47 protein-coding genes, 2 tRNA genes and 1 pseudogene are annotated in these 57,671 nt (G+C 70.1%); 25 read left to right on the top strand and 25 right to left on the bottom strand.

Going from position 1 to position 57,671, the window contains the following annotated elements; genetic code table 11:
- Window positions 1-20 precede the first annotated feature (20 nt).
- From LTL01_RS11320 to LTL01_RS11300, 5 genes are read right to left on the bottom strand one after another with little or no spacing between them, the layout of a single operon-like run.
- Window positions 21-446, bottom strand: a complete 426-nt coding sequence (locus tag LTL01_RS11320) for a TadE family protein (RefSeq protein WP_236968647.1) — start codon at window positions 444-446, stop codon at window positions 21-23.
- Between the two features lies 1 nt (window position 447).
- Window positions 448-657 (bottom strand): hypothetical protein, encoded by a 210-nt coding sequence (locus LTL01_RS11315; RefSeq protein ID WP_236968646.1) that lies wholly within the window; start codon window positions 655-657, stop codon window positions 448-450.
- 20 nt (window positions 658-677) lie between these two features.
- Window positions 678-1,607 (bottom strand): type II secretion system F family protein, encoded by a 930-nt coding sequence (locus tag LTL01_RS11310; protein ID WP_236968645.1) that lies wholly within the window; start codon window positions 1,605-1,607, stop codon window positions 678-680.
- Window positions 1,604-2,470, bottom strand: coding sequence for a type II secretion system F family protein (locus LTL01_RS11305; RefSeq protein ID WP_236968644.1), 867 nt, complete (start codon window positions 2,468-2,470; stop codon window positions 1,604-1,606). The genes LTL01_RS11310 and LTL01_RS11305 overlap by 4 nt, the downstream gene beginning before the upstream one ends.
- Window positions 2,467-3,651, bottom strand: a complete 1,185-nt coding sequence (locus tag LTL01_RS11300; RefSeq protein ID WP_372461343.1) for a TadA family conjugal transfer-associated ATPase — start codon at window positions 3,649-3,651, stop codon at window positions 2,467-2,469. Before LTL01_RS11300 ends, LTL01_RS11305 begins: the two co-directional genes overlap by 4 nt.
- A gap of 120 nt (window positions 3,652-3,771) precedes the next feature.
- Between LTL01_RS11300 and LTL01_RS11295 the strand changes: the two genes are divergently transcribed.
- From LTL01_RS11295 to LTL01_RS11285, 3 genes and pseudogenes are all read left to right on the top strand, one after another.
- The gene (locus LTL01_RS11295) at window positions 3,772-3,984 is read left to right on the top strand and encodes a PLDc N-terminal domain-containing protein (RefSeq protein WP_236968643.1); all 213 of its coding nucleotides are present in this window, start codon (window positions 3,772-3,774) and stop codon (window positions 3,982-3,984) included.
- Window positions 3,985-4,024: 40 nt separating this feature from the next.
- A tRNA-Leu gene (locus LTL01_RS11290) sits at window positions 4,025-4,106 on the top strand.
- A 53-nt stretch (window positions 4,107-4,159) separates the two neighbouring features.
- A pseudogene (locus LTL01_RS11285) lies at window positions 4,160-4,932 on the top strand (DedA family protein).
- A 13-nt stretch (window positions 4,933-4,945) separates the two neighbouring features.
- On the opposite strand, the gene ku reads toward LTL01_RS11285, so the two are convergent.
- Window positions 4,946-5,794, bottom strand: a complete 849-nt coding sequence (gene ku, locus LTL01_RS11280) for a non-homologous end joining protein Ku (RefSeq protein WP_236968642.1) — start codon at window positions 5,792-5,794, stop codon at window positions 4,946-4,948.
- Between the two features lie 46 nt (window positions 5,795-5,840).
- On the opposite strand from ku, the gene LTL01_RS11275 reads away from it, so the two are divergent.
- On the top strand, window positions 5,841-8,270 hold the full coding sequence (locus LTL01_RS11275; protein ID WP_236968641.1) for an ATP-dependent DNA ligase: 2,430 nt from the start codon (window positions 5,841-5,843) through the stop codon (window positions 8,268-8,270).
- 11 nt (window positions 8,271-8,281) lie between these two features.
- On the opposite strand, the gene LTL01_RS11270 is transcribed toward LTL01_RS11275, so the two are convergent.
- Genes LTL01_RS11270 through murI form a run of 3 tightly spaced genes read right to left on the bottom strand, consistent with a single transcriptional unit; the run spans window position 8,282 to window position 10,541 of the window.
- Window positions 8,282-8,917, bottom strand: coding sequence for a non-canonical purine NTP pyrophosphatase (locus LTL01_RS11270; protein ID WP_236968640.1), 636 nt, complete (start codon window positions 8,915-8,917; stop codon window positions 8,282-8,284).
- Window positions 8,914-9,666, bottom strand: coding sequence for a ribonuclease PH (gene rph, locus LTL01_RS11265; protein WP_053548407.1), 753 nt, complete (start codon window positions 9,664-9,666; stop codon window positions 8,914-8,916). Before rph ends, LTL01_RS11270 begins: the two co-directional genes overlap by 4 nt.
- A 29-nt stretch (window positions 9,667-9,695) precedes the next feature.
- Window positions 9,696-10,541: a glutamate racemase gene (gene murI, locus LTL01_RS11260; protein ID WP_053548408.1), complete on the bottom strand. Its 846-nt coding sequence runs from the start codon at window positions 10,539-10,541 to the stop codon at window positions 9,696-9,698.
- A 40-nt stretch (window positions 10,542-10,581) separates the two neighbouring features.
- On the opposite strand from murI, the gene LTL01_RS11255 reads away from it, so the two are divergent.
- Window positions 10,582-11,922 (top strand): nicotinate phosphoribosyltransferase, encoded by a 1,341-nt coding sequence (locus LTL01_RS11255; protein ID WP_053548409.1) that lies wholly within the window; start codon window positions 10,582-10,584, stop codon window positions 11,920-11,922.
- On the opposite strand, the gene LTL01_RS11250 is transcribed toward LTL01_RS11255, so the two are convergent.
- From LTL01_RS11250 to LTL01_RS11240, 3 genes are read right to left on the bottom strand one after another with little or no spacing between them, the layout of a single operon-like run.
- On the bottom strand, window positions 11,892-12,167 hold the full coding sequence (locus LTL01_RS11250; RefSeq protein ID WP_053548410.1) for a DUF3039 domain-containing protein: 276 nt from the start codon (window positions 12,165-12,167) through the stop codon (window positions 11,892-11,894). The genes LTL01_RS11255 and LTL01_RS11250 overlap by 31 nt on opposite strands.
- Before the next feature lie 38 nt (window positions 12,168-12,205).
- Window positions 12,206-13,693 carry a hypothetical protein gene (locus LTL01_RS11245; protein WP_231718020.1) on the bottom strand — a complete coding sequence of 496 codons (1,488 nt, stop codon included), beginning with the start codon at window positions 13,691-13,693 and terminating at the stop codon, window positions 12,206-12,208.
- 56 nt (window positions 13,694-13,749) lie between these two features.
- Window positions 13,750-15,192, bottom strand: a complete 1,443-nt coding sequence (locus tag LTL01_RS11240) for an ABC transporter ATP-binding protein (RefSeq protein ID WP_236968639.1) — start codon at window positions 15,190-15,192, stop codon at window positions 13,750-13,752.
- Window positions 15,193-15,390: 198 nt separating this feature from the next.
- Here LTL01_RS11240 and LTL01_RS11235 point away from each other — a divergent pair, with 198 nt between their 5' ends.
- Both LTL01_RS11235 and LTL01_RS11230 read left to right on the top strand, forming a co-directional pair.
- Window positions 15,391-16,083: a phosphocholine cytidylyltransferase family protein gene (locus LTL01_RS11235; protein WP_053548413.1), complete on the top strand. Its 693-nt coding sequence runs from the start codon at window positions 15,391-15,393 to the stop codon at window positions 16,081-16,083.
- A gap of 114 nt (window positions 16,084-16,197) precedes the next feature.
- The gene (locus LTL01_RS11230) at window positions 16,198-17,601 is read left to right on the top strand and encodes a maltokinase N-terminal cap-like domain-containing protein (protein ID WP_236968638.1); all 1,404 of its coding nucleotides are present in this window, start codon (window positions 16,198-16,200) and stop codon (window positions 17,599-17,601) included.
- A gap of 9 nt (window positions 17,602-17,610) precedes the next feature.
- Here the strand turns inward: LTL01_RS11230 and LTL01_RS11225 are convergent, their stop codons facing one another.
- Complete coding sequence (locus LTL01_RS11225; RefSeq protein WP_236968637.1) at window positions 17,611-18,900, bottom strand: CDP-glycerol glycerophosphotransferase family protein; 1,290 nt, start codon at window positions 18,898-18,900, stop codon at window positions 17,611-17,613.
- A 132-nt stretch (window positions 18,901-19,032) separates the two neighbouring features.
- Here LTL01_RS11225 and LTL01_RS11220 point away from each other — a divergent pair, with 132 nt between their 5' ends.
- Window positions 19,033-20,058: a glycosyltransferase family 2 protein gene (locus tag LTL01_RS11220; RefSeq protein WP_231718025.1), complete on the top strand. Its 1,026-nt coding sequence runs from the start codon at window positions 19,033-19,035 to the stop codon at window positions 20,056-20,058.
- Window positions 20,059-20,060: 2 nt separating this feature from the next.
- Here LTL01_RS11220 and LTL01_RS11215 read toward each other — a convergent pair whose 3' ends face one another.
- The 3 genes from LTL01_RS11215 to LTL01_RS11205 are packed head-to-tail and all read right to left on the bottom strand — an operon-like array spanning window position 20,061 to window position 24,263.
- Window positions 20,061-21,512 (bottom strand): CDP-glycerol glycerophosphotransferase family protein, encoded by a 1,452-nt coding sequence (locus LTL01_RS11215; RefSeq protein WP_053548417.1) that lies wholly within the window; start codon window positions 21,510-21,512, stop codon window positions 20,061-20,063.
- Window positions 21,509-22,777 carry a CDP-glycerol glycerophosphotransferase family protein gene (locus LTL01_RS11210; protein WP_236968635.1) on the bottom strand — a complete coding sequence of 423 codons (1,269 nt, stop codon included), beginning with the start codon at window positions 22,775-22,777 and terminating at the stop codon, window positions 21,509-21,511. Before LTL01_RS11210 ends, LTL01_RS11215 begins: the two co-directional genes overlap by 4 nt.
- Before the next feature lie 37 nt (window positions 22,778-22,814).
- On the bottom strand, window positions 22,815-24,263 hold the full coding sequence (locus tag LTL01_RS11205) for a S1C family serine protease (protein ID WP_236968634.1): 1,449 nt from the start codon (window positions 24,261-24,263) through the stop codon (window positions 22,815-22,817).
- 114 nt (window positions 24,264-24,377) lie between these two features.
- Here LTL01_RS11205 and LTL01_RS11200 point away from each other — a divergent pair, with 114 nt between their 5' ends.
- The gene (locus LTL01_RS11200) at window positions 24,378-25,595 is read left to right on the top strand and encodes an aminotransferase class I/II-fold pyridoxal phosphate-dependent enzyme (RefSeq protein WP_236968633.1); all 1,218 of its coding nucleotides are present in this window, start codon (window positions 24,378-24,380) and stop codon (window positions 25,593-25,595) included.
- Here LTL01_RS11200 and LTL01_RS11195 read toward each other — a convergent pair.
- Window positions 25,579-26,397, bottom strand: coding sequence for a carbon-nitrogen hydrolase family protein (locus tag LTL01_RS11195; protein ID WP_236968632.1), 819 nt, complete (start codon window positions 26,395-26,397; stop codon window positions 25,579-25,581). The genes LTL01_RS11200 and LTL01_RS11195 overlap by 17 nt on opposite strands.
- A 112-nt stretch (window positions 26,398-26,509) precedes the next feature.
- On the opposite strand from LTL01_RS11195, the gene LTL01_RS11190 reads away from it, so the two are divergent.
- From LTL01_RS11190 to LTL01_RS11155, 8 genes are all read left to right on the top strand, one after another.
- Window positions 26,510-26,583 (top strand) — tRNA-Met (locus LTL01_RS11190).
- 158 nt (window positions 26,584-26,741) lie between these two features.
- Complete coding sequence (gene idi, locus LTL01_RS11185) at window positions 26,742-27,290, top strand: isopentenyl-diphosphate Delta-isomerase (protein WP_053548421.1); 549 nt, start codon at window positions 26,742-26,744, stop codon at window positions 27,288-27,290.
- On the top strand, window positions 27,287-28,339 hold the full coding sequence (locus LTL01_RS11180; RefSeq protein WP_236968631.1) for a polyprenyl synthetase family protein: 1,053 nt from the start codon (window positions 27,287-27,289) through the stop codon (window positions 28,337-28,339). The genes idi and LTL01_RS11180 overlap by 4 nt, the downstream gene beginning before the upstream one ends.
- Window positions 28,336-29,214 (top strand): phytoene/squalene synthase family protein, encoded by an 879-nt coding sequence (locus LTL01_RS11175; protein ID WP_156305225.1) that lies wholly within the window; start codon window positions 28,336-28,338, stop codon window positions 29,212-29,214. The genes LTL01_RS11180 and LTL01_RS11175 overlap by 4 nt, the downstream gene beginning before the upstream one ends.
- Window positions 29,211-30,803: a phytoene desaturase family protein gene (crtI, locus tag LTL01_RS11170; protein WP_236968630.1), complete on the top strand. Its 1,593-nt coding sequence runs from the start codon at window positions 29,211-29,213 to the stop codon at window positions 30,801-30,803. The genes LTL01_RS11175 and crtI overlap by 4 nt, the downstream gene beginning before the upstream one ends.
- A gap of 1 nt (window position 30,804) precedes the next feature.
- Window positions 30,805-31,164 (top strand): lycopene cyclase domain-containing protein, encoded by a 360-nt coding sequence (locus LTL01_RS11165; RefSeq protein ID WP_236968629.1) that lies wholly within the window; start codon window positions 30,805-30,807, stop codon window positions 31,162-31,164.
- Complete coding sequence (locus LTL01_RS11160; RefSeq protein WP_053548425.1) at window positions 31,161-31,475, top strand: lycopene cyclase domain-containing protein; 315 nt, start codon at window positions 31,161-31,163, stop codon at window positions 31,473-31,475. Before LTL01_RS11165 ends, LTL01_RS11160 begins: the two co-directional genes overlap by 4 nt.
- Window positions 31,472-32,362 (top strand): prenyltransferase, encoded by an 891-nt coding sequence (locus LTL01_RS11155; RefSeq protein WP_236968628.1) that lies wholly within the window; start codon window positions 31,472-31,474, stop codon window positions 32,360-32,362. Before LTL01_RS11160 ends, LTL01_RS11155 begins: the two co-directional genes overlap by 4 nt.
- A gap of 72 nt (window positions 32,363-32,434) precedes the next feature.
- Here LTL01_RS11155 and LTL01_RS11150 read toward each other — a convergent pair whose 3' ends face one another.
- Both LTL01_RS11150 and LTL01_RS11145 read right to left on the bottom strand, forming a co-directional pair.
- Window positions 32,435-35,353, bottom strand: coding sequence for a UPF0182 family membrane protein (locus LTL01_RS11150; RefSeq protein WP_236968627.1), 2,919 nt, complete (start codon window positions 35,351-35,353; stop codon window positions 32,435-32,437).
- Window positions 35,354-35,418: 65 nt separating this feature from the next.
- The gene (locus tag LTL01_RS11145; RefSeq protein ID WP_236968626.1) at window positions 35,419-36,537 is read right to left on the bottom strand and encodes a YlbL family protein; all 1,119 of its coding nucleotides are present in this window, start codon (window positions 36,535-36,537) and stop codon (window positions 35,419-35,421) included.
- A 126-nt stretch (window positions 36,538-36,663) separates the two neighbouring features.
- Between LTL01_RS11145 and LTL01_RS11140 the strand changes: the two genes are divergently transcribed.
- Complete coding sequence (locus LTL01_RS11140; protein WP_236968625.1) at window positions 36,664-38,034, top strand: zinc-dependent metalloprotease; 1,371 nt, start codon at window positions 36,664-36,666, stop codon at window positions 38,032-38,034.
- 764 nt (window positions 38,035-38,798) lie between these two features.
- Here the strand turns inward: LTL01_RS11140 and LTL01_RS11135 are convergent.
- Both LTL01_RS11135 and nudC read right to left on the bottom strand, forming a co-directional pair.
- Window positions 38,799-40,580: an ATP-dependent helicase gene (locus tag LTL01_RS11135; protein WP_236968624.1), complete on the bottom strand. Its 1,782-nt coding sequence runs from the start codon at window positions 40,578-40,580 to the stop codon at window positions 38,799-38,801.
- Window positions 40,577-41,491 carry an NAD(+) diphosphatase gene (gene nudC, locus LTL01_RS11130; RefSeq protein WP_236968623.1) on the bottom strand — a complete coding sequence of 305 codons (915 nt, stop codon included), beginning with the start codon at window positions 41,489-41,491 and terminating at the stop codon, window positions 40,577-40,579. Before nudC ends, LTL01_RS11135 begins: the two co-directional genes overlap by 4 nt.
- Before the next feature lie 59 nt (window positions 41,492-41,550).
- Here nudC and LTL01_RS11125 point away from each other — a divergent pair, with 59 nt between their 5' ends.
- A complete protein-coding gene (locus LTL01_RS11125; RefSeq protein ID WP_236968622.1) occupies window positions 41,551-42,780 on the top strand; it encodes a phosphotransferase in 1,230 nt (409 codons plus the stop codon).
- A gap of 18 nt (window positions 42,781-42,798) precedes the next feature.
- Here LTL01_RS11125 and LTL01_RS11120 read toward each other — a convergent pair whose 3' ends face one another.
- On the bottom strand, window positions 42,799-46,116 hold the full coding sequence (locus tag LTL01_RS11120; RefSeq protein ID WP_236968621.1) for an ATP-dependent DNA helicase: 3,318 nt from the start codon (window positions 46,114-46,116) through the stop codon (window positions 42,799-42,801).
- On the bottom strand, window positions 46,113-49,235 hold the full coding sequence (locus tag LTL01_RS11115; protein WP_236968620.1) for an ATP-dependent DNA helicase: 3,123 nt from the start codon (window positions 49,233-49,235) through the stop codon (window positions 46,113-46,115). The genes LTL01_RS11120 and LTL01_RS11115 overlap by 4 nt, the downstream gene beginning before the upstream one ends.
- A 136-nt stretch (window positions 49,236-49,371) precedes the next feature.
- On the opposite strand from LTL01_RS11115, the gene LTL01_RS11110 reads away from it, so the two are divergent.
- Both LTL01_RS11110 and LTL01_RS11105 read left to right on the top strand, forming a co-directional pair.
- Complete coding sequence (locus LTL01_RS11110) at window positions 49,372-49,596, top strand: DUF3107 domain-containing protein (protein WP_053548434.1); 225 nt, start codon at window positions 49,372-49,374, stop codon at window positions 49,594-49,596.
- Window positions 49,597-49,599: 3 nt separating this feature from the next.
- The gene (locus tag LTL01_RS11105; RefSeq protein WP_236968619.1) at window positions 49,600-49,890 is read left to right on the top strand and encodes a hypothetical protein; all 291 of its coding nucleotides are present in this window, start codon (window positions 49,600-49,602) and stop codon (window positions 49,888-49,890) included.
- Between the two features lie 24 nt (window positions 49,891-49,914).
- Here the strand turns inward: LTL01_RS11105 and LTL01_RS11100 are convergent, their stop codons facing one another.
- Window positions 49,915-50,628 carry a ferritin-like fold-containing protein gene (locus tag LTL01_RS11100; RefSeq protein ID WP_053548466.1) on the bottom strand — a complete coding sequence of 238 codons (714 nt, stop codon included), beginning with the start codon at window positions 50,626-50,628 and terminating at the stop codon, window positions 49,915-49,917.
- Window positions 50,629-50,837: 209 nt separating this feature from the next.
- Between LTL01_RS11100 and LTL01_RS11095 the strand changes: the two genes are divergently transcribed.
- Window positions 50,838-52,337, top strand: coding sequence for a DEAD/DEAH box helicase (locus LTL01_RS11095; RefSeq protein ID WP_053548467.1), 1,500 nt, complete (start codon window positions 50,838-50,840; stop codon window positions 52,335-52,337).
- 36 nt (window positions 52,338-52,373) lie between these two features.
- Here LTL01_RS11095 and LTL01_RS11090 read toward each other — a convergent pair whose 3' ends face one another.
- A complete protein-coding gene (locus LTL01_RS11090) occupies window positions 52,374-53,237 on the bottom strand; it encodes a PHP domain-containing protein (protein WP_053548436.1) in 864 nt (287 codons plus the stop codon).
- Between the two features lie 87 nt (window positions 53,238-53,324).
- Here LTL01_RS11090 and LTL01_RS11085 point away from each other — a divergent pair, with 87 nt between their 5' ends.
- From LTL01_RS11085 to LTL01_RS11075, 3 genes are all read left to right on the top strand, one after another.
- On the top strand, window positions 53,325-54,347 hold the full coding sequence (locus tag LTL01_RS11085; protein WP_236968618.1) for an endonuclease/exonuclease/phosphatase family protein: 1,023 nt from the start codon (window positions 53,325-53,327) through the stop codon (window positions 54,345-54,347).
- 33 nt (window positions 54,348-54,380) lie between these two features.
- The gene (locus LTL01_RS11080) at window positions 54,381-55,802 is read left to right on the top strand and encodes an aminopeptidase P family protein (protein ID WP_236968617.1); all 1,422 of its coding nucleotides are present in this window, start codon (window positions 54,381-54,383) and stop codon (window positions 55,800-55,802) included.
- Between the two features lie 89 nt (window positions 55,803-55,891).
- Window positions 55,892-57,619 (top strand): gamma-glutamyltransferase family protein, encoded by a 1,728-nt coding sequence (locus tag LTL01_RS11075; RefSeq protein WP_236968616.1) that lies wholly within the window; start codon window positions 55,892-55,894, stop codon window positions 57,617-57,619.
- Window positions 57,620-57,671 lie beyond the last annotated feature (52 nt).

The raw sequence follows: 57,671 nt of genomic DNA, 5'->3' as shown, positions 1-57,671 counted from the left end.
CCTTCGGATCGCGGGGACGTTCAGTCGAAAGACTCGGCCGGGGCATTCGCGCTCACCTCCCATGCTCCGGGAACACCCCACAGGCCGAGGACCGGCAGGGGTGCCCGCACGCGCATCGTGACCGTCGGGGCACCGGACACGACGCTCTCCGTGACGGCGATGTCCTGCGCGTACGCGGTCCCGATCGCACGAGTGATGACCTGGCGCGTACGCTCGACCCCCTCGCGCATCTCGGTGTCGGCGAGCGCCGCATGGAACGCACCCTCGACCGCCGCGTCGTGGACGACGTTGCGCACGTACACCGCGAGGCCGAGCTGCAGCACGCCCAGGGTGAGCGCGGTGAGGATCAATCCGACGAGGACGAACTCCACCGGAGCGGACCCGGTGTCGTCGCCGCCCGAGCGGTCGGACCCGTCGGCGATTCGAGGACGCGCGCCGCGCGCCATGTCACAACCCGGAGACGCGGGCGATCGCCGACTCGAAGAGCCCGGCGAGGGCCGGCCCCGCCAGCGCCCAGATCAGGACCACGAGTCCGGCGGTCATCAAGGTGATGAGGACCCAGCCGGGTACGTCCCCGATCTCATCCTCCAGAAGCGACGGGATGTCCTGGTCCGCCGGTGGGCCCGCGAGCGGGGTGTTCTGCGATGGCGTGTCCATCGTTTCTCCTTTCATCGGCGTCAGCCGAGTCCGATTCGAAGCATGAGGATGCCGGGGAAGACGGCGAAGAGGACGCTCAGCGGCAGGATTGCGAACACCAGCGGGATCAGCATGGTGATCTCCTTGCGGCCCGCACCTTCGATGAGGGCCCGCTTCGCTTCCTCCCGGGCATCCGATGCGTGGGCGTGGAGGACCTGGGCGAGCGGGGCTCCACGGCCGAGGGCGGCGACCAGCTGATCCACCGCTCGTGTCAGGGCGGGGAGGTCGAACCGCGTCGAGAGGGCGGCGAGTGCATCCGGAAGGGGCTCGCCCGTGTCGACGGCGAGGACCACGCGACGCAGCTCGACCGCCAGCTCGCCGGACCCCACGGCACTCACCCGCCGCACGGCGTCGAGCATCCCTTCTCCGGCGGCCAGGCACAGCGCGAGGAACTCCAGAACGGTCGGGAGTTCCTCCTGCATCCGCGCACGCCGCGCGGATGCAGCACGGGTGAGGGTGGAGTCGTAGGCCACGGCGGCGGCGAACGCCGCGAGCAGCGGCACGGCGCCGACCAGAGCCCCGCCGCGTTGCGTCACGGTCAGGAGGACGGCGGCGAGTCCGCCGACGAACAGACCTGCCAGTGCCCAGAGGAGCTGGCGCTGACGGAAACCGCCCGCATCGATCGCCCAGGCCGCTCGACGCAGGCGGCCGCTGATCTCCGCCTCGCCGCCGATGGATCGCGCGAGGCGCGTCCCGAGTCGAGCGCGACTCCCCCCGGCATCCGCCCGACCGGGCATGGCGACCGGCTCGATCCCGAGGGGGTCGGCGAGGTCGCGAAGGTACGGGGCGATCCGACGGTGGAGGCTCGCCGCTCCCCACCGAGGGGCGCGCGACACGATGAGCAGCACTCCCACTCCGAGCGCGACGCCCCATGCGATCGAAACGGCGCCCGCGTCCAACGCCGTCGTCACGCGAACCACCTCCTCGGCTCCGGAAGCCGCCCGATGCGCACCATGATCCAGAAGGCCGCCGCCGACACGATCGCTCCGACGAGGACCAACGCGGCTCCGGCCGCCGACCCGTATGCCTCCGCGCCCTCCGGCCGCAAGGAGAGCAGGATGAGGATCACCCAGGGCGCACTGACGCCGAGGACAGCAGCCCCACGGATCCATGACTGGCGCGCTTCGACCTCGGCGCGCAGCGCGGCGTCGGCGCGGACGGACGCTGCAAGGGCACGGAGCACCGTGGGCAGATCGGTTCCCCCGACCTCGCGCGCCATCCGCAGCGTCTCGATGATGCGATCCGCGACCGGATCCGCGAGTGTTCCCTTCAGGCGCGTCAGCGCCGATGAGAAGTGGCCGCTCGCGGCCAGATCCCGCGCGAAGCCCTCGAACGCGGGGCGCAGCGGTGCCGGCACGGATGCCGAGAGACTGCCGACCGCGTCCGGCAGCGACATGCCGGCTCGCACCGAGGCGATGAGGAGGTCGCAGACGTCAGGCCACAGTCCCCGGCGCTCCTTCCGCCGCCGCAACCGGCGTGCGCGGAGCCACGCGATCGGAGCGAGCGCCGCGGCCACAGCGCCCACGAGGGCGACGACGGCGACCGCGGTGACGAGCCAGAAGACGGCTCCCGCCACGCACGCCGCCAGTCCGCAGAGCGCGGCGAGCCGGGCGGGGGTCAGCGACGAGACACCGGCTTCGGCGATGAGCCGATCGATCGCCGACGCCCTCCCGCGTGAGGTCGCCGCCGGTGCGCCGTCGCGACGCGGCCAGAGCCACGGCGCCACGACGAGCAGCACTCCCGCCGCCAGAAGCGCACCCCACACGATCGTCATGCGGCACCCGCACGATAGACGGAGTGGGCGGCGACCGATCCGTCGACGACGGCCCCGGTCACCTCGAGGATCTCCTGCACGAACCGATTCCCCGACTCGTCTCGGCGGCAGTGGACCACCAGGTGCACGCCGCGTGCGACCGCCGGCACCAGGAACTCGGCGTCGATGTTCCGACCCGCGAGGAGCGGCAGCGCGCAGAGCTTGTCCAATGCCTCGTGGGCCGAGTTCGCGTGGATCGTCGCCGCCCCGGGAACGCCGGTGTTCAGCGCCAGGACCAGATCGAGCGCTTCCGCATCGCGGACCTCCCCGACGACGAGGCGATCGGGACGCATCCGCAGGGCTTCCTTGATGAGACGCCGGAGCGTGACCTCACCGGTCCCTTCGAGGCTGGGCTGTCGCCCCTGCAGCGCGACCGCGTCGTCGACCGCCACCGCGAGCTCGAACGTCTCCTCCACGGTGACCACCCGGGCTCCGGGTGTGGACGCGTCGATGAGTGCGCCGAGCATGGTCGTCTTGCCCGCGTGCGTCGCGCCGGACACGAGGATGCTCCGTCCCGCCCGGACCGCGTCACGGAGGTATCGCGCCGCGCCGCGGGTCAGCGAGCCCGACTCCACGAGAGCGGCGAGGTTGCCGTATCGGGGCAGGAACTTGCGGATGTTGACCGACCAGTGACGGCGGGTGATGTCGGGGATGACGACATGCAGCCGGCTGCCGTCCGGAAGCGACGCGTCGACGAACGGCTGACTGAGGTCCACCCGGCGCCCGGAGGAATGGAGCATCCGCTCGACGAGGTCGCGCACCATTCCGTCCGTCAGTGTCAGCGGCAGGCGCTCCGATGTGCCGTTCCTCGCGACGAAGACACGGTCCGGCGCGTTGATCCACAGCTCCTCGACCGTCGGATCGTCGAGGTAGGGCTGCAGAGGTCCGTACCCGAGAACGCGCGCGAGGATCTCCCGCTCGCATCCTTGCTCGTCCTCGACGACGGTGAGGCCGCGGGCCGCGGCGATGTCGTTGTGCCGGCGGATCTCCTCGCGGGCGACCCGTGCCGCCTCCTCCGCCGGAAGGCGGTCAGTCGCTTCTGTCCGGAGGCGGTGCTGGGTGCGCTCCAGAACACCGGTCGGCACGATCGTCGCCGAGGGCGCAGCGGCGGCGACGACGGTGGCAGGGGCGGCTCGGAACACGCCGTCATCCTCGCAAGAGGGCGCGCGAGGCGCCGAAAGTTATCCACAGTCGAGGTGCCGGGTACCCCTTCCGTAGAGACATCCCCACGAGAGAGGATGGCGACGGACGAAGGGACGACCATGACCGCCACGAAGACAGACCTCTCCCCGATAGCCCGCGTCGCGTTCGGAGCGATAGGGGTCGTCCAGGTCGCATTCGCGTTCCTGGCCTTCTGGGATCTCAGCCACAGGGACGAGGACGACGTCCGCGGACCCAAGCCCGCCTGGGTCCCGATCATCCTCGTGAACTGGATCGGCCCGGCTGCGTACTTCCTGTTCGGCATCCGCCGCTGATCACACACGACCCGTGCGCTCAGTAGAATGAGCGCACCTCGCGGGAGTGGTGAAATCGGCAGACACGCAGGATTTAGGTTCCTGTGCCTTCGGGCGTGTGGGTTCAAGTCCCACCTTCCGCACGTCGTGGCGTGTCTCCACGCCACCGTCGAAGGCTACGACCGACAGGACCGCCGTGCACCAGATCGCTCTCATCCCGTGGTTGGATCCGGCCGCGATCATCGCGGCCGCGGGTCCGTGGGCTCTCCTGGTGGTGTGCTTCATCGTGTTCGCCGAGACCGGGCTGCTCGTCGGCTTCCTGCTCCCCGCCGACACCCTCCTGATCATGGCGGGCTGCTCTCCCATCCGAGCGACGTCGCGCCGAACGGCGTGTTCGGCGTCAGTGCCTGGGTCGTCGCGCTCCTCATCGGCCTGTCGGCGTTCCTCGGAGGTGAAGTCGGTTACCTCATCGGTCACAAGGGCGGACCCGCGGTGTTCGAGCGGAAGGAGTCGGGCGTCTTCAGCAGACGCAACGTGGAGCGGACGAACGCGTTCTTCGAGCGCTACGGCGGGCTCACGATCATCCTCGCCCGGTTCGTGCCCATCGTGCGCACCTTCGCACCGGTCGCCGCCGGCGTCGGCCACATGCCCTGGCGCCGTTACACGCTGTACAACTTCATCGGCGCCGTCATCTGGGGTTTCGGCCTCACGATGATCGGCTACGCGATCGGCTTCATCCCTTTCGTCGGCGACTTCGTCGCCGAGTACATCGACGTCATCCTGCTCGCGGCCGTGGCCGGCACCATCATCTTCGTGGTGTGGCACTATTTCGCCGAGCGGCGCAAAGCTCGCACGGATGCCGCGGAGGGGCGCGCCGCGATCGGCGCCGAAGAAGCCCAGGCGCTGACGCTCGACCCGCAGGTGCTCGAGCACGGCGACCCGGAGCTGCGGAACGACCGACGCGACTGATCCGCCGCGCCGATCAGGCCTTCTTCTTCCGCTTCTCCGTCGTCGCATCGGGGCGCGTCTCCTCCGCGGACCGGGAGGCGCGCGAGCGCTCCACGCTCGCGCGGAGGGCGGCCAGCAGATCGATGACCTCTCCCCCGCCCTCGTCCTCGTCGGGCTCCCCGAACGTCGCCGCGGTGTCGACAGCGTCGCCATCGGCGAGCTTCGCATCGATGAGGGCACGCAGCTCCTGCTGGTATTCGTCGGCGAACTCCGAGGGATCGAAGTCGCCGGAGAAGCTCTCGACCAGGGACGCGGAGAGCTCGAGCTCCTTCGCGGAGATCCGGACCTCCTCGTCCAGCGAGGGGAACGCTGCTTCCCGCACCTCGTCGGCCCAGAGGAGCGTCTGCAGCACGAGGACATCACCCCGCACGCGCAGAGCCGCCAGGCGGGTCTTCTGGCGAAGGGAGAAGCGGACGATCGCGGTACGGTCGGTCGCTTCGAGGGTGCGACGCAGCAGCACATAGGCCTTGGGCGAAGCCGAGTCGGGTTCGAGATAGTAGGCGCGGTCCAGGGTGAGCAGATCGATCTGCTCGGTCGGGACGAACTCGACGACGTCGATCTCCCGGCTGCGCTCGGAGGGCAGAGAGGCGAAGTCGTCCTTGGTCAGGACCACCGTGCGCTCGCCGTCGTCGAAGGCGCGGTCGATCTCCGCGTACGGCACGACCTCGCCGTCCAGCTCGCAGATCCGCTGATACCGGATCCGTCCCCCGTCGGCGGCGTGGACCTGGTGCAGCGGGACGTCGTGGTCTTCGGTGGCCGAGTACACCTTCACCGGCACGTTCACCAACCCGAAGGTCAGCGCACCCTTCCAGATCGCTCTCATCACACCAGTAGACACCTGCCACAGCGCCGAGGGCTACCCTGAGCGCATGAGCGGGAAGGCGCAGACGGTACGGGTGGGCACCCGCACGATCCGTCTGACCAATCTCGACAAGGTCCTCTATCCTGCGACCGGGACGACCAAGGGCGAGGTCATCGAGTACTACACCCGTGTGGCTCCGGTGATGCTCCCCCACCTCCGGGATCGCCCCGTCACCCGCATCCGCTGGCCGGAGGGCGTGGCGGAGCCGGCGTTCTTCGCGAAGGAGCTCGAGGCCGGCGCGCCGAGCTGGCTGCGACGCCGCGGCATCGCCCACTCGCGCGGACCCAAGATGTACCCGCTGGTGGACGACCTCGCCGGGCTCGTCTACCTCGCCCAGGTCGCCAGTCTCGAGCTGCACACCCCGCAGTGGCGGTTCCTGCACGAGGACGCAGACGGGGATGAGCGCCCACGGCAGGCGGACAGACTCGTGTTGGACCTCGATCCCGGCCCGGGAGTGGGACTGGCGGAGTGCGCGGAGGTCGCACGCTGGGCCAGAGCGGTCCTGGACGACATGGGGATGCCACCGCTTCCCGTCACGAGCGGAAGCAAGGGCATCCATCTCTACGCCCCCCTTCCGGACGGGGTCACGACCGATGATGCCGGCGCACTCGCCCATGAGCTCGCCCGCGCGCTCGAGGCGGACCATCCCGATCTCGTCGTGAGCGACATGGCGAAGTCGCGGCGCGAGGGGCGCGTCCTGCTCGACTGGTCGCAGAACAACGGCGCCAAGACGACGATCGCGCCCTACTCGCTGCGTGGGCGGGAACGTCCGACCGTCGCCGCCCCGCGCACCTGGCAGGAGCTCGAGGCACCGGAGCTCGCGCACCTGGATTTCGCCGAGGTGATGCGCCGCGTCGACGCGGAGGGCGACCTCCTCCTGGCCCTCCTCCCCTCCCGACCGGCGCACGCCGGCGGCGATCTCACCACATACATCGCGAAACGCAACCCCGGGCGCACGCCCGAGCCGCTCCCTTCCGCGACACCCGTGATCCCGTCGCCGGAGCTCGACCGTTTCGTGATCCAGGAGCACCACGCCTCCCGGCTTCACTGGGATCTCCGACTCGAGCGCGGCGGCGTCCTGGTCAGCTGGGCGGTGCCGCGCGGGATCCCCGCGACGTCGACGAAGAACGCCCTCGCGGTGATGACCGAGGACCACCCCATCGACTACCTCGACTTCGCGGGCGAGATCCCGCGCGGCGAGTACGGCGCAGGATCCATGACGATCTGGGACACCGGTCGTTACGAGCTCGAGAAGTGGCGGGACGACGAAGTCATCTTCACCGCGGAGGGGCGCCCCGGCGGTCCTCTCGGGCGGGTGCGGTTCGCTCTCATCCGGACGGCCGGGGTCGGCGAGAAGTCCACCTGGCTCCTGCACCGCATGAAGACGGATGCCGCCGGTCGGACCCAACCTGCCGCGCGCGTCGAGGCTCGGACCGACGCCGGACCGCCCGATCCTCTTCCGGCGTGGGGGGCGCTGCGGCCCATGCTGGCGGTGGCGGCGTCAGCGGCTCAGGCACGTGCGCGGGCGAGCCGACGCGGCTCGTGGGCGGAGGCCAAGTGGGACGGCATCCGGGCACTCGTCCGGTGGGACGGCCAGGACGTGACCATCCGCGGGCGCAGCGGACGCGACATGACCGCGATCTATCCGGAGCTGAGGGCGGGACCCGGCGGCGCTCCCGTCATCCTGGACGGTGAGATCGTCGCACTGGACAATCGGCACCGCCCGAGCTTCTCCCGCCTCCAGCAGCGGATGAACCTCACCTCCGCCGCCGAGATCGCGGCGGCGAGGGCACGCATCGGCGTGCACTTCTTCGCCTTCGACGTCCTCGCCGCGGACGGCCTCGACCTCACCGCCATGCCGTTGCGGGAACGCCGAGGCATCCTCGAACGCGTCCTGGCCGACGCGGGTCCGACGTACGTCCTCACGCCTGTGTTCGACGACGTCGAGGCGGCCCTCGCGGCGTCGCGCGCGACGGACCTCGAGGGGATCGTGGCCAAGGACCCCGCCTCCCCCTACCGCTCCGGTGCGCGGGACGAGGCGTGGCTGAAGGTGGTGTTCACCCGCCGGCAGGACGTCGTCATAGGCGGCATCCGTCCCGGGCGCGCCTCCCGGCCGGGAGGCATCGGGTCGCTCCTGGTCGGCATTCCCGACCAGCACGGCCTCCGCTACGTGGGGCGCGTGGGGAGCGGCTTCGACGATGCGGCATTGCGCGAGCTCGATCGCCTACTGACCCCGCTGCGCACATCGGCGGTACCCTTCCACCACGTCCCGGCCGCCGACGCGGCGGACGCCCTCTGGGTGCGCCCCGTCGTCGTCGGTGAAGTGGAGTTCGCCCGGTTCACGCCTGACGGCGTTCTCCGCCACGCCCGATGGCGCGGGATGCGGCCGGACAGAGATCCGCTCGACGTCCAGGTGCAGGGCGATCAGTCAGGGTGACGGGACGAGCGTCAGAGGGACGCCAGAAGCGGGCGCAGAGCCGCGAACGCGCGCGCACGGTGCGACTGCGCGTTCTTCTCCTCCGCCGACCATCGGCCGACCGTCCGCTCACCGCCGGGTTCCTGTCCGTCGGGGATGAAGGCCGGGTCGTAGCCGAAGCCGCCTCCCCCGTCCGCGGCGCGGGCGAGGCGACCGGGCCACAGGCCTTCCACGACGTGCTCAGCGCCATACGCGCCATCCCCCGCCGGAACCACCAACGCGATCGTGCACGCGAAGTGCGCGGAGCGGTGGGGGTCGGCGATGTCGGAGAGCTGGTCCAGGAGGAGCGCGAGGTTCGCGGCGGAATCCTTGGCGTGACCCGCCCAGTACGCGGAGAAGATGCCCGGCGCGCCGCCGAGGACGTCCACGCAGATCCCCGAATCGTCGGCGAGCGCCGGAAGCCCCGTGTGCGCCGCGGCCGCCCGCGCCTTGATCAGCGCGTTCTCGGCGAAGGTGACGCCGTCCTCGATCGGTTCTGGGCCGTCGTATCCGATGACCTCGAGGTCCGGACGCGCGCCGGCGACGATCTGCTGGAACTCGGCCACCTTGTGCGCGTTGTGCGTCGCGAGCACAACGCGGGCCGTCGCCCGCGCGGAGGAGCCGGTCACGAGAGCGCCGCCAGCTGCCGCTCGCGCAGCTGCGCGCAGCCGGACTCCCCCAGCGCGAGGAGGGCGTCGAGCTCCGTCTTGTCGAAGGGCGCCCCTTCCGCGGTTCCCTGCACCTCGACGAAGAGGCCGCGACCGGTCATCACGATGTTCATGTCGGTTTCGGCGCGGACGTCCTCGACGTAGGCGAGATCGGCGAGCGGCGTCCCGTCGACGATGCCGACCGACACCGCGGAAACGGAGTCGAACAGGACCCGCGACTTCTGGCCGATGAACTTCTTCGCGCGTCCCCATTCGATGGCGTCGGCGAGCGCGACATAGGCCCCGGTGATCGCCGCCGTACGCGTCCCCCCGTCGGCCTGCAGCACGTCACAGTCGATGACGATCGTGTTCTCGCCGAGCGCCTTCGTGTCCACGACCGCCCGAAGCGAACGCCCGATCAGACGAGAGATCTCATGGGTGCGCCCGCCGATGCGCCCCTTGACGCTCTCGCGGTCGTTGCGACTGTTCGTGGCGCGCGGCAGCATCGCGTATTCCGCGGTGACCCACCCCTTGCCCTTGCCGGTCAGCCAGCGGGGCACGCCGGGTGTGAAGGACGCCGTGCACAGCACGCGCGTGTCACCGAAGGAGATGAGCGCCGAGCCTTCCGCCTGACGCGACCAGCCGCGCTCGATGCGGACATCTCGGATCTGGTCGGCCGCACGACCGTCGACGCGACGGATGGCAGGGATCTCGGTGGTCGGGTGGGTCATGATTCTCCTCCGTGGGGACGGCGAACGATTCAGGGATGGTCCGGCACGGCGGCGTGCCGTCCGGGAAGGTCGATCGCGCCGGTCTGCACCAGCCGGACCGCCTGCACCTCGCGTCCCATCAGACGATGAGCGAGTCGCAGGAAGTCGTCGGCGGAATCACCGGTCGCCTCATAGAGATGCTGTGCCCGCGCGCCGGGGCCGGCCAACAGGTCGCGCGAGACCAACTGCCGGTAGACGTCCTTCGCCGTCTCGGTGTCGCTGGAGACCAGACTGACCTCCGACCCCATCACGTAGCTGATGGCCCCCTCCAGGAAGGGATAGTGCGTGCACCCCAGGACGAGGGTGTCGACGCCGGCGTGCCGAAGGGGGGCGAGGTACTCCTCGGCGACCGCGAGGACCTCGGCGGAGTCCGTGACGCCCGCCTCGACGAACTCGACGAATCGCGGACAGGCCCGCGGGAAGACCGTGAGATGCGCGTTGACCTCGAGCATGTCCTGGTACACGCCCGAGCCGATGGTGCCGGTCGTGCCGATCACCCCGATGCGACCGTTCCGTGTCGTGGACATGGCTGTCCGCACCGCGGGGGCGATCACTTCGACGACGGGGACGTCGTAGCGTTCCCGCGCGTCCCGCAAGACGGCCGCGGACGCGGTGTTGCAGGCGATCACGAGCATCTTCACACCCTGTTCGACGAGGTCGTCGAGGATCTCCAACGCATAGCGACGTACGTCGGCGATGGGCTTGGGACCATAGGGCGATCGTGCGGTGTCACCGATGTAGACCAGAGATTCACGCGGGAGCTGAGCCGAGATCGCCCGTGCGACCGTGAGGCCTCCGACTCCCGAGTCGAAGATGCCGATCGGTGCGTCGTCCACGGTGGACCAGCCTACGCCAGCGCCTCACTAGGCTTGCGCCATGAGCTCCGGGCGCAGCACGGCTTTGCACACCGACCGTTACGAACTGACGATGCTCGACGCGGCGCTCCGCGACGGCACTGCGTCCCGTCGATGCGTCTTCGAGGTGTTCGGCCGACGGCTGCCCGGGGGCCGCCGCTTCGGCGTCGTGGCGGGTACGGGCCGACTGCTCTCCCTGATCCGCGACTTCCGGTTCGGGCCCGAGGAGCTCCGATTCCTGCGCGACGCACGCATCGTGGATGCCGCCACCGTCGCGTGGCTCGAGACGTACCGCTTCTCCGGGGTCGTGACCGGCTACCGCGAGGGCGAGCTCTACTTCCCCGGGTCGCCGATCCTCACCGTCGAGGGCACCTTCGCCGACGCCGTCATCCTCGAGACCCTGATCCTCAGCGTCATGAACCACGACTCCGCGATCGCCACCGCCGCCGCGCGCATGAGCATCGCCGCCGACGGACGCCCGCTGGCGGAGATGGGCTCCCGTCGCGCCGGCGAGGAGTCCGCCGTCGCCGCGGCCCGGGCCGCGTACATCGCGGGCTTCTCTGCGACCTCGAATCTCGAAGCCGGTCGCCGATGGAGCATCCCGACGATGGGTACGGCCGCGCATGCCTGGACTCTCCTCCACGACGACGAGGAGTCGGCGTTCCGCTCGCAGGTCGACGCGATGGGCCCGGAGACGACCCTCCTCGTCGACACGTACGACATCGCCGAGGGCGTGCGTACGGCGGTGCGCGTCGCCGGGCCGGCGCTCGGGGGTGTGCGCATCGACTCCGGCGATCTTCCCACCGTGGCCGCCGCGGTTCGCGCCCAGCTCGACGCCCTCGGCGCGACCGGGACGAAGATCACGGTCACCAGCGATCTCGACGAGTACGCGATCGCGGCGCTCGCGGCCTCCCCCGTCGATGCGTACGGCGTGGGGACGTCGGTCGTCACCGGCTCGGGCCATCCGACGGCCGGCATGGTCTACAAGCTCGTCGCCCGCGAGAGCGCGTCAGGCGACTGGATCCCGGTGGCCAAGGCGTCGACCGAGAAGGCTTCCCGTGGCGGTCGCAAGCGCGCAGGAAGGGTCATCGAGGAGGGGACGGCCACCACGGAGCTCCTCCGCATCGTCGACGCCGGAGACGTGTCGGACACCGTGCCGCGAGGAACGCGTGCACTGCAGGTCGTGCTCGTTGACGCCGGGGAGACGGATGCCGCGTTCGAGGGGCCGCGCGGCGTCGAAGGTGCGCGTCGCCATCACGCGCAGGTACGCGCCGAACTGCCGCTGGGTGGATACGGCCTCAGCCGTTCGGATCCCGCGATCCCCACCGTGTATCAGGAGGGCGCGCCGCCGAGCGAGGCGTAGATCTCCTTGCAGGTTGGGCACACGGGGAACTTCTCCGGATCCCGTCCCGGCGTCCACTTCTTTCCGCAGAGAGCGCGCACGGGCTTACCCGTCAAAGCGGACTCGAGGATCTTGTCCTTCTTGACGTAGTGGGAGAACCGCTCGTGGTCGCCGGGTTCCACCAACTCTTCGCGGATGAGTTCTTCCAACTCGCGATCGAGGGTGGCGATCCCCCCCTCGTCGGGGCTTCCGATGGGCGTGCTCATGGTCCCCGAGTCTATCGTCCGCCTCCGACGAACGGTGCTCAGCTGGCTTCCGCGAACTCCATGATCCGTCCCCCGCGGCGCGCGAACGTGAAAGCTCCGATCGCGGTGCCCGCCACCAGGACCGCCACGCCCACCCCGACGCCGAACCACAGCGCCGACACCGCCGCCTCGATGTCCCGGGTGAGGGCCTCCCAGCCGAACCACAGCGCGGGAGCGGCGAGGGCGATCGCACCCGAGAACACGAGCCCCTGTGCGATCACGCCACGGGAACTCGTGCGCTGCGGTTGCTGGAACGGACTCTCCCCCGGGGGCGACACCGCGTACGGCGCCACCGCGGATGCGATGCTGGAGAGCCCGAGCGCGGAGAAGAAGAGCGCCACGCAGATACCGATCATGGCCGGCAACAGCGCCCAACGGCCGTGTACCGCGACGGCGACCGGAATCAGGACCGCCAGAAGGGGCAGGCCGATGAGCATGACGGGAACGAGACGGCCCCAGCGGTCGGCGGCACCGCGGACACCGCTCGCGATGTGCATCCACACGGCGGTGGAGTCGTAGGCGATGTCGTTGTGGGGAAGCCAGCCGAGGAACAGGGCGATGAAGGGCACCGGGATCAGGATGGCCAGGCTGAGGGGCACACCGGCCACGAGCAGGGGCAGAACCGTGACGGCCGCCGCGACCGGCACCACGATGATGTTGACGAGATACCGGCGGTCTCCGAACCAATAGATCAGGCTTCGCGCGGCGATCACGCCCCCGGGCGTCCCCGGCGCGACGGCGAACCACCCCAGTCCCCCGCGCTCACGCACGGCGGACGGGCGCTCGGTCGTGGTCAGCGCCCGCTCCACGACGATGATCCAGATCACGACGAGTGCCAGCAGCGTCCCGACGGCGACCGCCAGTGACACCCAGGCAGTACCGTCCGACGCGGCGAAGAGGAGCGGAAAAGCCCAGGCCGCACCCAGCGGTGTCACCGAGAGGACTGCCACAGCTTCGGCGAGTTGGCTCGGCACACGGCCATCCCATTCGAGAGAGGCGAAGAACACCACGCCGGGGATCACCACGACCAGGACCACGAGCAGGAACAGGCCGGTGAGTTCGCGTGACCGCCTCTCGCGGAGGAACATCGACGCACCCGCCATGGCGATGCGCGCGAAGAGCATGCAGGTCAGGATGCCGAAGACCACTCCGAAGATCGCGCCGACCACGGGGGCGCCCTGCGCGACCCAGACCGTGCCCGCCGCGCCCGCGATGACCGCCAGCACGAGCACGGGAAGGCTGATGAGACCCGCCACGATCAGGACGACGGCGAGAGCACGGGTGCGGAGGCCGAGGACGGCGAAGCGGCGGGGGTCCAGGGGATCGGACGTGGATGCGATCGCCGGTGCAGCCGCGAATCCCGCGGTGACCGCCGCGCCTGCCAGCACGGTCACGGTGAGGACGACCTCGCGCCCGCTCTGCTGAAACGACACGAGCGCCCAGCAGACCGCCGCGACACCGGCGGCCAGCGTCAGGAGCGCAAGCATCACCCTCGTGACGTGAGAGGCATCGCCGCGCAGGCTCCCGAGGAGCAGGGCAGCTCTCAGCCGGAGAATGTATGCAGCCACTCGAGCCCTTCCACGTCGCTCAGGCCGCCGGCCAGCTCGACGAACCGCTGCTCGAGGGTGAGTTCCCCGCGCACCTCTTCGATCGACCCCTCGGCGAGCACCTGGCCCGCGACGATCACGGCGACGCGGGAGCAGACCCGCTCCACGAGATCCATCCCGTGACTGGAGAGGATGACGGTGCCGCCGTGCGCCACATAGGTCGAGAGGATGTCGAGGATGACGGCGCTGGAGACGGGGTCCACGGCTTCGAAAGGCTCATCGAGCACGAGGAGCCTCGGGGAGTGGATCATCGCTCCCGCGAGCATCACCTTCTTCGCCATGCCGGCCGAGTAGTCGGAGACGACGCGACCGAGGGCCTCGGTGAGGTCGAACGCGCGCGCGAGATCCGCTGTGCGGCTCTCGACCACGGCCGGGCGCAGACCCCGCAGCACGCCGTAGTAGTAGAGGAGCTGTCGGCCGGTGAGGCGGTCGAACGTGCGCAGCCGATCCGGGAGCACCCCCATCATCTGCTTCGCGGCATGCGGATCCGCCGCGAAGTCGACGCCGCCCACGCGGATCGACCCCCGGTCCGGAGAGAGCAGTCCCGCGATCATCGACAGGGTCGTCGTCTTGCCGGCCCCATTGGGACCGACGATTCCGTAGAAGCTTCCCGCCTGCACGGTGAGGTCGATGCCATCGACGGCTCGCGTGCTGCCGAAGGACTTCACGACGCTGCGCAGGACGAGGACGTCGTCGTCGCCTTCGGCCGCCGTCAGCGGGGCTGCGATGTCGACGAAGGCGAGAGCCTGCTGGCCGGCTGGCTCGGTCGCGAGCGGTCCCGGGTCGGTTTCGTCACCGGCGACGGTGCCGTCGCGGTCGAGCTTCGTCGGCTCGTCCGCGATCTCCGGCAGCGCTTCCACGACATCGCCCGCGACGGTGCGCTCCTCGGAGTCGTCGACGTCAAGGCCGTCGGCGCCGAGGTCCTCCCCGGCCGGCTCATCAGGATCGACATTGTCGGCGTCGACATCATCGACATCGACATCGACATCGACGGAATCAGCCCCTTCGACACCTGCGTCTCCATCGACATCGGCAGCGACGTCGTCGGGGTCGACCCCCTCCGTGTCGGCCTCGGCGCCGGCATCGATCGGGCCCGCCTCGTCGACGCCCTCGGGCGTGTCGTCGACGAGCTCCGGCTCGATCGGATCGTCCGTCTCATCGGTCGCCGCATCGACGAGAGCCTCACCCCGGTCACGCGGCGTCGGCAGGGGCGGGCGCGGAGGGATGACGAGGTCGGACGTCGCGACGCTCGGAAGGGGAGGAAGCGGCGGCCGCGGCGGAATCTCCACCGCGCGCGGCAGGTGCACGACGGGCGCGACTCGGCCTCCGTCCGGCTGATCCGGATCGGCGTCACGGGGCACCGGGAGAGAGGGAGTCACCCCTCCAAAGTAGCAAGGCGGGCCGACACCCCGGAGACGGCGTCGAAGAGTGTCGGCAAACCCTCGGATTGTCACGAATCCACAACGGAGAGCGGACATTCTGTCCGTTCCCAGGTGTCATCGCTACCATTGCCCCGGCACGAGGAGGTGTCTCACCGATGAATCTCCGGTGAATCCCACTCTCTTTAGGAGAAGACCGTGACTCTTCAGACCGTCATCCTCGCCGCCGGCATGGGCTCGCGCCTCGGGCGGAGCCTTCCCAAGCCGCTGACCGAGCTCAGCGACGGCCGTACGATCATGCGCCAGCAGCACGACAACATCTTCGCCGCGTTCGGCGACGACGCGAAGATCACGACTGTCGTGGGCTACCGCGCCGAGACGATTGTGGAGGCCTTCCCGGCCGCCGACTACGTCTACAACGAGCGGTACGACCAGACCAACACGTCCAAGAGTCTCCTCCGTGCGCTGGCGGCCACCGGGAAGGCCGGAGTGCTCTGGATGAACGGTGACGTCGTCTTCGACCCGCGGATACTCGGCCGTGCGATCGCCCTCATCGAGCGCGACCAGTCGTTCGTCACGGTGAACACCGCGAAGGTGTCCGACGAAGAGGTCAAGTACACCGTCGATGCAGCCGGCCACATCGACGAGCTCTCCAAGACCGTGTCGAACGGGATCGGCGAAGCGGTCGGCATCAACTACGTCTCCGCGCGCGACAAGAAGGCCTTCATGCGCCAGCTCGCGCGCGTCGGCGACCAGGACTACTTCGAGCGTGGCCTGGAGCTGGCGATCCGGGAAGACGGCCTGCGGCTCGCGCCGATGGACATCTCCGACCTCTACGCCGTGGAGGTCGACTTCGCCGAAGACCTCGAACGGGCGAATCTCTACGTCTGACTCCTCCTCGACGGTCCGCGCATTGCGCAGGTCACCTTAGCCCGTGCATGGCCACTGCGCCAGGGCCTCCTCACGGCTCGACACGTGGGCCGCGCCCCGCCTACGCTCGCGGGTATGGACAGCACGCTCGCATGTCTGACGGCCTGGATGCCGCGCCAACGCTGGTACGCGACCAAAGGGCGGTCGCCGCGCCTGCGGATGGTGTCGTGGTGGGACTTCGAGCCGGCTGGGCCGACGGAATCCGTCTCTGATGCGGACCAGGTCCTCTTCGTCCGAACCTACCTCGTCGCAGACGACGCTTCCGACCCCGCCGTCCTGTACCAGGTGCCGGTCGTCGCGCGCGCGGCCCCGCAGGTCGCGGCGGACGATCCGCATGAGATCGGCAGGCCCGATCCGGACCTGATCCTGCGGGACGGTCCCTACGACGACGCCTACGCGCAGGTGCTCCTCTCCCTCGTCACCCGCGGAGGGACCGCGATCGGGCCGGGGTCCCAAGCCACAGGCCATCCTGCCGCCGCACACGATGAACGTCAGCGCACGAACCGGGTGATGACCGGCGAGCAGTCGAACACCTCCCTTGTGTTCGAGGGGCCCGAGGCCATGCCCGTCATCTGCAAGATCTATCGACAGCTGCATCCGGGGCACAATCCCGATATCGAGCTCGCCGGAGCTCTCGCGGCCGGCGGCTCACCTCACGTCCCCGCGGCCGTGGGATGGATCGAGGGCAGCTGGCCGAGCCCCGGTGACACCGAGAGCGTCGTCCGCGGGTCGCTCGCCTCCGCCCAGGAGTTCCTCCCCGGCGTCCAGGACGCTTGGCGCGTCGCTCTGAACGCCGCCGCCTCCGGCGCGGACTTCCGCGCCGCGGCCGAAGAGCTCGGCATCGCGACGGCCGATGTGCACGTCGCGCTCGCGCGATTGTTCCCGCAGCAGGAATGCACCCCCGCCCAGCGCGACGCCGTCGCGGCCGCCTGGAACCGCCGCCTGTCCATCGCGCTCGACGAGGTGCCTGCGCTCTCGCCATGGCGCTCGGACATCGAGGCCGTGTACGCGACGGCGTTGAGGCTGCCGTGGCCCGCGTTGCAGAGGATCCACGGCGATTATCATCTGGGCCAGGTCCTCCGGGTACCGGGCCGCGGCTGGGTGCTCCTGGATTTCGAGGGAGAGCCGCTACGGCCGATGGACGAGCGCACCCTTCCGGATCTCGCTCTGCGAGATGTCGCCGGCATGCTGAGGTCGTTCGATTACGTCGCGGGCTCCGTCGAACTCGAGCGTCCCGACCAGGCCTTCGCCGTCCGGGACTGGGCCCGCACGGCGCGCGAGTCTTTCCTGCGGGGATACGCCGCCGCATCCTTCGTGGACCTGACGACAGTGGCGGCCCTGCTGACGGCGTTGGAGATGGACAAGGCCGTCTACGAGGCGATCTACGAGGTACGCAACAGGCCGGCGTGGACGGAGATCCCGCTCGGGGCCGTCGAGCGGCTCATCGCCGGCGTCTCCTCCCCGTCCGATCGCGGGTGAGGTGCGGGGTCAGGTCTCTGCGCCGTCCTCGAGCTCAGCCTCGTCCTCGTCGCCGTCCGTCGCGCTCGACGCATCAGCGGACGCCGCATACCAGCGTTCCCATTCGGTCATGAGGAAACCGATCGCGGCGTGGAAACGGCGCGTGGACGAGCCCGGCGCGGTGTCGCCGAAGTAGTGGTGCACCCAGTGCGCGAGCTTCGCGACGGCTGCCGGGTCGGTCCGCACACGGTCGATGTCCCCGACGAAGTCGGCGGACCGCGACGCATCGAGCCATTCGCAGTCCGAAAGATACCCGTGCGTGTCGACGACCGCCTCGGGGTCGACCGGGCGCGTGATGAGCAGCGGCTTGTCCGCCGCCAGGCGGTCGTAGACCATCGCCGACACATCCACGACCGCGACATCCGCCGAGGAGAGCTGCCAGCCCAGCTCGGGCCCGTCGTCGTACACGTGCTGAGCGCGCGCATCCGCGGCGTTGGCGGCGGCGATCGCCGCGACGATCCGCTGGTGCGCACGGCCGTAGGCGGGCGAAACCACGCCGGACCGCGGATGCGGGCGGTACACGACGCGATGGCGTCCGGTCGCCAGAAGCGCAGACACGAGGGACTCGCCGTGGCTGAGGATCGATCCGTAGTGCGCGGAAGGACGATCCCCCTCCCACGTGGGCGCGTAGAGGACCACGATGCGATCGTCGGGCGTGTAGGGCAACACCCCGGAGTAATGATCCGCCTGGGGACGACCGATCTCGATCGTCCGTGTGGTGACGTCGTAATCCCAGAGGACGCGGGACAGCCGATCGCGCGCGGCTTGGCCGGCTACCAGGGCGTAGTCGTAGGCCTTGTACTGGTTCGTCGTCATGTACATCTTGTCGGACTCGCCGTGGTTGATGAAGACGTGCCAGCGGCGGCCGTAGCGGAACATCTGGAAGTTCCGCGTGTTCTGGTTCACGTAGAGGACGACGCGGATCTCCTGGGTCGCGAGGAAGCGCTCGACGTCGCGCACGGTCGGGACGAAGGCCACCGGCGGCGCGTCCTCCGCCATCAGCGCCCGCGCACCCGTCGCCGACCGGCTCAGCACCACGACCGGCCAGGTGCGGGCGAGCTCGGCGAGCGGTTTGTACCACTGCCGCATCTGGTACATGTTCACATCGCCGTCGGCGAAGTACACCGCAACCCGGAAATGGGATCGTGGATGCCCACCCAGACGAGCCGCTTCACGCCGGACGTGGACGGCCGCCGATCGGTTGTCCAGCGCCTTGCGCACGAGCGCGACGGTCTTCTTGACGTCTGAGAGCACACCCACGCTTCGAGCCTACCGACCGTGCCGAACCGCAGCCGCCGGCATGCGCGTGACATGATCGGACGCGTGCAGCGCGAATCCGACGGCCGACGCGATGCTCCAGTGGTCCGCGCGGACGCGGGGGTCTCGTACGTCATGCCCGTGCTGAACGAGCGCGGCTATCTGCGCCGTGCGGTCGAGTCCGTTCTCGCGCAGGAGACCGGCGGGCCGATCGAGCTGATCCTCGCCCTCGGTCCGTCCACCGACGGGACGACGGAACTCGCTCGGGAACTCGCAGCGGCTGACCCGCGGATCGTGCTCGTGGCCAACCCGGCCGCCGACATCCCCGTGGGCCTGAACCTCGCCATCCGCACGGGCCGCTACCCGACGATCATCCGCGTCGACGCGCACTCGGAACTCGCGGACGGCTACGCCCTGCGCGCGCTGGAGACGTTGGCACGGGTCCGCGCCGCAAACGTCGGCGGCGTCATGCGGGCCGAAGGGCGGACCCCGTTCCAGCGAGCGGTCGCACGCGCCTACAATTCCCCGTTCGGCCTGGGCGGCGGCGCCTACCACGGGGGAACCGTCGAGGGCGAGGCCGAGTCCGCGTACCTCGGGGTTCTCCGACGATCTGTTCTGGAGGAGGTCGGCGGCTTCGATGAGTCGATCCGTCGGGGCGAGGACTGGGAGCTGAACCTCCGGATCCGTCGAGCGGGATACCGGGTGTGGTTCGACCCTGATCTCTCGGTGACGTATTGGCCGCGCGAGAGCTGGTCCCGCCTCGCACGCCAGTTCGTGGCCACCGGACGCTGGCGTGGCGAACTGGTGCGACGGTTCGGGCGGGGGAACTCGGTGCGGTTCTTCGCTCCCCCGCTCCTGGTGCTGAATCTGGTCCTGGCGCTCCTCGTCGGCGTCGCCCAGGCCGCGGGACTGGTCACCGGGACCGTCGGCCTGATCGCCTCCCTCGTCTACCTTCCGATCGCGGCCTACATCGTGCTGATCGTCGCGGTCGCGCTCGGCCGCGGCGGCGGTACCGGCTGGCGGGACCGGCTATGGACAGCAGCGGTCCTTCCGACGATGCACCTCGCATGGGGCGCCGGCTTCCTCGTCGGGGTCCTCCGCGGCGCCGACGACACCGTCGACACGTCACGTCTCGGACAGCGGAACACACCGCTGCCCTGAGGTCAGCGCTCGACGAATCCCTGGTCGAGGATGCGCGCGACCACGCGCTCCGCCGCCATGCCGTCGTCGCGGGAGTTGAAGCGCGCGCGCCATCGCTCGTAGCGCTCGGCGAACTCCCCCGGATCGCCGTGGCGGATGGCCTCAACGAGTTCGGACGCGGATCCGAGCAGAGGACCGGGCGCGTGCCGGGCCAGATCGAAGTAGAAGCCGCGGAGCTCGCCGCGGTAGTGCTCGATGTCGGGCACCAGGAAGTACATGGGGCGCCCGGTGACGGAGAAGTCGAACATCACGGACGAGTAGTCGGTGATGAGGGCATCCGCGGCCAGAAGCAGCTGGGCGGTGTCCGGAAAGCCCGTGACGTCGATCACCCGGGGCCCCTCGACGTCCCTCCCGGGCAGCAGCGTGCGGGAGTGCCCGCGCACCAGCACGACGGCGTCCGTCTCGCGGGCGAACGCGGCCGGGTCGAGGAAGTCGACCATCTCGGAGCGGTCGTCCCTCCAGGTGGGGGCGTAGAGCAGGACGCGCTCTTCATCGCCGATCCCCAGCATGCGACGGATGCCGGTGCCGTCGCCGGTGACGAGCACGTCGTTGCGCGGATAGCCCTCGACCCAGATCGGGCGGCGGAGGAAGGCATAGGCCTTGCGGAGGATCCGCTCCGCGTAGGCGTTCTGCGCGAGGAGGACGTTCCAGCGCAACGATTCGCGAGCCACGGCGAGCATCCGCCGCGGGTCGAAGCCGGGTCGGTGCAGGGCGAGGCGCTTCAGCGGGGTTCCGTGCCAGGTCTGAAGCACGCGCTGCCCCGGGCGTCGGGCGAATCGGCGTCGCAGCCAATCGTTGACGACGAGCAGTCGCGCGGCGCCTCGGGCTCGCCACCATTCGGGGCTCCCCTCCACGACCGCGACCGCGCCGTCGGGAACCACGACCGAGTGGTCGACGACGCTCCAGTAGCGGACGACGTGCGGGGCCACCCCTGCCAGCTCACGATCGATGGCGAGCGGATTGCACCCGGCGTTGCGTCCGTAGAAGCTCTCGAAGAAGACCGCGTTCTCGAGGGGCGTCGTGCGCGTCGCATAGCGCCGCTCCAACGCCGCCTGGCCCTCGCCCGAATCATAGGCGGGGTCGAGGGGCGGCCCCACGTGCACGACACCGTCGCGGAGCTCGGCGCGCAGGAGGGCGCCGGTGGCCAGGGGAACGTCGTCGACGGGCGAGGGAGAGTCGGCCTCGGACGAAGGAACGACGACCACCGCGTACTCGCCGGTGGGCAGCGGGAGCTCGGGCCCACCCCACTTCGACGCACGGAGCGGAAAAACCGCCCTCCAGGTCTTCCCTCGTCCCGTGAGCGTCGCCGACACGCGCGCGCGCGGCCCGACGAGTTCCGCGCGCGCGGGCCTCGCGCCGGTTCCGGAAAGGACGAGCGTCAGCTCGCCCTCGGTGTCGAAGCGGGCCTGCGTCATCGATCTCCCTCTGTCGCGCGCCCGCGGCGCGCCATCACGGCACGGTACACCCTCTCGGCGTTGCGCCCGTCGCGATGCCGGTGGACGCGGTCGCTCAGACGCCGGCTGCGCGCGACACGACGCTCCGACTCCCCTGTCGCGGGATCGAGCACCGCGTCGAGGACGGGCAGAACCTGATGCCAGGAACGCGCGATGTCGCTTCCCGCCACATCCTCGTACCGGCCGTAGAAGCCCCGGCGTTCGGCGTACTCCTCCACGTCGGGCGCGAGGAAGACGACGGGAAGCGGCACGAGCGCGGCGTCGTACACCAGCGATGAGTAGTCGGTGATGAGGGCGTCGATCCCCGGAAGCAACGGCGTGATGTCCGGGACCACCGCCGACGGGACGGCACGGACGCGGGTCGTCGGTGCCGGCGGAGCGTACTCCCCGGAGCCCAAGGGATGAGACCTGACGAGAAGGACGGCATCCCGCCGTTCGAGCACGTCGAGGATCGCGTGCCAATCGGCCGGGCCGGGCACCGCCGGGTCCGGCGCGCCGTCCCGCCACGTGGGGGCGTACAGCACGACCGCGGACGGGGATCCCTCCGCACCGGCGGCCCGGAGGATCGCTTCGCGCGCCGCGGCGCGGCGTGTCGGCGCGTCGCCGGTGCTCAGAACGTCCACACGGGGCTCACCGGTCTCCACGACGACGTGGTCCCGCACTCCGAACGCGGAGACCAATCGCCCGCGGACGAGCCCGGAGGCGGCGGGCATCACATCGATCCGGGAGGCAGCCGCGCGGTACATCAGCGCGAGCAGTTGCCGCGAGAGCCGACGCGAGGCTCCGTGGTCCAGCCACCGCGGAGGGCGGAGGGTCTCGGGCGAATCCAGACCGATGCGCTTGAGGGGGATGCCGTGCCACAGCTGGACGACGAACGCACCTGAGACGGCGTAGCGGTGCACGTCGCCGAACCCGTGCGTGATCACGACGACGCCCGCGCGGGCGGTCGCCCACAGCCCGGCGACGGAGGACTTCCTCACCGCCCTCACCCCCAGCCGCGCAGCGTCGCGTGCCTGCGTGTCGTCATCGACCAGCCACAGCGCCGGATGCCGCGGTGCCACCTGCTGCCACAGCGCCAGCGCGCCTTCTCCGACGCCGGTCGCGCACCCGAACACCCACATGTCGTGACGCCGGGGAACGAGGGCGGTCAGGAGCCGTCCCGCCGCATAGAGGGGAAGAGCGACGATCTTGCGCGCGTTGCCCGAACCGAAGGAGAACGCCGCCACCCCGCGAGCCTATCGCGGGGTGGCGGCGCCGTGCGGGTCAGCCTCCGAGCGTGCCCAGGGTCACGTCGACCTGCTCGGTCGCATCGCCCCGGACGTAGGTCACCGTCGCCGTGCTGCCGGCGGCGGCGGCGCGCACCTGCGCGGTGAGATCGGTGGCGTTGGAGATCGGTACGCCGTTGAACGCCGTCACGATGTCGCCCTGGCGAAGGCCTGCCGCCTCGGCGGCGCCACCGGCGACGGCCTCCTGGATGTAGGCGCCGGTGATCTGCGAGCCCTCGACGGATGCCGCGGAGCGGACGTTGGCACCGAGCAGACCGTGCGTCGCCGCGCCGGTGTCGATGATCTCCTCGGCGATGCGTTGGACGATGTCAGACGGGATGGCGAAGCCGACCCCGATCGAGCCCGCCTGCCCGGATGATCCGCCGGCCGAGGCGATGGCGACGTTGATGCCGATCAGGCGCCCCTCGCTGTCCACCAGCGCGCCGCCGGAGTTCCCGGGGTTGATCGCGGCGTCGGTCTGGATCACCGCGATCGAGATCGTCTCGCCCGAACCGGGCGTCGTGCGTCCCTGGCCGAAGTCGAAGTAGAAGGGCGCGTCCCCTTCGCCCTGCTGCTCGCCGTCCTCCGCATCGGGCGTCTCGGGCGCCGCCGCCGACGCGATCGCGATGGACCGGTTCAGCGCACTGACGATTCCGGTGGTGACGGTGTTGGAGAGCCCGAGCGGCGCGCCCACGGCCGCCGTGGTGTCGCCGACGTTGAGATCGGCCGACGAGGCGAACTCGATCGGCGTCAGATCCGCTGCTCCGTCGAGCTTGATCACGGCGAGATCGTAGGTGGGGTCGGTGCCGACGATCTCGGCATCGAAGACCTGGCCGTCCGAGGTCGTGGCACGGATGGAGGCATCCGCGCTGGCACCGTCGAGCGTGACGACGTGCGTGTTGGTGACCACGTATCCGTCGGCGCTCAGGATGACACCGGAACCGGAGCCGCTGCCATTGGTCCCGCTCGCCGAGATCGTCACGACACTCGGCAGTGTGCGAGCGGCGATCCCCGTCGCCTCGGTGACGCTGTCGGTGTCGTTCACCGTCACCGACACCGGCCCGGATGCCGGCGCGGACGCCGACGTCGAGAAGAGGTTCACGCCCGCGTAGGCGCCTCCGAGGCCCGCGGCGCCACCGACGACCGCCGCGGCCACGAGGAGCCCGACCACGGCGCCCGCGGAGGTCCGACGCGGAGCGGGTGCCGGCGCCGGAGCCGCGGTCGCGGCGAAGTCCATCGGGATGGTCGCCGCGGGTCCGGTCGGGGTCGCCGCGCCCGAGGCGTGCGGCGGAACGGCGCCGGGCAGGACGTATCCCTGCGGGGGCGCGTAGCCGGTCTGCGGCGGCAGCGGAGGACGCGGCGGCACCGCGGGGTTCGTGATGCCCTCGGTCGCGGACGTCGGGTCCGTGGGGCGGTCGATGGGCTCTGCGTCCTGCGGATCGTTCATGGGTGCTCCTTCTTCCTGGCGTGATCCACTGTCGTCGCCGATCCTGTGGATTGCTTATGCCGGGAGTGGGACCGGACTATGCGAACATCGTGAGCACGTCGAAAGGATGCGGCTGTGCACGAAGTGACCGGGGGCTGGCGACGCGTCGCCGCGGGAGCAGGACTCCTGGGGACCGACGGAACGGTGCATCCCACCATCTTCGCCGAGATGAGCGCACTCGCGGGCCGAACCGGCGCCATCAACCTGGGGCAGGGCTTCCCGGATGAGGACGGTCCGGGCGTGGTCCTGGAGGCGGCGCGCCGAGCCATCTCGGACGGCGGCAATCAGTATCCGCCGGGACGCGGCATCCTCGATCTCCGGGTATCGATCGCCGAGCATCACCGGCGCTTCTACGAGTGGGAGGTGGACCCGGAACGCGAGGTGCTCGTCACCGCCGGGGCCACCGAGGCGCTCACGGCCACCTTGCTCGCGCTCGTCGACGGCCCCGACGACGAGGTGGTCGTCTTCGAGCCGTTCTACGACTCGTACGCCGCCGCCGCGGCGATGGCCGGAGCGCGCCTCGTCCCGGTGCCTCTGGTGGCGCCGTCCTTCCAGCCCGACCTCCAGGTGCTCCGGGACGCCGTCACGGACCGCACTCGGATCATCCTGGTCAACGACCCCCACAACCCCACCGGAACGGTGTTCACCGCGGAGGTGCGGGCGGAGGTGCTCCGCCTCGCCGAACGGCACGACGCGGTGGTCGTGACCGACGAGGTCTACGAGCACCTCGTGTTCGAGGGACCGCACGTACCCCTCGCCACGATGCCCGGTGCGCGCGAGCGGACGGTGTCGATCTCCTCCGCGGGCAAGACCTTCTCCGTGACGGGGTGGAAGATCGGATGGGTCACCGCGTCCCCCGAACTCATCGACGCGATCCTCGCCGTCAAACAGTTCCTCACCTACGTCAACGGCAGCCCGTTCCAGCCTGCGATCGCCGCCGGCCTCCGACTCCCGCAGGCCTTCTTCGACGGACTCGCCGCGGCGATGCACGCGAAGGCACGACTTCTCGGTGAGGGGCTGCGCGCAGCGGGCTTCACGGTGACACCACCCGCGGGGTCCTACTTCACCGTGGCGGATGCCGAAGGCCTGGGCGTGCGCGATGCCGCCGCGTTCTGCCGGACGCTGCCCGAACGCGCCGGAGTGGTGGCCATCCCGCTCACCGCCTTCGTCACCCCCGCACACCGCGATCGCTACGCCACGATGCTGCGGTTCGCGGCATGCAAGCGGGTCGACGTCCTCCGCGAAGCGTCCGGACGCCTCGCCGCACTCGGACGCGTCAGTTCCGCGGGCTGACGGTGTAGCGCCGCAGCGACAGCACCGGGTTGATCCGCCGCACGCGCTCCAGCTGCGCGCGTTCGAGGTCCGACACCGCGATGCCGGTACCCGTCCCGATGGACGCGCGGACGACGCCCTGCGGATCGACGATCGCGGAGTTGCCCACTCCGAGCGGCGGCGGGTGGTCCGCCGCCGCCACGAAGACCGTGTTCTCGATCGCCCTCGCTTGGAGCAGGGTCTGCCAATGGAGCTCCTTCAGCGGTCCGCGCACCCACTCAGCCGGAATCGCGAAGACGTCGACGCCGGCGTCCGCCAGCACCCGACCGACCTCGGGGAATCGCAGGTCGTAGCAGGTCATCAGGCCGAACCGGAGTCCGCGGACCTCGAAGGTCTGCACTCCGCCCGCCTCACCGGGCTCCACCCAGTCCGATTCCCGCTGGCCGAAGGCGTCGTAGAGGTGCACCTTCCGGTAGACCGCCTTCACCCCTGCCCCGTCGACGGCCACCACCGTGTTGCGCACCAGGCCGGGATCCGAGGCCTCTTCGAGCAATCCGGCGACGATCGTGATGCCGAGCGCAGCGGCGTGGCGACACAGAGCACGGACGAACGGTCCGTCCAGGGACTGCGCATGCGTGGCGAGGTTCGCGTCGAACGGATCGATGAAGAAGCTGGAGTACTCCGGGAAGACCACGACGTCGGCGCCGAGCCCGCTCGCCCGGGCAGCGAGCGCCGCGATCTCGGCGAGGTTGACCTCCTCGTCGGACGCCGGAGCGAACTGTGCGACGGCGATCCGCACGTCGTCGTGGTCCTCGGTACCCATGGTCGTCTCCCGCCCTCGCGTGCTCCTCCACCTTGCCACGACCGGTCCCGCACCCGAAGGGGGGCCGCGATTCGCGTCGGTTCGGAAGCCGTGATAGTGTTTCTTCTTGTGCCGCGGGGTGGAGCAGTTCGGTAGCTCGCTGGGCTCATAACCCAGAGGTCGCAGGTTCAAATCCTGTCCCCGCAACAAAAGGAAGAGGGCGTCTCGGAAGAGGCGCCCTTTTCGTTTCCGCTTTTGCCTCCCGGGCGCCCCACGGTGCGGCAGGATGGACACTCCCGTGCACCGCTTGTATCATCGGGCACAGCAGATCGCTAGATAAACTAGCGAAATACCTGGAGTGTGTGATGACAGCTGGCGACGATGTGGTGCTCCTCGACGACGAGGGGACGATGATCGGCACCGCGCCGAAGAGCAGCGTGCACGATCTCGACACCGCGTTGCACCTCGCCTTCTCGTGTCATGTCGTGAACGAGCGAGGGGATGTCCTCGTCACGCGTCGCGCGCTGAGCAAGGTCGCGTGGCCGGGCGTGTGGACCAACTCGTTCTGCGGTCATCCGCGCCCGGGTGAGGACATCTCCGCCGCCGTGCACCGCCGAGCTGCGGACGAGCTCGGGATGCGGGTGGAGGACGTCCGCGTGACGTTGCCCGACTTCCGGTACCGCGCCGTGGACGCCAGCGGGATCGTCGAGAACGAGATCTGCCCCGTGTACACCGCCCGTGCGGCATCCGAGCCGGTCCCCCACCCCGATGAGGTCATGGAGATCCGCTGGGTCGAGCCCGAGCGTCTCGCCGACGCCGTGCGTGCGACGCCGTGGGCATTCAGCCCCTGGCTGGTCCTGCAGGCCGCGCAGCTTCCGCTGCTCACCGACGCTCCCCGGTCGCGCCGGTCATGATCGCGCTGTCCCCGCATCCGCAGATCGACGACACGATCCATGAGGCGCTCGCGCGGATGCGATGTCGACGTGGTGCGCTCGGCGAGGCTTTCGACGCATTGATCGACGCCTCCGACCGCGCGGCCCGCGGCGGCAAGCGCTTCCGTCCCGCGCTCGTCGTCGCCGCCTTCGAGAGCCTCGGCGGCGACCTGGGTGCCGCTCCCGGCGTGTTCCCGGTCGCCGCCGCCTTCGAACTGCTCCATACGGCATTCGTCGTCCACGACGACGTGATCGATCACGACACCGTCCGTCGCGGCATCCCCAACGTCGCCGGGGAGTTCCGCCGGCGTGCCGAGGAGCAGGGAGCGGATGCCGCGGGTGCCGCCCTCCTCGGGGACGCGGCGGCCATCCTCGCCGGCGACCTCCTGCTGCATGAGGCCTTTCGGCTCATCGCCCTCGCACCGGTGGATCTGACCGCCCGCGTGCGACTGATGGAGCTCCTCGACGAGGCCATGTACGTCTCCGCGGCCGGCGAGCTGGCGGACGTGGAGAACAGTGTCGTCGACGATGCCCCGCACCACGCCGTCCTCGACGCGGCGTACAACAAGACCGCCGTCTACTCGTTCAGCGCTCCGCTCTGCGCGGGCGCCGCGCTGGCCGGGGCGTCCCCGGAGGTCACCGGACTCCTCGAGCGCGCGGGCGGTCAGCTCGGTCTCGCATTCCAGTTCGTAGACGACCTCATCGGCGCTTTCGGCACCGAAGATCAGGCAGGACGTGCGAGCGGGGGCGACCTGCGCGAGGGCAAACGGACACCGCTGGTCTCGCTCGCCCGCGAGAGTGCGACCTGGGCTCAGGTCAACGACGCGATCGCCGTCGCACACACCGGTCCCATCGCCGTGCAAGAGGCGCAGCGGATCCTCGAGGCCAGTGGAGCCCGGGCGCAGATGCGCGCACTCGTCGACGGCGCGCTCGCCGAGGTGCGCGGAGTGTCCGCCGATCCCGCACTGCCGGCGTCCGCGGGGTCCCTCCTGCGCGCGCTCGCCGACGGGGTCGAAAGTCGCATCCCATGACCGAGGAGACCGAGGGCATCACGGGGCTGGCCCTCTACGACAAGACCGCGCGCGACGCCGCGGACATCGTGATCGCGCGGTACTCGACATCCTTCGCACTCGCGTGCCGCCTGCTCGGGCCCCGCCCCCGCACGCACGTCCGGACCATCTACGCGCTTGTGCGCGTGGCCGACGAGATCGTCGACGGCCCGGCCGTCGCCGCCGGCCTCTCGGTGCCGGAAGCCGAAGCGATGCTGGACGAACTCGAGGCCGAGACCTACCGGGCGATCGCACAGGGCTTCAGCGCGAATCTCGTCGTCCACGCCTTCGCCCTCACCGCCCGCGAGTGCGGCATCGGGGAAGACCTCGTGGCCCCTTTCTTCGCCTCCATGAGGACGGACCTGTCCACCTCGACCCATGACGACGCCTCGCACGATGACTACGTGTACGGGTCCGCGGAGGTGGTGGGCCTGATGTGCCTGCAGGTCTTCGTCAACGCCGGGGAGCCTCGCCCCCGCCCCGCCGACGCCCGACTGGTCGACGGTGCCCGACGTCTCGGAGCGGCGTTCCAAGACGTCAACTTCCTCCGGGACCTCGATCATGACGCATTCGCGCTCGGTCGTGACTACCTCGGGATAGGCTCAGGAACTGTGAGCCGCGACGCCGTTCTGGACCGTATCGATGCGGACCTCGCCGCGGCCGCGGCCACCGTCCCCCACCTTCCCAAGGACTGTCGTCGCGCCGTCACGGCGGCGCACGATCTGTTCTCGGAACTGTCCCGCCGACTGCGCGCAGCCGAGCCGGGCTCAGGTCGCGTGCGGGTGCCGGACCCGGTCAAAGCCCGCTTGGCGGCCCGCGCCTGGCTGGGGTTCTCGCCACGGAAGGTTCTCTCATGAGCGACTCTGCTTCCTCTTCGCGCACGGCCATCGTCATCGGCGGGGGCATCGCGGGTCTGGCCACCTCCGCGCTCCTGGCGGAGGAAGGATGGTCCGTCCGACTCCTCGAAGCACGCGATGATCTGGGGGGGCGCGCCGGGTCGTGGGATCAGGACGGATTCCGCTTCGACACCGGGCCGAGCTGGTATCTCATGCCGGAGGTCTTCGACCACTTCTTCCGCCTGCTCGGAACCAGCGCCGACGCCGAGCTCGATCTCGTCCGCCTCGACCCCGCCTACAGGGTCTACTCCGACCCGGCGACGGGGCGACAGCCGCTGGACGTGCGCACCGGGCGAGACCTCGCCACCGAGCTGTTCGAGAGTGTCGAACCGGGGGCGGGCGCGCGCCTCGCGGACTACCTCGACTCGGCCGAGGATGCCTACGACCTCGCGGTGTCCCGCTTCCTCTACGACACCTACGAGACCACCGCGGGACTGCGCGATCCCGCGATCCTCCGCCGCATCCCGACCCTGGCGCCTCTGCTCACGCGTTCCCTGGCCTCTCACGTGGATCGGAAGTTCACCGATCCCCGGCTGCGCCAGATTCTCGAATACCCGGCGGTGTTCCTCGGCGGATCCCCCTACGGCGTCCCGAGCCTGTACCACCTCATGAGCCACCTCGATCTGGATGACGGGGTGCTGTACCCCCGCGGTGGGTTCGTCGAGGTGATCAAGGCGATCCAGCGCCTCGCCGCAGCGCGGGGTGTCGACATCGTCACCGGCGCAGAGGTCGTCGAGATCGTCACGGGAGCACCCGATCGCGGGTCACGGGCGCGGGCACGCGCAACCGGCGTCCGCACCCTGGACGGCACACTGCTCGAAGCCGACCTCGTGGTGTCCACCGCGGACCTGCACCACACCGAGACCTCGCTCCTCCCCGCTGAGCTGCAGACCTATCCGCAGTCGTGGTGGGACACGAAGACCCCCAGTCCGGGTGCTCTCCTGCTCCTGCTCGGCGTTGAGGGCGAGCTCCCCCAGCTCGCCCACCACACGCTCCTGTTCGCCGATGATTGGCGGACCAACTTCGAGGACATCTTCGGCGACCGCCCCCGCATCCCCGACCCCGCTTCCCTCTACATCTGCCGGCCGAGCGCGACAGACGCCGACGTCGCACCGGCCGGTTCGGAGAACCTCTTCGTCCTGGTACCGGTGCCCGCCGACCCCGGATCCGGACACGGCGGAATCGACGGGGACGGGGACCCCCGCACCGAGGCGGCCGCTGACCGCATCATCGAGCAGATCTCGCAGTGGTGCGGCATCCCCGATCTGAAGGACCGCATCATCGTGCGGCGGACGATCTCTCCCGCGGACTTCGCGACCGACCTGCACTCGTGGCGCGGCAACTCCCTCGGTCTGGCGCACACCCTCGGCCAGAGTGCGATGTTCCGTCCGCGAAACACCTCGCGCAGAGTGGACGCGCTCGCCTACGCGGGAACGTCGGCGCTGCCGGGCATCGGACTCCCGATGTGCCTCATCTCCGCCGAGCTCGTCGTGAAACGGCTTCGCGGCGACCGCACCCCCGGTCCCATCCCGGAGCCCGCGAGAGTCTGACATGCCGGGGCTCTACCTCGCCGCGCTCCTCTTCTCCCTGGCCGGCGTGGCGCTCACCGACGCGCGCCTCAAGCTCGCCGCGTGGCGAGATCCGCGCCGGACGATCATCGCCGTCATCCTCGGCACCGTGTTCTTCCTGATCTGGGACGCCGTCGGAATCGCCACGGGCGTCTTCGTCAAGGGAGACAGTCCGCTCCTGCTCGGGATCGACCTCGCTCCCCACCTCCCGCTGGAGGAACCGGTCTTCCTCATCTTCCTGTCCTACCTCGCCCTCGTCCTCCACGGAGCGGCGATGCGTCTGCGTGCCCTCCGCGCGGGGCGCCGCCCCGTGAGCGGTCAGGGGGGAGAATCGGCGGTATGACCTATCCGCTGATCGTCGTCCCCTTCGTGGTGGTCACGGTACTCGTCACGCTCGCCACACGGCGACGCCCTCGCTTCCGAGAGCGTATGGTCGCCTCCGGTTGGGCAGCCGGAGGACTTCTGATCCTCACGGCGATCTTCGACAACCTCATGATCGCCGCCGACCTTTTCGCCTACCCTCCGGAGCACCTCAGCGGGCTGCGGATCGGCCTCGCTCCCATCGAGGACTTCTCCTACCCGCTGTGCGCGGCCTTCCTGATCCCCGCCGTGTTCGAGCTGCTCTCCCCCCGTCTCCCCCAGGAAGCGTCATGACCGCCCTCCCGCTGCGACCGGCCGCGGTCTCCCGGCAGCTCTTCGTCTCGTCCCGCCCCGTCAGCTGGGTCAACACCGCGTTCCCCTTCGCGGCCGCGTATCTGCTGACGACCCGACAGATCGATCTGACGCTGATCCTCGGAATCCTGTTCTTCCTCGTGCCGTACAACCTCGCCATGTACGGGATCAACGACGTCTTCGATTACGAGTCCGACCTCCGGAACCCCCGCAAGGGGGGCGCCCACGGCGCGATCCTCGACCGTCGACTGCACCCCGTCACGCTCTGGGCGGCGGGTCTGTCATGTCTCCCCTTCGTCGTCTATCTGGTGATCGTCGGGTCGCCCACCTCGTGGTTGGTCCTTGCCGCGAGCCTCTTCTTCGTCGTCTTCTACAGCGCACCGCCCCTGCGATTGAAGGAGCGGCCGTTCGCGGATTCGGTGACGAGCAGCATCCACTTCTTCTCCCCCGCCGTGTACGGGCTCGTGCTGGCCGGTGCGACGTGGACGTGGCAACTCGGACTCGTGGTGGCGTCCTTCGCGCTCTGGGGGGTCGCATCGCACGCCTTCGGCGCGGTCCAGGATGTCGTCGCGGACCGCGAGGCGGGGATCGCGTCCATCGCCACTGTCCGCGGAGCACGCTTCACCGTCCGCTTCGCACTGGCGTGCTACACGCTCTCGGGTCTCGCGATGCTCGCCACCGCGTGGCCCGGCCCACTCGCCGCGATCCTCGCCGTGCCCTACCTCCTGACGGTGTGGCCGTACCGCAGGATCACCGATGCCGGCGCGGCGGACGCGACGCGAGGATGGGATCGATTCCTGTGGCTCAACCAGATCACGGGCTTCGGCGTCACGCTCCTCCTCATCTGGTACGCGATCCTCACCCGCTGACCTGCCCTCACCGCACGACGAAGAGGGGCGGACCGGGAATGACCCGCTCCGCCCCTCGTCCGCGCATCCCCGTCAGTCGCCGCTGAGCTCCAGCAGCTGCTCGACGGCTGCGGTCAGCCGCTCGTCCGCCTCGGCGAAAGCCGTGAGATCGCCGGCGCGGAGCGCCTCCTCACGAGCCATCATGGCCTCGCGGGCGTCCTGCAGTGCGGCCTCGTAGGATCCGGCCTCCGGTGCCGGCGTCGGCTCCTCGTCACCCGGCTCGGCCGGTGCGGTCGGCTCAGGGGTCGGGGTCGCGTCCGGCTCCACCGGAACGACCTCGTCGTCACCCGCCGTCGCGCCGGAGTCCCCACCGAACAGGACGTCGAGCGCTTCCGCCAGCGTGTCCTCGAAGGCGATGTCATCACCGAAGGCGACCAGGATCTTACGGAGCGTCGGGAGCTGGGTGCCCTGGGAGGCCTGCACGAAGACCGGCTGGACGTAGAGCAGACCGCCACCCACCGGAAGGGTGAGGAGGTTTCCGTTCAGCACTTCGGACTGGCCCTGCTGCAGGATGTTGATCTGCGAGGACACGGCGGTGTCGGAGTCGAACGTGTTCTGCACCTGCCCGGGTCCGGGCACGGTCGTGGACGCGGCGATCTCGAGAAGACGGAGCTTTCCGTAGTCCTCGCCCTTCACACCCGCTTCCTGACCGGCATTGGAATCGACGGCGAGGTAGCCCATCAGGACGTTCCGACTCGCCGCCCCGGTCGACGACGGGATGAAGGTCGTGAACATCGAGAACGAGGGCGCCTCCTGACCGGGCATCTGCATCGTCAGGTAGTACGGCGGCTGCAGCTGATTGGGGTTCTGCGGGTCCTCCGGCGTCGCCCAGGCGTTGTCCCGCTCGTAGAAGGACTGCGCGTCGTCGACGTGGTAGATCTGCAGCATCGCGCGCTGGACCTTGAACAGGTCCGTCGGATACCGGACGTGACTCATCAGGTCCGCGGACATCTCGCTGATCGGCTGCACCGCGGTCGGGTAGACGTTCTGCCACGCCTGGAGCAGGGGGTCCTCAGGATCCCACGCGTACAGCGTCACCGAACCGTCGTACGCGTCGACGGTCGCCTTCACCGAGTTGCGGATGTAGTTGATGTCGTCGAGCGCGAATCGCGGCTGAGTGTTGTTGGAGTCCGCGATGGCCTGGGAGAGCGGGACCGTCGTGGAGTACGGATAGTTCGAGCTGAGTGTGTATCCGTCCACGACCCAGACGATGCGCCCGTCGACGACCGTCGGGTACGGGTCGCTGTCCAGCTCGAGGTACGGAGCCACCTTCTCGACGCGGGTGAGGGGGTCGCGGTCGTAGAGGATCTGCGATTCCTCGTTGACGTCCTCGGAGAAGAGGATCTGCTCGGACTGGAAGCGGAGCGCGTAGATCAGGCGGTGGAACATGTTGCCCACGGAAGGACCGCCGTCGCCCTCGAAGGTCACACGCGGACCCGCTCCGCCGTCGGCGCCCGACGGGTAGTCGAGCTCGATCGGCGTCGCGCCCTCGGGCGCACCGACGATGGAGTACGTCGGCGAGTACTCGCCGAAGTAGACGCGCGGTTCGAAGTCGGGGTTGTCCGAGAGGAAGCCCTGGGCGGGGATGCCCCGCTCGAGGAAGACGGGGTTGCCGTCGCTCGTCCGCTCGTTTCCGGCGGCGGCGACGAGACCGTATCCGTGGGTGTAGACGAGGGTCTCGTTGACCCACGAGGAGCCGGCGCCGAGCTGGTCGACGTTGAGTTCGCGAACGGACACGATCGTGTCCTGCATCTCGCCGTCGATCTCATATCGGTCCACGTCCAGGGGCTCCTGGAACTGGTAGTACGCCCGGTACTGTTCGAGCTGCCGCACGGTGGGCCCGATGATCGCGGGGTCCATGATGCGGATCTGCGTCGTCGTCTGCGCGTCCGCGCGGAGCTGCCCCTCCTCCGCCGAGGTCTCGGCCGTGAACTCGATCTTCTCGAGACCGTCGATGCCGTAGGCCTTCTTGGTCATCTCGAGGTTGCGTTCGTAGAACGGCCGCTCCAAGGCTGCCTGGTTGGGCAGGACCTGGAAGGTGTTGACGACCCAGGGATAGCCGACTCCGACCACGAGCGACGAGACGATCAGCAGCGCCGTCGCGATGAGCGGGTACCGCCAGCGTCCGATGACGGCCGTGACGAAGAAGAGCACGGCGACCAGCGCCGCGACGATCGAGAGGATCGTGAGCCCGGGGATCACCGCGTTGACGCCGGTGTAGCCGGGGCCGGTGATGCGGTCCCCCTGCTCGACGAGCAGGCGGTACCGATCGAGGAACAGGCTGACCGCCTGTACGGCGAGGTAGAGGCCGGCGAGGATCGCCAGTTGGATCCGCGCCGCCTTCGAGATCCGCAGCTCACGCTGTCCGACCCGGACGGAGCCGTAGAGGTAGGACACGACGGCGGTCACCAGGAGGCAGATGAGCAGGACCGCCGAGACGAACCCCACGACCGCTCCGTAGAAGGGCAGGGCGAAGAGGTAGAACCCGGTGTCGAGACCGAACTCGGGGTCGACGTCGCCGGTCGGCACTCCGTTGAACCACAACCATGTCGTCTGCCACTGGGCGGACGCGGCGAATCCCGCGAAGAAGCCGAAGAAGACCGGGATGCCCCACATCGCCAGTCGACGAAGCGGCTCGACCACTTCCTGGTAGCGATCGAGCTGGGAGCTGAGCCGCGCGTAGACGGGGCGGAGGCGGTAGGCGAGCTGGATGGCCAGCCAGACGGGGACGGCCATTCCGAGGAATCCGATCGCGAACATCGCGATCCGCGCCACCCACTGGGTCAGCAGCACCCCCTCGAACTCGAGTTGCCGATACCAGAGCCAATCGGCGTAGAGGCTGGCGAAGACGAAGAACGCCACCACGAGGGCGGCGACGATCGCCACGGTGATGCCGAGTATTCGTCGAGGTCGGGAGGGCGTGGCCGGGGCCGGCGCAGAGGTCGTGGTCACCCCTCCATCCTAGGTGCGCGGTTCTGGAGGGTCGCCGAGGGTGTGCTGAGGGAAAGCCGGTCGGGTCACGTGTCGCATGTGGGGAGCGCGTCGAGGTCGCCGCCCGTCGCCACCGCGTCCAGCGCCCGCATCGCGTCGTCGAGGTCCTCGACGGCGAAGACGTGGAGCCCGTCGGGGACGTGCCCGACGATCTCGGGGCAGTTCGCTTCCGCCGCGAGGAAGTACGAGGCGCCGTCCCCCACTGCGCCCCAGAGCTTCTGACGCACGCCGCCGATCGGCCCCACGATCCCCTGGGCGGTGATCGTCCCGGAGCCGGCCACACGTTCGCCGCCGTTGAGCTCACCCGGAGTGAGGACATCGATGATCCCCAGGGCGAACATCATGCCCGCGCTCGGACCGCCGACGTTGTCCAACTGGATCTCGACGTCGACGGGGAAGTCGTAGTCGCTCATCAGCGTGACGCCGATCAGCCAGGGCGCGTCGGGATCCTCGCCCTCCTGCTGGGGCGCCAGCGCGAGGGAACGCGTGCCGCCGTCGCGCAAGATCGTGAGGTCGACAGGCGCCCCCTCGGACGCGTCCACGATCCCCCGCAGGGCGGCGACATCCGTCACCTGCTCGCCGTCCGCGGCGAGGATGACGTCGTCCTCGCGCAGGACCCCGTCGGCCGCGGAGTCCTCCACGACGGAGTAGACGCGAAGCTGCGGGGACACGTCGTAACCGAGCTCACTGAGTGCGGCCGCCGTGGCCTCCTGCTGCGAGTCGACCATGAGCGCGGCGTTCTCGCTCTGGCGCTGCTCCACGGTCTGGTCGGTCGGGAAGACCACCTCGATCGGCAGGACGGCGCGGGTGCGGTCGAACCACGCCGTCGCCAGCTCGAACCAGGAGGGCGTGCGCTCTCGACTTCCCACCACCTGCACGGTGAGGAGATCGAGAGCTCCCTCGGTGGGGTAGGTCTCGGCGCCCCGCACCGTGATGAGCGGCACCTCCTCGCCGTCGGGGCCGGGGGCCGAGCCGAGGGTGTTGTACACCGGCCCCGGTCGCTGGATGACGTAACCGGTGGGGAGGAAGGTCAGGATGAGCAGGACGACGAGGGCGGCCGAGAGGGTCCAGATGCCCGCCACGACGGCGCGCGATGGACGTCGGGGTCCGGGGCTGTCGGGTGCGGAATCGTCGAAGAGCGTCACAGGAGACCTTTCTCAGCCGGGTCGTTCGCGGCCGGCTTAAGGGTTCAGGTCTCGGCCGAGACGGGGAAGGGGATGCTGCGACTAGCGTAGATCCGTAGATCCGCGACCGGCTGAAAGGCGGCTGAAGTGGAAGACGACGATCGCTCTCCCGAAGAAGAATTCCAGGACCTCCTCCGTCAGCTGCTCGGCGGCGGAGGATCGATCGACCCCGAACAGCTGTCCCAGCTCTCGCAGCTCTCGGGCATGAACATCGACCCCGCGATGATGCAGACGATCATGAGTCAGATGCAGCAGGCCTTCGCGGGCGGCGGAGACGGTGCGATCTCCTGGGACATGGCCGAGAGGCAGGCTCTCCACATCGCCGGCCAGCACGGGCTGGCGATCGGAGACGGGCAGCGGAGCGAACTGGATCAGGCCTTCGTTCTGGCGGGCCTGTGGCTCAGCGAGGTCACCACGATCTCGGAGCTGCCGAGCCCGGCGAGGTCCATCACACGCGCCGAGTGGGTCACGGCCACCCTGCCGGTGTGGCAGGAGCTGGCGGAGCCGGTTGCCACGAGCATCGCGGATGCGCTCACCGAATCGTTGCGGTCCCAGGCGCCCGAGGACATGCAGGACCTCGTCCAGGGCGCCGGACGCCTCATGCGGTCCGTCGGCGGATCCCTGTTCGCGTCTCAGCTCGGCCAGGTCATCGGCAACCTGTCCAAGGAGGTCGTCAGCGGCGGCGACGTGGGCATCCCGCTCATGCCGGACGGCCGCGCCGCGATCCTCCCCCAGAACTTCAGTGACTTCGGTCGCGACCTGGAGATCCCGGAGGACCAGCTGGCTCTCGCCGTGGCCACCCGGGAACTGGCCCACGCGCGCCTGTTCCGTCACGCCAAGTGGCTCCGCCTGCACGTGATCTCCCAGGTGACGGAATTCGCACGCGGCGTGCGCGTCGACACCGACGCCCTGGAGGATCTCGCGTCTCGCTTCGACCCCTCGGAACCGGAGGAGCTGCGCCGCGCCCTGGAGAGCGGTGCACTGCTGCCGGCACGATCGGAGGCCCAGGAGGATGCGCTCCGCCGACTCGAGAACCTCCTCGCGACGATCGAGGGGTGGGTGGACGTCGTCACCGCCGACGCGACGACACGGCTGCCGCAGGCCGATCGCGTGGCCGAGTCCGTCCGCCGCCGCCGTGCGGTCGGTGGGCCGGCGGAGCGCGCCCTCGGTTCCCTCGTCGGACTCGAGCTGCGGCCTCGACGGATGCGGGAGGCGGCAGCGATGTGGCGCGCGATCACAGACGCCGTGGGACCGGAGGCGCGGGACGCGCTGTGGGATTACCCGGACCTGATGCCGGGCGCGGACGACATCGACGACCCGACCTCGCTCGTGGCGCGTCTGCAGGCCCGGGCGCGCGGGGAAGAGCCCGCGCCGGACGCCATGGACGACGCTTTGGCACAGCTGCTCGCCGACTCCGAAACCGACGGGTCTGGCGACACGGACGAAGATCGCGGCTGACCCTCCTCCCCATCAGAGGCCCGGCGTCCATTGTCGACGCCGGCCTGTGGAAAGCCGAGTCCGGCACCACCGGCGCCACCAGAATCGGGCCATGCTCCGATTGAATCCGGCCCATCCACCGCTGTGGCGATCGGGCACGGAGGTGCAGTTCGGCGTGCCCGCGGTCGCCGTACTCCGCGATCCGCTCCCCTGGCAGGAACGTCTGCTGCGTGAACTCGAGGCGGGCGTCAGCGCGGACGCCGCCGAGGTTCTCGCCCGGTCGTGGGGCGCGTCACCCGGTGATTGCGCGCTCCTGCTGACACGTCTCGCTCCTGCGCTGTCCCCCTCCTCTCCCCCGGCATCGGGGGGACGGATCATCGTCGCCGGCGCGGACGCCGTCCCCGCCTCCGCGACCCGGACGATCGCCGACGGAGTTTCCGCCGGCGGAGGTCGCGTCGAAGGGTCCGGAGCCGAGCTCGGATGGAACATGATCGGCTCGCCGGAGGATGTCGTGATCGTCGTCGCGCACCACCTCCTGCACCCTGCGATCGCGCGCACCCTGCTCTCGCGCGATGTTCCGCACGTCCCGCTCGCCCTTCAGGGCGAGCGGATCGAGGTCGGCCCGGTGATCGCTCCCGGCCGCACGGCCTGCGCCGCGTGCGTCGCGGAGGAGTGCACCCGTGACGATCCGGCGTGGCCGGTGCTGGCTGCTCAGCTCGTCACGCGCGACTCGGGCACCGTACGTCCCGGACTGATGTGGGAGGCCGGACTCGTCGCGATGGAACTCATCGCGAGGGCTGCGGACGCGCACGGGGCGACGTCGCATTCCGTGACCGTCCGATCCGGTTCCCTCCAGCGGACGGTGCGGACCCACGCTCCGTCTGCAGGATGCGGGTGCCGATCTCTCGGAGGAACCGGGAGGGATGGCGTTCTCGAGATCCGCGAGCCCAGGTCAGAGAGAGGGTTCGCGCAGCCCGCGTGATCCCCACGTAGGCCAAGCGCCGCTCCTCGTCGACGGCGTCGAATGTCTGCGCGTACGAGATCGGGAGGAGGCCCTCCGCGAGACCGACCATGTGCACGTGCGGCCACTCCAGTCCCTTGGCCGCGTGCAACGTCGACAGCGTCACCGTCGACAACGCCGGTTCATCGTGCGCGCGCGCCCGCGCGGCGAGATCGTCGGTGAAGGCGCGCAGGGTGGTTCCCTCCGGAGCCTCCTCCGCCAGTTGGAGGAGCGCGGCGCGCGCTTCCCAGGCATCGCGGACCGCGCCACCCGCTGCAGGGGGCTCGTCGGTCAACCCGAGCGAGCGGAGGACGTCTCGGACCGCGTCGACCAGTCCGCCCGCCACAGGGGCGACGGACGCACCGCGCAGGGCCATGACCGCTTGACGGACCTCGGGCAGGTCGAAGTAGCGACGACCGCCGAGCACGGTGGTCGCGATCCCGGCATCCGTCAGCGCGCGCAGGAGTTCCGCGGACTGCGAGTGGGATCGGTACAGCACAGCGATGTCGCGCAAGGCGATCCCCTGCTTCTGCTGCGCCATGATGCGCGAAGCGACCGCCCTCGCCTCATCCGCGTCGTCCTCGAAGGCGGTCACCGTCGTCACCGGAACCCCTGCGTCCGCCTGTGGCGGGCGTCCCTCGGTCGCTGCAACCAGACGCAGCGCGCCCGGGCGGTCACGCATGAGCTCGTTCGCGGCATCCAAGATCGGCTGCTCCGAACGGTAGTTCCGCAACAGCTGAACCACGCGCGCATCGTCGTAGCGGCTGTCGAACTCCAGAAGGAAGCGCGCATCGGCCCCTGCGAAGGAGTAGATCGTCTGGCTGGCATCGCCGACGACACACAGGTCGCGGCGTCCCCCGAGCCACAGCTCGAGCAATCGGTGCTGCAGGGGCGAGACATCCTGGAACTCGTCGACCGTGAAGTGGCGGTACTGCTCGTGCACCGCGCGCGCCACCCGCGGCTCGGCTTCCAGCATCCCCGCGCACGCGAGGAGGACGTCCTCGAAATCCATCTGGCGTCGTTCGTCCTTGAGACGCTCGTATGCACGCTGCAGGTCGAGCACGCGTTCCAGACCGAGACGGCCCGCACCCTCCGGCCGAGCCTGCGCATACTGCTCTATCGATCGCATGGTGACCTTCCGCCATTCGATCTGCGCGGCGACGTCTCGGAGCGTTGCGACGTCCGGGGCCATGCCGATGCCGTCCGCCGCGTGGGCGAGCAGACGTACCTTGTTGTCGACCACCGCAGGTGCCGGGGATCCTGCGATCGTCGGCCAGAAGTAGTTCAGCTGCGCCAGAGCCGCCGCATGGAAGGTCCGCGCGGACACGCCCTCGATCCCGAGCGCGCGCAGGCGGCCGCGCATCTCCCCCGCGGCCTTCGCGGTGAACGTCACCGCCATCACCCGACCGGGCGAGTAGGTGCCGGTGTTCACGCCGTGGGCGATCCGTCGCGTGATCACCCGTGTCTTGCCGGTTCCCGCTCCCGCGAGCACGGCGACGGGACCGCGCAGAGCCGTTGCCGCCTCCCGCTGCTGCTCGTCGAGATCGTCCAGAGGTCCGCCGGTCATGCGCGCTCCTCGAACCAGTCGGTGATGAGCATGTGGGCGATGGATGCAGGCCCGGGCAGGATCATCTCCCCTCCGCGGTCGAGAGCCGCGCCGATCTCGTCTCGGGAGAACCATCGGACATCGGCGATCTCCTCGCCGTCCGCTCGGGCCGCGACGGCGTCGTCCGCCTCGGCGAAGAAGCCCAGCATCAGGGAGCGGGGATAGGGCCACGCCTGGGAGCCGTGGTACCGGACCGATCGGGGACGCACGCCTGCTTCCTCCGCCACCTCCCGAACCACGGCGGACTCGAGGGATTCCCCCGCCTCGACGAAGCCCGCGAAGCACGAGTAGCGTTCACGGGCCCACGCCGCATTCGATCCGAGGAGGAGCAGATCGGAATCGTCCGGGTGGGTGACGGCGACGATGACCGCGGGATCGGTCCGTGGAAAATGCGTCCGACCGCATCCCGGACACCGTCGTGACCAGCCCCCGTCGAGGATGTGCGCGCGCGTGCCGCAGAACGAGCAGAACGGAGCGTCGAGCAGCCACCTCCCGAGGCTCAGCGCCTCGACGAAGCGCGCGGCATCGTGCGGCGTGAGCGCACCCCCCGATGCGCGGAGAGAAGACCAACCCGCCGCGGCGGCGACCGCCTCCTCGGCGTCGCCCGGGAAGGCGCACAACAACAAGGGGGCGCCGGAGTCGTCTCTGCCGAGAAAAGCCCACTCGCCGCCCTCGGGCGCCTGATCCGGGGAAATCCAGGCCAGGCGATCGCCGGCGGCGAGGGGCGCGCGGTCGCCGACGAGGACGAGGGCTTTCGCGCCCTCCTGGGCGCGCGCCTCCGCGAGCAGATCCGGAAGGGTCCGCTCCGACGCCGCGCGATCGCCACCGAGGTGACCGAGGGGCGCAAGGCGCGGGGTGTCGGGCGCCGTCATCGAGGATCACTCCCTAACCTGGGCACATGGCACGCTCTCCGTTCACTCTAGCCGCCTCTGTGACTTCGGCCCTGCCTCAGGCGGGCGTGGTCGCGGTAGGGGCGTTGACCGAGGGCACAGCCGGTCGATACGATTCCGCGCTCGTCGATCTCTCCGACGGCCGACGGGTGGTCGCGCGGGTTCCGGCCGACGCCGACGCCGCGTCCGAGATCCTCGCCGAGACGCGCGCTCTCCGGGCGCTCACCGCCGGGGTCCGGGCGCTCCTCCCGTTCCGACCCCCCACACTCCTCGGGGAGATGCGACTGGAGGGCGCCACCGGCATCGTCGTGGAGTTCCTTCCCGGCTATCGCGTCGACGCCGTCCACCTGCCCCCCGGGCGGGGGGCCGCCACGTCCCTCGGCGCGGCCCTGGCAGCCGTCCACGCCCTCCCGACCTCGATCGTGCGGTCGGAGGGCCTGCCCTCGCGTGCGCCGGAGCAGGTGCGGGCCGATGTGGCGACACTCGTCGATCGTGCTGAGGCAAGCGACCGCGTGCCGTTCCCCCTTCTCCGGCGCTGGCGGCGCGCGATCGCCGCGGAACAGCTGTGGGGATTCGAACCCCGGGTGATGCTCGGCGGGGTGAATCCCGCGTCGTTCGTCTTCGATGACGTCGCCGACGTACCGCGCGTGACAGGGCTGCTTGAGTGGCACGGACTCCAGGTCGGGGATCCGGCTCTCGATCTGCACTGGCTCGCCGGAGCGCCGGTCGCCGCGGACGACGTGTTCGGCTCCTACCTCGCGCACAGCGATCGCGCTCCCGATCCGCATATGCGTGACCGCTCGCGCTTCTACGCGGAGCTCGAGTTCGCGAAGTGGCTCCTGCACGGACTCGCTCTCGGACGCCCCGACGTGGTGGACGACGCAGCCGAGCTCCTCGCGTCGCTGTCCACGGGCGTGGCCGACGACGACGTGCTCGGTCACGGTGGCCCAGACGTCGACGATGCGCTGACCTTCATCGATCGGATGCCGGAGGGCGCGGCATCCGGCATCGACACCTCCATGCAGACTGACGCCTACGATCCGGCCGAGCTGTCGTTCTGGACGGAGGACACCGACACCGGGACCCTCGGGAACAGCACAGAGGAGCACGCGGCGAGCGACGCCGAGACGGGTGTGGTGGACGAGACCCCCGCGCACGCGGATTCCGGCCCCCTCGCACCCTGGCCCGGCGCGCCCGCCGACTCGGCCGATACGGACGAGGAGACCGACCGGGCATCCCGCGAGGCACTGCGGCGGTGGCGTGCGCGGTGAGCACGCCGCGCTGACGCCTCAGGCGCGCAGAACGAGGTCGTCCGCCACATAGAAGAGCGCGACGTCGATCTCGCCCAGCGGGATGCCTCGCGCGGCATGGTATGCCCGGCGGTAGAGCTCGAGCTGGACCAGACGGTCCTGACGCTCGGACTCGGTTCGAGGCGCCCTCCCGGTCTTCCAATCCACGATCTCGATGCGGCCGCCTCGGTCGTCCCGACGGTAGACGGCGTCGATTCGGCAGACGATCACGCGGGGTGTGCCGTCGAGCTCGGTGTCGGTGAAGTCGATCTCGCACTCGACCTCGATGGGGCGCAGGTCCGCCCACTCCGAGGCCAGGAACGCCGCCTGGAGCCGGGCGAGACGCGCCGCGTCGTCCGTCGACGGCGTCGCCTCCTCCACACCGTGGAGAGTCTCCTCGTCGTCCTCCCACAGCGCCTCGTCCCAGACACTGCGCCGGCCGACCAGACCGGACCGCTCTTCGACCCACGAATGGAACAGGGTTCCCAACCGGGTCTCGCGGTAGGGACGTTCCGGAAGCGGCCGCGCGATCCTCCCGACGGCGCCCTCGTAGTCCGCGAGAAACTCCTTGTACCGGGAGGCGGCGATCCGCGTCGGCGCGCGGACCTCCCGCGCCGACGCGCGCGCGTCACGCTCCTGCAGCAACAACAGGATGTCGTCCTCCGGTGTGACCTCCTCCACGCGCACCGCCGACACGGCGTCCGCCGCGCGGGTGACCGCCGCGCGGCGTGCGCCCAGCGGATCGAGCGGCCACCGGAGGGTACGGCGCTCGCCGTCGTAAGGATCGTCCGTGTCCGCTGCAGCGGGCACGTCGCGTCCCAAGGCGGTGCACATCTCCTCGAGGAACACGCTGCGCGCGCGAGGCTTGCGCGTGCCCGACCACGTTGCGCCGCTCAGAAGCAGGTGATCCCGCGCGCGGGTCACCGCGACATACGCCAGACGCCGGTCCTCTTCGAGCTGACGCGTTCGATGTGCGACGACGAAATCCGCGACGTTGTCTCGGAGATCCTGTTGCGTCGCCGCACGCTCCGCCTCCCAGGCCAGATCGGGGAGCCAACGGCGGTCTCCGCGGAACTCGTAGGGAAGCACGCCGAAACCGAGCCAACCACGGGTGTCGCGCGCCGCTCCGGGCAGTTCGTCGGTGACCAGTCGGACCACGGCCACGGCATCCCACTCGAGTCCCTTCGATCCGTGGATCGTCAGCAGCTGGACCACATCCTCCTCGGGAGGCTCCGTCCGCGGTGCGAGGTCGTCCTGACGTTCCGCGTGGTCGAGCCACGCGAGGAGGCTGGACACGGTACCCGTGTCGTCGGCGTCGAGGAAGGCGTGCACCTCGTCCACGAACGCACGCAGCTGCGCTGACGCGATGCGCGCCGGACCTCGCGTCTCGTTCGCCGCCAGTTCGATATCGAGGCGCAGCTCCGCCTCGATCAGGCGCACGAGTTCGCCGATCGGGGCCCCCACCGCTCGCCGGAGCCCGCCGAACGTCAGGCCCGCTTCCTTCAAACGCACGCGGCCCTGCTCCGAGAAGTCGGACAACCACCCGTGGGTCACGGGCTGGCGCGCGAGGAAATCGAGCGCATCGATCAGAGACACGCCGTCGTCCGACGCGCTGGAACGGAGCGCATCGACGACTGCCGGGGGAAGCGGCGCCAGCGCGGCGTCGTGCCGGGCCAGACGGGTGGCGAGATCCCGGAGCGCACGGAGGTCGGGGAGCCCGATCGACCAGCGTGGGCCGCTGAGCAGACGCAGCAGCGCAGAGCCGGCGTTCGGATCGCTCAGGACGCGGAGGACCGCGACGACGTCCACGACCTCCGGTGTGGAGAGCAACCCGCCGAGGCCGAGGATGCGGTGCGGGATTCCGCGTCGGCCGAGCGCATCCGCGAACCGCACCATGTGCTTCTTGTTGCGGAAGAGCACGGCGCCCGTCGTCGCCCGGCCCTCCGCGGCACGCTCGCCACGCACGCGGTCGAACCACTCGGCGACCCGATCGGATTCGGTATCGATGTCGGGCTCGAACACCACGTCCACGTCGCCCTCCGGCGCGTCCGGCCGGGTCCGCAGCGGTGGGACGTCGACCGGAGCGGAGTCGGTCAGCGGAGCCAGAACGGCGTTCGCGGCGACGAGGACTCTGCTGGCATTGCGCCAGCTGGTCATGAGCGCGAAGCTCTGACACGCGGTGTGCCGTGCGAACGCGCCGGCGAAGCCGCCCAGATTCCCTGCGCTCGCGCCGCGCCACCCATAGATCGCCTGATGGGGATCACCGACGGCCATCACCGCGGTATCGGCGAACAATGCCGCCAGAAGGTCCGTCTGGACGACCGAGGTGTCCTGGTACTCGTCCAGGAGGACGACCCGGTAGCGGCTGCGCATCTGCTCGCCCACCTCCGGGTGCCGCGAGACGGCCTCGAAGGCGCCGGCCACCTGGTCGGAGAAATCGATCAGACCGCGGCGTCGCTTGGCTTCGTCGTAGTCGCGCGCCAGTCCTGCGAGGAGGGCCAGGGCCTCAACTCTCTCAACCGACGACGCGACATCGGCGTAGACCGTCACCCCCCGGGAGACGGAGGGCCGCTCGAGCACATCACGGAACCGCTCGGGGAACCGGGCCAGGTCCTCCCAGGAGACGAGGTTGTCCACTCTGTCCCGCGCGATCCGCAGCGCGGCGTCGACGATGGTGCGCAGCGCCTCCCCTCTCGTCTCGAGTCTCGGGTCGTCCGAGGCGAGCACGACGCGCCGCATGAGGAGCCAGGCGGCGGACTCCGACAGCACCGCGGCGTCGGGATCACGACCCACTCGCACCGCGTGCTCGCGCACGATCTGATCCGCGAAGCTGTTGTAGGTGGCCACGCTGGGCCGGTGCAGGAGGGTGTCGCCCTCGAGCTCGCGCGGCACCGCCCCGGTCGCGTCTACCAGCGTCGCGAGGTGAGCGTCTCGCAATGCCTGTCGGTCGCCGGAGGATCTCTCGATGGTCCCGAAGACGTCGAGGTGGCCGTCCCGATGAAGCGCCGCGAGGTGCGGGAGGAGGCCGAGCCGCTCGAACTCGGCCAGGCGGGCCAGACGCCGTTGGATGCGCTCGGCGAGTTCACCGGCGGCCTTCCGCGTGAAGGTGAGCCCGAGGATCTCGTCGCGCGAGACGATGCCGTTGGCGACGAGCCACACGACCCGAGAGGCCATGGTCTCGGTCTTCCCGCTGCCCGCGCCGGCGACCACGAGGGCCGGGGCGAGTCCTGACTCGATGACGGCGGTCTGCTCCGCCGTCGGCGGGAACTGACCGAGGGCGGCCGCAATCGTGTGCGCGGACAGTCGCGGGGAGCTCACGCGCGACTCACCGCGCCGACCGTGTGGATGCGGCACAGGCCGTGGGAGAACTCGTCTCGGCAGTGTTGTTCGTACGGGGCCGAGAACGTCTCCCCTCGCATGACGGCGACAGCGGAGCGGACGCGCGAGAGGAACTCTTCACGGGCATCCTCCGAGAGCGGGGGCTGCCGTGGCTCCGCATAGGGCTTGGTTTTCGAGGTGGGGCGGAGGACCAGCAGTTTCGCACCGCCGGGCGCGAACCCCTTCGCCTCGGGTATCGCCCCGGTGTGGAAAGCCAGCTGATACGCCGCGAGCTGCGGGTTGTCCTGAACCTTGGCGTCGGTCTGCGGCTCGCTCTTGCCGGTTTTCAGGTCGACGATGACGACGCGGTCGTCGGATGTGAGCTCGACGCGATCGATGTAGCCCGAAACCACCGCATCCATCTCGTCGCCCGTCGTCGCCACGGGCACCTCGAAGTGCGGCTCCGAGCCGAGGAGACGCCCTCCCGCGTCATCGAATCGCCGGAGATACAGGTGCAGGCGATGCACGAGCTCCCGCGCGCGGGTCCGTTCGGCGCGCTCCCGCCACGCCGATTCGAACTGCAGCTCCTTCCATCGCGATTCGACGTGCGCCCAGAGGGCGTCCTCATCGCTGCCGACGGCGTGCTCCAGGGCGGAGTGGAGGATCGTGCCGAGTCCCGCGGTCGCTCCGCCGGCGTCGCCGCCGAGCTCCGCGATCAACCAGTTCAGCTCGCATTCCTCCAGCGCGTGAAGCCGGGACGGGGACACGCGGACCGGGCGGGGATCCTCTTCGAAGAGGGATCCCGCTTTGGATACCGGGAGCACCCCGTACCATTCGCGCGGCGCGGCGCCGGGCACTCCCGCCCGCGCGAGCACCGCGAGCTGCGCCGCCGCGTCCGCCTCGGCGTCTGCAGGGCCGCCGGTGAGGAGCCGGCGATGACGGGCCACCTGCCCGCGCAACGACAGCGGATGCTCACCCCGATACGGCTGCAGCGGAGGCAGCAGCTCGAAGAATGCGCTGGGCCCCGTGTCGTCATCGTCGACCGCGGTGACGACCGTCAGACGGCGCGCACGGGTGAGGGACCGCACCAGCAGTCGCAGTTCGTCGTGCAGCGCTGTGCGCCGCCGGTCCACCGGGGCGGGCGCCTCGCGGACCCCCTCGGCCGCATCCGCGAGCCGCCAGGTGTGCAGGAGACCGCCGCGCGTGCGCGTGTTCGGCCAGACGCCCTCCTGGACACCGGCGACGATGACGGTGTCGAACTCCCGTCCCAGCGAGCCCGCGGGGGTGAGGACGGCGACGCGGCCCGCCGCAGGTGCCGCCTCGAGACGATCGTCGGCCACAGCACTGTCCAGGAGCGTACGCACGAACACACGCGGGTCGACGGCCCGTTCCCGGTCGACCGCACGCTTGGCGGCCTGGAAGAGCGCCACCACCGCATCCAGGTCCCGGTGAGCCTGCTCCGCAACCGGGCCCTGCCCCGCCGCCATGTCGACCCAGACCCGTTCGGACCCACTGCGCTCCCACGCGGTCCACAGAAGCTGATGCGCGTCGTCGCCGGCCTCCAAGCCCGCGCGCACCGCCTGCACGGTTGTCGCCACGGATGCCGCGCGCCGCGCCTCCCTGGTGTCCACGAGGACGAACTCCACCGGATGGCGCATCCCGGAGATCAGGAGCTCATTCCCGAGACGCGTACCGCCGGAGGCGAGTTCGGCCGTGCGCAGGGTCGTTCTGAGACGCCGCAGCTCGATCGCGTCCAGACGCCCGTACAACCCCGTCAGGACGGCGATGACGTCGTCGATGTCGTCGAAGTCCCCCATCGCCGCTTCCACCAGTCGGAGAAGATCGCGCGCCGCGGGTACGGTTCCGAGCGGTCGGGCTGCAGCGTCGGACCGCGCCGGCACCTCACGCGCCGTCAGCTCCCGCTCCAGCGCGACCACCTGGCGCGCGTCGTGCGCGATTACCGCGCACGACTCCCAATCCACGCCTTCGCGCACGTGACGCTCCCGGAGGATGCGGGCGATGGCGTCGTGCTCCTCCGCGGGCGAGCGGGCGACGAGGCAGCGGACGGACCCGTCGTCCGGGGCATCCGAGGGCGCTCTCCGGTGTGCCACGACGCCGGCGGCCCCGATGCGCTGCGTCACGCGTCGGGCGACGGCGCCCTGCCACGCAGACCCGCGATGCGAGCCGTCGAGGACGCCGCGCAGGCCCCAGAGCGACACCGCTCGAGCGAAGTTCTCTGGTCTCGCGCCTCGAAAGGCCCCGGAGCCGAGGTCGGGATCGCCGAAGGCCACGACCGCGATTCCCCGCCGCCGACATGCCTCGAGCAGCTCGATCGCTCCGAGCGTCAGCTCCTGCGCATCGTCGACGAGAAGCACCCGGATGTCGTCGAGCGGCGCCCACCCGGCCGCGGCGGTGCGCACCACGCCGAGCGCCTCCCGTACGAGACCCGCCGCATCGCGGTGCGCGCCCCGCATCCCGGCTCGGACGTCGAGATACTCGCGGAAGAACGACGCGGCAGCGGTCCACTCGACGAGACCGAGGTCGTGTCCGAGCTCTTCCAGGCGATCAGGTTCGAGGCCGAGCGTCGTGCACTCGGCGAAGAACGCGCGCAGCTCCGCGCGGAACCCCGGCGAGGACCGTACGGCCGCGGGCAGGCTCGACGGCCACCGGGAGACATGGGAACCCTCGTCCTCGGCATCGCCGTCGAGAAGGTCCTCGAGCAGCTGATCCTCGTCGGCACCGGTCAGCAGCTGAGGTGATTCACGGCCCTCGGCAAGGTTCGCCGCTCGGACCAGGTGATAGGCGAAGGACGCGACCGAGCGCACGGGCGGTCCGGAGGTCGCCACCGCGAGGGTCAGGGCGATCCGATCCCGGAGCGCGGTCGCCGTCTGCCGGGAAGGGGTCAGCGTCAGGACCGCGTCGGCCGGGAGCCCGTCGGCGACCAGCCGACGGGCGCGCGCCACCAGCGTCTCGGTCTTACCCGATCCCGCTGCGCCCACGACGATGCCGGAGGCGTCCGGAGGCAGCTCGATCACCGCACTCTGCGCAGGGTCTTCGCGCGGGTCGGTCTCCTTCTCCGGAGTCGCCGGCGTGAGCGGCGACGAGGGTGACACGGGCATCCTCCGACGTTAGCCGCAGCCGCCGACGTCGTTCGCCCAGAGCGTTCGCGACCGGCGTCCGCCCCCGATCCCCGTGTCGTAAAGTGGCCGGGAGCCCGCGAAACCGCGGGCCCGCAGAGTGAAAAGGGGCACGACCGTGGACATCCGCATCGGCATCGCCAACACCGGCCGCGAACTCACCTTCGAGACCAACGATTCGGCGACGGAGGTCAAGAAGACCGTGTCCGACGCCCTCTCCACGGGCGCGACCCACATCGAGTTCACCGATGCGCGCGGCAGCTCCTACCTCGTCCCGACCGCCGGTCTCGCCTACATCGAACTCGGCAGCGACCAGTCGCGTCGCGTCGGCTTCGTCGCCTGACCCGTGCAGATCCTTCTCGGGCTGGTCGCCGGAGCGGTCATCGGACTCGTCGTCCACTTCACCCTGGGCGACAGGGGCGTCCGCGGAGCTGCCCTCCTGCCGATGGTGGGCGCCGCCTCGGCGGGGATCGCATGGACGGCGGCCACATGGGCGGGTGCGGGAATCGACAGCGCCTGGCCATGGCTGGGGGCGGTGCTGGTGCCCACGGCCGTGGTCCTCGTCCTCGCCGTGGTGATCACACGACGTCGTCGCGAGAACGACGCGCAGATGCGGCACGCCCTGCGCATCGGCTGATCCGACTGCTCGGTCGGCCGACCGTCAGGCCGCGAGCCCCATCGCGTCCATCCTCCGCGAGTGCGCGGCCAGCAGTTGGGTGAAGACCGGCTCGACCGTCGCTTCGTCGGCCGATTCGAGCGTCAGGGGTCGAAGCGCCGCTCGAGCGATCAGCAGCGTGTCGCCGACGAGGCGCCTGCCCCACAGGGCGAGCAGCCAGGCCCACTGCGGGTCGTCCGCGATCGTGGTGGAGATGATGTCGACGATCGCCTCGCGATCGTCGTCCGCGAGGAGGGCGCGCGCCACGCGTCGCCCGGTCTCGCCGTAGCTGGACGAGAGCGCGAGATAGAAGTCGTCGAGCATGCCGGCGGTGATGTGCACCGAGAGCATCGTCTCCTGCGGGCGAACGCCGTGCGTGCTCCGCCGGAAGGCGTCCAAGGGCTCGCGGAACGGGAGCATGACGGCCGTCGGGTCCCCGCCGCGTTCGCGGATGATCGCCACGAGGGCTTCGTGCTTGGTCAGCGCCGCGCCGGCGGCTCGCGACAGGGATTCCTTCTGAGCCAATTCCGGGGTGAGTGCGATGAGTTCGCTCAACGTCTCGAAGTAGCCGAGCTGCAGGTACGCCGCCTGGCCGAGGAAGGTGTCCACGTCGGGAGCGAGCTGCGCGAAGTCCACGCGGAGCGCCTCGCCGAGCTCGTCACGGGACCGCAACTGAAGACGTCGGCCGGGCTCGCGTCTCTGCCAGAACCACTTCACCACGCCCACAGCCTACGCCGCCCGCCTTCCGCGTCGTACCGAGGGCTCCGCGCCCGGCGCGCTAGCATGGACTCCGGCCCCGACGACGGATCGGGGATGCCGCGCCTGTGGAAGAGAAGAGGGCGTGGATCGCACTCCGCCCCGACGGCGCCGCTGGACAGCACGCCCGGGCATGGACCAGGCAGCCTCTCACTGCCGGACAGGCACACATCGTGACCACTTTCGCCGACCTCGGGGTCGACCAGGACATCGTCGATGCGCTCGCGCACAAGGGCATCGTGGATGCCTTCCCGATCCAGGAGCAGACCATCCCCCTCGGTCTCCCGGGGCAGGACATCATCGGCCAGGCCAAGACCGGCACGGGCAAGACCTTCGGCTTCGGCATCCCCGTCGTCCAGCGCCTCGGGCTCGACCCGGCGCCCGGGGTGAAGGCCCTCATCGTCGTCCCCACGCGCGAGCTCGCCGTCCAGGTCTACGAGGACATGGACATGCTCACCTCGAACCGCTCCACGAGCGTCGTGGCCATCTACGGAGGCAAGGCCTACGAGGGCCAGATCGATCAGCTCAAGGCGGGAGCGCAGATCGTCGTCGGCACCCCCGGTCGCCTCATCGATCTCAGCAACCAGCGGCTCCTGGATCTCTCCGGAGCCGTCGAAGTCGTCCTCGACGAGGCCGACAAGATGCTCGACCTCGGCTTCCTCGCCGACATCGAGAAGATCTTCCAGAAGGTGCCCGCCGTCCGCCACACGCAGCTGTTCTCGGCGACGATGCCGGGTCCGATCGTGGCGCTGGCTCGTCGCTTCATGTCGAACCCGATCCACATGCGGGCGAACGATCCCGACGAAGGCCTCACCCAGGCCAACATCAAGCACCTCGTCTACCGCGCGCATTCGCTCGACAAGGACGAGGTGATCGCGCGGATCCTGCAGGCGGAGGGCCGCGGCAAGACCGTGATCTTCACCCGCACCAAGCGTGCGGCACAGAAACTGGTGGACGAGCTCGGCGATCGGGGGTTCAACGCCGCCGCCGTCCACGGCGACATGAGCCAGGAGGCTCGCGAGCGCTCGATGGCCGCTTTCAAAGCGGGAAAGCGGGACGTGCTCATCGCCACGGACGTCGCCGCCCGCGGCATCGACGTGAACGACGTCACCCACGTCATCAACCACACCATCCCCGATGACGAGAAGACCTACCTCCACCGCGCCGGCCGGACCGGCCGCGCGGGCAAGACCGGCATCGCCGTGACGTTCGTCGATTGGGACGACCTCCACAAGTGGGCGCTGATCAACCGTGCGCTCGAGTTCGGGCAGCCCGAGCCCACGGAGACCTACTCGTCGAGCCCGCACCTCTACAGCGATCTCGACATCCCCGCGGGGACGAAGGGCCGCATCGTCACGGCTCCGAAGACGCAGCCTGCGCGGACCCAGCCGGCTCGCGCCGCGGATGCGGCCGGCGACGATCAGCCGGCGGGGACCACTCGCCGGCGGCGACGTCGCTCGCGTGCCTCCGGCGACGAGCGGGTGGGAACCTCGTTCGCGACGGACGGCGGGACGACGCCGGCAGGCACGGACGAGCCAGCTCCCGAGCGCAACGCCGAAGGAGCGGGCACCCATGACGGCGGCGGTGCCGAGCACCACGACGGCCGTCCGGCACCGCGCCGCCGTCGGCGCCGGGGGTCGCGCGGCGGGCAGACGGCCGCGCCGGGAGTGTGATCGGCCGGGGTGGAAGCCGCACGGCTTCCACCCCGATCACGGGTAGACGGGCGCGCTGCCCGATCCCCGCTCGATGATCCGCGCCACCATCTCGTCGGATGTGGTGTGCTCGCCGGGCTGGTTGGGCTTGCCGAGGCCGTGGTAATCACTCGAACCGGTGACGATCAGATCCCGCGTCCGGCACAGCCGCGCCAGCGCCTCTGTCGCCCCCGGGAGGTTCTCCCGGTGCCCCAGTTCGAATCCGGCGAGCCCGGCCTCGAGCATCCGCTCGATGACCGGTGCGGGGAGGAGTCCCGCCCGGCCTGCCGGGTGCGCGATGATCGCCACTCCCCCGGCCTCGGTCACCCGCCGTACCGCCGTGACGGGGTCCGGTGCATACAGGGCCACGTAGTAGTCGCCCGCCGGGCTCAGGATGTCGGCGAACGCCTGCGTCCGATCCGCGACGAAGCCCCGCGCGACCAGGGCGTCGGCGATGTGGGGACGACCCACGGTCGCCCCTTCCGACGTCTGGGCGAGGATGTCGTCCCAGGTGACGTCGAAATCGCGCGCGATGCGGTCGGCCATCAGACGCGCCCGGTCCATGCGCGAGGCGCGGATACGGTCCGTGAGGGCGCGCAGGTGTGTCTCATCCGGATCGAAGAGATACGCCAGGACGTGGACGCTGCGCCACTCGTGCTTCGCGGAGAGCTCCATCCCCGGGATGAAGGTCACCCCCAGCGAACCTGCGGCATCGGCGGCCTCCGCCCACCCGGCGGTGGTGTCGTGGTCGGTGAGCGCCACGGTGTGCACCCCGTGACGATGCGCGGCGTCGAGGACGCCCGCGGCGGATTCGGTCCCGTCCGAGTGGACGGAGTGCAGATGCAGGTCGCTCGGCCCCTGGAAGCGCTGCGAAGCCGACATCCCTCGAGCGTATCGCGACGATCGGAGCCCGTCGTCGGAACGTGCGCCACTGGCCGATTTCCCAGCGGACATGTCTAGAGTCTTGGGGTGCCACGCCTCCTCGGGATCCTCGTCGCGGTGCTGTTCACCGTCGGTGCGGCAGTGTTGACCTGGCCGGACTTCTTCCGGGTCGAGCGCTACTACCCCGTCGCGCAGATCGTCTCCTTCCGGGGTGCGGTGACGGTCGCCCTGGCCGCGGTCGTCGTCCTCGCCCTGCTCCTCGCGCTGGCGCGCGGGCCTCGACCCTTCGCGCTCACGATCGCGCTGATCGCCGCGGTGGCGACAGGGGTGAACGGTACGACCCTCGTCGCGCGCGGACTCGGTGCCGACTCCCTTCCGGCGAAGTCCGACGCCGCCGTCCGGGTCATGACCTGGAACACCGCCGGCCCCGCGACCGCGCCCGACACCGTGGCACGTCTGGCCGTCGCGATGGAGGCGGACATCGTCTCCCTCCCGGAGACCACGATCGAGACGGGAGAGGCGGTGGCGATCGCGATGCGCGAGCTCGGCCACCCCATGTGGGCGCATCATGCCGAGGACCCTTCCACAGAGTGGGACGCGGGATCGACCACGCTCCTCATCAGCCCGGACCTCGGGGACTACGCGGTGATCGAATCGTCGGTGGACGGCACCAGCAACACCTCCACCGTTCCGAGCGCCGTGGCGATGCCCGTCTCCGGTGACGGACCCATCGTCGTGGCCGCCCACGCCGTCGCCCCACGCCCGAGCTACATGAGCGAATGGCGCGAGGACCTGCGTTGGCTTGCCGACCAGTGTGCGAGCGACAACGTGATCCTGGCCGGAGACTTCAACGCCACCGTGGACCACATGAGTGGCCTCGGAGTGGACGGAGGCACACTGGGGCTCTGCCGAGACACGGCTGCGGAGACGGGGAACGGAAGCGTCGGGACCTGGCCGGCGGACGCGCCGCGCGTCCTCGGAGCACCCATCGATCATGTGATGGCCACGTCCGAGTGGATTCCGACCGGGTCCCTGGTACTCGATCAGAACGACTCCTCGTCGTCCGACCACCGCCCCGTCGTGGTGCAACTCGAGCGCGCGGGCGACTGATCCCGCGGCATCCGTGCGTGCGAGACTGGGGTGATGAGCACAGCAGGCGAGCCGGACACGATCACGGCGACCGACGAGGAGAGGGCGGCCACGAACCGCCGCCAGCGTTTCGGTCAGGGTTTCCTCGACGGGATCTCCCGGGGATGGGCGGAACGCCCTGACATCGTTCCTCCCGCCCGCCCGTCGGCCATACACGCCGCCGCACGTCGTGCGAGTGTCGCCGCTGCATTCCCCGGCGCCCGCGTCGTGATCCCGGCCGGGTCGCTCAAGGAGCGCAGCAACGATACCGACTACCCCTTCCGGGCTCACTCCGCCTTCGCCCATCTCACGGGATGGGGCGCCGACGCCGAACCCGACTCGGTCCTCGTGCTCGATCCGCGACCGGGCGGAGCGCACCAGGCGACCCTGTACTTCCGTGAACGTGCGGATCGGACGACCCACGAGTTCTACGCGGACGCGACAGTCGGCGAATTCTGGATCGGCCCCCGCCCCTCCGCGTCCGCCGTCGCCGCGGAGCTCGGCATCGACACCGCGCCCGTGGACGCCTTCGCTCGCGGTGCCGACGATCTCGTCGTGGGCGAGCACCCAGATCTCACCCGGTTCGTCTCGGAGATGCGACTCGTCAAAGACGAGTACGAGATCGCTCAGCTGAAGCTCGCGGTCGAGGCCACGGCTCGCGGGTTCGATGACATCGTCCGCGACCTTCCGCGCATCGCCGCTCATCCTCGCGGGGAGCGTGTCGTCGAGGGTCTTTTCCACCAGCGGGCGCGGACGGACGGGAACAGCGTCGGATACGACACAATCGCCGCGTCAGGCCCCCACGCGTGCTACCTGCACTGGACTCGGAACGACGGCCGCGTCATCCCCGGCGACCTGATCCTGATCGACGCCGGCGTCGAGGTCGACAGCCTCTACACCGCAGACATCACCCGAACCCTTCCGATCAACGGCCGGTTCAGCGATGTCCAGCGACGTGTCTACGAGGCGGTGAGGGAGGCGGCGGACGCAGCCTTCGCGGCGGCGCGACCCGGCGCTCGATTCCGTGAGGTCCACGAGGCCGCGATGTCCGTCATCGCCGAGCGCGTCGCGGACTGGGGACTTCTCCCTGTCACCGCGCAGGAGGCGCTCGACGCCGACCTCGGCGGTCATCACCGCCGATACATGGTCCACGGCACGAGCCACCACCTCGGTCTCGACGTGCACGATTGCGCACAAGCGCGTCGCGAGATGTACTACGACGGCGTCCTGGAGCCGGGGATGGTGTTCACGATCGAACCCGGGCTGTACTTCCAGATCGACGATCTGACCGTCCCGGTCGAGTACCGCGGCATCGGAGTGCGCATCGAGGACGACATCCTGATGGGCGCGGACGGGCCGGTGAATCTGTCTGCCGGGATTCCCCGCACGGCGGACGAGGTCGAGGCGTGGATCGCACGTCTGCGGGAATCCGCGTGACGAGCGCGGCGGATCCGTCCCGCCGAGGCGGGACCTTCACTCCTCCCGCTGCCTTCACCACCCGCCCGACGCTCAGCGGAACCTTCGGGATGGTGGCCTCGACACATTGGATGGCGTCCGCGGCCGCCCACGGGATCCTCGAGCGCGGGGGCAACGCCTTCGACGCCGTCGTCGCCGGCGGGTTCGTGTTGCACGTGGTCGAGCCTCACCTGAACGGTCCGGGCGGCGACCTCGTCGGCCTCTTCGCCACCGCGGACGCCCCGCGGGACGCCAAGGTGCTCGTCGGACAGGGTCCGGCACCCGCCGGAGCTGACATCGCGCATTTCCTTGCTGAGGGACTCGATCTCGTACCCGGCGCGGGGGGCCTGGCCGCAGCCGTCCCCGGCGCCGTCGACGCCTGGCTGCTTCTTCTGCGCGACCACGGCTCCATGGAACTCTCCGATGTCCTCGCCCCCGTGATCCAGATCGCGCGCGACGGCGCCCCGCTCCTCCCCACCACCGTGGCCACCATCGCCCGCGTGGCCGACCTCTTCCGAGAACACTGGCCCACCTCCGCGGAGCTCTGGCTGCCCGACGGCGTTCTCCCGAGCGCGGGAGACCTGCACCGCAATCCTCGATACGCCGACGTGCTCGAAGACCTCCTCGCACACGCTGACGGCCACGCGACCCGCGAGGAGCGGATCGACGCCGCCCGGACCGCATGGGCGACCGGGCGGGTGGCCCACGCGGCGGCCGCGTTCCTCGCCACGCCCCATCGGCACTCCTCCGGAACCGATCACGCCGCGGTCATCCGAGTCAGCGACTTCACGGACTTCCGCGCGACCTACGAGGACAGCGTCATCGCGCAGTTCCGTGGTCACACCATCGCGAAGGCGGGAACCTGGACCCAAGGGCCCGCCCTTCTCGCAGCGCTGAGGATCCTCGAGCCGCTCGATGACGAGCTCCTCGACCCGAGCAACGGCGCGGGAGCGCACACCATCGTCGAGGCCCTGAAGTTGGCGCTGGCCGACCGCGACGCGCACTTCGGCGATGGGACCGATGTGACACCGCTCCTCGCAGACGAGTACATCGACTCCCGACGGGCCGAGATCGGCGAGCGGGCGGCGCGGGAATGGCGGCCCGGCCGTCCGACGCGCCATTCCCGCGCCGCTCCCCCGCTGCGGCAGGCCGGCACCGCCGCCGACGCCGCCGGCACCGGCGAACCCACCGTCCAAACGACGGGCGAGACCCGCGGCGACACCTGCCATATCGACGTCGTCGATCGATGGGGCAACCTCGTATCCGTCACGGCATCCGGTGGATGGCTGCAGTCGTCTCCCACCATCCCCGAACTGGGCTTCTGTCTCGGTACACGCCTACAGATGACCTGGCTCGATCCCGACGCCGCCGCCGCGCTGACGCCGGGACGACGACCGCGGACGACACTGTCGCCGACTCTCGCCTTCGACGTCGACGGCGGGAGGATGGCGCTCGGGACACCCGGCGGCGACCAGCAGGATCAGTGGCAGCTGCCCTTCCTCCTGCGCGTCCTGGTCGGAGGGTACGAACCGCAAGAGGCCATCGACGCCCCGACCCTCCACACCACGGCCCTGATCGACTCGTTCTGGCCGCGGGAATGGGATCCCGCAGGTGTGGTCGTCGAAGACCGCATCGGAGACGACGTGATCAACGAACTGGTGGCACGCGGGCACGACGTGATGCGAGCCGGCCCGTGGCGTCTCGGTCGGCTGTCGGCCGTCGGCGTTCTTCCCAACGGCGTCCGCCTGTGGGGCGCCGCCAACCCGCGGGGCATGCAGGGGTACGCGATCGGTAGATGACGTCACGGTCGTGGCGTCACCGGTTCGGAGTGCGTGGGGGTGCTGTTTACGC

This window comes from Microbacterium aurantiacum (assembly GCF_021654035.1).
Lineage (GTDB): Bacteria > Actinomycetota > Actinomycetes > Actinomycetales > Microbacteriaceae > Microbacterium > Microbacterium aurantiacum.
Note: the sequence above shows the minus strand (reverse complement) of the source record. Positions and strands in the feature narration are given on the sequence as shown.

What these genes read in the sequence shown, in the direction of transcription:
- rph (WP_053548407.1), bottom strand. Translation starts at nt 9,666, where the DNA reads ATGACCCACCCGACCACCGAGATCCCTGCCATCCGTCGCGTCGACGGT.
- LTL01_RS11155 (WP_236968628.1), top strand. Translation starts at nt 31,472, where the DNA reads ATGACCGCCCTCCCGCTGCGACCGGCCGCGGTCTCCCGGCAGCTCTTC.
- LTL01_RS11180 (WP_236968631.1), top strand. Translation starts at nt 27,287, where the DNA reads ATGATCGCGCTGTCCCCGCATCCGCAGATCGACGACACGATCCATGAG.
- LTL01_RS11195 (WP_236968632.1), bottom strand. Translation starts at nt 26,397, where the DNA reads ATGGGTACCGAGGACCACGACGACGTGCGGATCGCCGTCGCACAGTTC.
- LTL01_RS11220 (WP_231718025.1), top strand. Translation starts at nt 19,033, where the DNA reads ATGCCCGTGCTGAACGAGCGCGGCTATCTGCGCCGTGCGGTCGAGTCC.
- LTL01_RS11320 (WP_236968647.1), bottom strand. Translation starts at nt 446, where the DNA reads ATGGCGCGCGGCGCGCGTCCTCGAATCGCCGACGGGTCCGACCGCTCG.
- LTL01_RS11255 (WP_053548409.1), top strand. Translation starts at nt 10,582, where the DNA reads ATGAGCTCCGGGCGCAGCACGGCTTTGCACACCGACCGTTACGAACTG.
- LTL01_RS11305 (WP_236968644.1), bottom strand. Translation starts at nt 2,470, where the DNA reads ATGACGATCGTGTGGGGTGCGCTTCTGGCGGCGGGAGTGCTGCTCGTC.
- LTL01_RS11090 (WP_053548436.1), bottom strand. Translation starts at nt 53,237, where the DNA reads ATGTCGGCTTCGCAGCGCTTCCAGGGGCCGAGCGACCTGCATCTGCAC.
- LTL01_RS11245 (WP_231718020.1), bottom strand. Translation starts at nt 13,693, where the DNA reads ATGCTTGCGCTCCTGACGCTGGCCGCCGGTGTCGCGGCGGTCTGCTGG.
- LTL01_RS11115 (WP_236968620.1), bottom strand. Translation starts at nt 49,235, where the DNA reads ATGCCCGTGTCACCCTCGTCGCCGCTCACGCCGGCGACTCCGGAGAAG.
- idi (WP_053548421.1), top strand. Translation starts at nt 26,742, where the DNA reads ATGACAGCTGGCGACGATGTGGTGCTCCTCGACGACGAGGGGACGATG.
- LTL01_RS11250 (WP_053548410.1), bottom strand. Translation starts at nt 12,167, where the DNA reads ATGAGCACGCCCATCGGAAGCCCCGACGAGGGGGGGATCGCCACCCTC.
- ku (WP_236968642.1), bottom strand. Translation starts at nt 5,794, where the DNA reads ATGAGAGCGATCTGGAAGGGTGCGCTGACCTTCGGGTTGGTGAACGTG.
- LTL01_RS11230 (WP_236968638.1), top strand. Translation starts at nt 16,198, where the DNA reads ATGGACAGCACGCTCGCATGTCTGACGGCCTGGATGCCGCGCCAACGC.
- nudC (WP_236968623.1), bottom strand. Translation starts at nt 41,491, where the DNA reads ATGACGGCGCCCGACACCCCGCGCCTTGCGCCCCTCGGTCACCTCGGT.
- crtI (WP_236968630.1), top strand. Translation starts at nt 29,211, where the DNA reads ATGAGCGACTCTGCTTCCTCTTCGCGCACGGCCATCGTCATCGGCGGG.
- LTL01_RS11080 (WP_236968617.1), top strand. Translation starts at nt 54,381, where the DNA reads ATGAGCACAGCAGGCGAGCCGGACACGATCACGGCGACCGACGAGGAG.
- LTL01_RS11165 (WP_236968629.1), top strand. Translation starts at nt 30,805, where the DNA reads ATGCCGGGGCTCTACCTCGCCGCGCTCCTCTTCTCCCTGGCCGGCGTG.
- LTL01_RS11295 (WP_236968643.1), top strand. Translation starts at nt 3,772, where the DNA reads ATGACCGCCACGAAGACAGACCTCTCCCCGATAGCCCGCGTCGCGTTC.
- LTL01_RS11215 (WP_053548417.1), bottom strand. Translation starts at nt 21,512, where the DNA reads ATGACGCAGGCCCGCTTCGACACCGAGGGCGAGCTGACGCTCGTCCTT.
- LTL01_RS11175 (WP_156305225.1), top strand. Translation starts at nt 28,336, where the DNA reads ATGACCGAGGAGACCGAGGGCATCACGGGGCTGGCCCTCTACGACAAG.
- LTL01_RS11075 (WP_236968616.1), top strand. Translation starts at nt 55,892, where the DNA reads ATGGTGGCCTCGACACATTGGATGGCGTCCGCGGCCGCCCACGGGATC.
- LTL01_RS11160 (WP_053548425.1), top strand. Translation starts at nt 31,161, where the DNA reads ATGACCTATCCGCTGATCGTCGTCCCCTTCGTGGTGGTCACGGTACTC.
- LTL01_RS11275 (WP_236968641.1), top strand. Translation starts at nt 5,841, where the DNA reads ATGAGCGGGAAGGCGCAGACGGTACGGGTGGGCACCCGCACGATCCGT.
- LTL01_RS11135 (WP_236968624.1), bottom strand. Translation starts at nt 40,580, where the DNA reads ATGACCGGCGGACCTCTGGACGATCTCGACGAGCAGCAGCGGGAGGCG.
- LTL01_RS11205 (WP_236968634.1), bottom strand. Translation starts at nt 24,263, where the DNA reads ATGAACGATCCGCAGGACGCAGAGCCCATCGACCGCCCCACGGACCCG.
- LTL01_RS11315 (WP_236968646.1), bottom strand. Translation starts at nt 657, where the DNA reads ATGGACACGCCATCGCAGAACACCCCGCTCGCGGGCCCACCGGCGGAC.